The organism is uncultured Nocardioides sp. (assembly GCF_947488025.1).
Taxonomy (GTDB): Bacteria; Actinomycetota; Actinomycetes; order Propionibacteriales; family Nocardioidaceae; genus Nocardioides.
In genome coordinates, this window is sequence record NZ_CANKYS010000010.1 from 54810 (window position 1) to 110655 (window position 55846).

The window sequence follows — 55846 nt, forward strand, 5'->3', positions numbered from 1 at the left end:
TCCGGCAGCTCGATGGTCGTCTTCATACGGGTCACCTTACCAGTCGACCCGTACACCCATATCGGGCTCAGCGCAGGCCGAGCAGCTCCCGGCACTGCGCGGGCTTCATCGGCTCCCGCTGCGCGATCCGGCCCAGCTCGACGGCGCGCTCGACGAGCTGGGCGTTGGACTCGACGGGTACGCCGCGGCTGATGGTGAGCACGTCCTCCATCCCGACGCGCAGGTGTCCGCCCATCGACAGCGAGGCCATCGCGACCGAGAGCGTCGAGCGGCCGATGCCGGTGGCCGACCACGAGGTGACCTCCGCCGGGAGCGCGGCGACGCCGGCGACGAGCGCGGGGGCGGTGCCGGGCATGCCGCCGGGGACGCCCATCACGAAGTCGACGTGCACCTTGCCGCCGGCCGGGACGCCGTACTGCCGGATGAGCCGGCCGAGCGCGTGCACCTGGCCGAGGTCGAAGAGCTCGAACTCCGGGGCGACCCCGCGCTCGAGGGCGAGCTGGTAGAGGTCCTTGACGAAGGGCCACGGGTTGAGGAAGACGTCGTCGCCGAAGTTCGTGGTGCCCATGGTGAGCGAGCACGAGTCGGGCTCGGCGTCCAGCACCTTCAGCCGCTCGTCGAGCGGGTCGTGCACCGAACCGCCGGTGGAGAGCTGCACGACGAGGGAGGACGACTCGCGCACCGCGGCGACCCACTCGCGCAGCAGTGACTGGTCGAGCGTGGGCTGGTGGGAGGCGTCGCGCACGTGGATGTGGATCATCGCCGCGCCCGCCGCCTCGCAGTCGGCGGCCGTGCGGGCCACCTCCTCAGGGGTGGTCGGGAGCTGCGGGCAGTCGGCCTTCGCCGTCTCGGCTCCGGTGGGTGCCACCGTTATCAGCAGATCGTCCATGCGCGCACCTTAGACTCCCGCGAGTGACCCTTTCGGCCAGCCCTCGCCACGTCGTCGCCGTCACCGCGCTCGGGACGCAGGTCCACGTCGAGGTCGCCGGTGGCCACGCCGACACCGTCGCCGCCGAGCTGCTGCGCGCGTGGTCGCGCTGCGACGCCCGCCGGGTCGACGACGCGCAGGGGCGCAGCGTGCGGGTGGTGGTCGACGACGACCCCGCCGCGATCGAGGACGCCGCCGCCCGGGGCTCGATCGCCGGCCCCAGCGCGTCGGTCGTGGGCGACCAGGTCGCCCTGGCGGTGACCCTCCAGGCGATGGAGGCCAACGAGGGCGACCTCCTCATGCTGCGCGCCGCGGCGGTGGCCGACGCGGAGACCGGGCGGTGCGTCGTGCTGGTCGGACCGGCCGGCAGCGGACGCTCGACGGCAGCACGCACGCTTGCGCGCCACTTCGGCTACGTCACCGACGACACCGTCGCCTTCACGCCCTCGCTCGACCTCCTCCCCTACCGCAAGCCGCTCGCCGTGGGCGAGGCCGCCGAGGGGCTCCGGTCCCCCGACGAGCTCGGCCTGCGCGAGGCGCCCGAGGCCCTGCGTCCGGCAGCCGTGCTGCTGCTGGAGCGCCACAGCGAGGGCTTCGTGCCGCCCGAGCTGACCGAGCTGTCCACCGCCGAGGCCGTGGCCCACCTGTCGGGCAACGCGTCCTACCTGCGCTCGCTCGACAGGCCGCTGCACCGCCTGGCCGCGCTCGTCGAGGAGGTCGGGGCCGTGCACCGGGTGGACTACCGCGAGGCCGACGACCTGGTCGCGGTCACCCAGCAGCTGCTCAACCACCCGACCCCGCGAGACACCGAGCCGGAGCCGGACGAGCCGACCCTCACCGAGCTCCTCGGGCGTGCCACCCCCGGCGACGGGCCGAGCGTGCGGCGCGCGGACTTCGTCGACCTCCACGTCAGCGACGGCGTCGGCACCGTGATGCTCGGCGAGACCGTCGTCGCGCTGTCGTTCCTCGCGACGCGCATCGTCACGCTGCTCGGCGACGGCGCGGCCACCCTCGACGACCTCGCCGAGGCGCTGCTGGTCGAGTTCGGAGAGCCGGAGTCCGGCGACGCCCGGTCGCTCGTGGAGACCAACGTCGCCGACCTCGTCGGGGTCGGCGTCCTCACCCGGGCCTGACCCGTGCGCGCCGTCATCCAGCGAGTCCTGTCCGCCGCCGTCCGGGTGGACGGCGAGGTCGTCGGCGAGCTCGACCGGCCGGGCCTCCTGGTCTACCTCGGCGTCACCCACGACGACGGCCCGACCGAGGTCGCGTGGACGGCCCGCAAGATCTGGGACCTGCGGCTGCTGCGTGAGGAGCAGAGCGCCAGCGACGTCGACGCGCCCGTGCTGGTCGTCAGCCAGTTCACGCTGTACGGCGACGCGCGCAAGGGCCGCCGGCCCACCTGGCAGGCCGCCGCACCCGGCCCGGTCAGCGAGCCGCTCTACGACGCAGTCTGCGCGGAGCTCGAGCGCCTCGGCGCCCACGTCGAGCGAGGCCGCTTCGGCGCCGACATGCGCGTCGAGTCCGTCAACGACGGCCCGATCACCCTCGTCCTCGACACTTCCTAGCTAGCCCTTCGGGCCGGTCTCCCACACCCGCGCCCAGTCGACCTCCATGGTCTCGGGCAGCTTGCCGTCGAAGCGCGGCAGCTCGTAGTCCGACGACAGCAGGCTGAGGATGAGGAACTCCGGCTTGCCCGAGCTCACGCCCTTCAGCCGCTGGGTGACCTTGTCGTCGATGCGGAAGACGTACTCCTCGGGCGTCCACTCCACGGAGAACACGTGGTACTCCTCGGCCCAGTCGTCGCCCAGCTCGTCGGCGTTCGGGAGCCAGTCGCCTACGGTCTGCTTCTTCCCCTTCTTGTCGAGGAAGTAGGTGAAGCTGGTCAGGCCGCCCTCGGGATGGTCGTCGCCGAAGTACTCGATGACGTCGATCTCGGCGCCACCCTTCTTCGGGCCGCCGGTCTGCTGGCCGCCGACGGCCTGCATCCAGAAGGCCGCGTGCTGGCCACGGGAGGCCTGCGTCCTGATGCGCGCGGCGGCGAAGCCGTAGGTGAAGGCATAGCTGCCCTCGGTGCCGACGTGGCCGTTGAGCCGGTAGGGGAACTTCTTGCGCCGCCCGGGCAGCTGGCACTCGTCGCCCTTGCGGTCGGGGTCTGCAAGGACGCTGAGCTCGAGCACGCCGTCGGTGACCTCGGCGGCGTCGGCGCTGGCCCGCGAGCAGGTGCGCACGCCGATGTAGCCCTGGTCGCGGGTCACCCACGTGGCGCCCTCCCCGTCGACGGAGTCGGGGTTGTCGAAGTCGTCGGTGAAGGTGGCTTCGGGTGCGTCGTCGGTCGAGACCTCCGCGCCGATGGCGTCGTCACCGTCCCCGACCACCACGTGCAGGTCGCCGGACTCGCGGCTGGTGAGGGAGACGTGGCCCTTGCCATCGGTCTCCTCCTCGTCGACCTCACTCCAGCCGTCGTCGCCCTTCGCGACCAGGACCACCGAGGTTCCCTCGTCGACGTCGGCGACCGTGGCGTCCACGACCCAGGCGGCGTCGTCGGCGGACTCGACGTCCTCGCCGTTGGCCGCCAACTGCGGCAGGACCTGGGCCTCGACGCTGTCGCTCTTGTCGTACGACGGCGGCGTGGCGTCGCCGCCGTCCGAGGAGCTGCAGCCAGTCACGAGCAGGGCGCCTGCGAGTGCGGCGGAGATGAGCGTGGGGGTGTTCCGCATGCGCGCCATTGTGTCGAAGGCACCGCACACCGGACCAATCGTCCGGTTCGCCTCAACAGAGCGGTGTGTCAGCCGGCGGACCGAGCAGCGCCCACGGAGACCGCAGCGTGCTCCCGCCGCGACGCGCAAAGCACACGAGCTTCGTGGGGCCAGCGCGAGGCAGCGGTGCGCCGGGACTCGATGCGTGAGAGGTACGACACGCGGCCAGCGTCAGCGGCTGCCGCTCGGCCGACGATCACCGGAGCGACATGACCCGCCGCGAACATCCGACCGACCACCAGCGCGGCGGGCACGGACAGCACGATCCACGCTGCGACGACCAGGACGACCGAGAGGACCATGACCACCTGTTACCCCCCTCACATGCGGACTAATCCTTCTGAGCGCGGAAATGTGACAGCCCTGCCACAGGAAGCTCGGAAGTTCGTCTCTGCCAGTCACCGGCAGTGCGAATCGTCCGTAGGGCGACCCGTCGCTACGATGATGGCTGCTGTCCCCGAGAGAGGCCGTCGCTAACGCCATGACCAACACCCACGTCGACTACCAGCTGAGTCAGTTGGACCAGCTCGAGGCCGAGTCGATCCACATCTTCCGTGAGGTCGCTGCGGAGTTCGAGAAGCCGGTCCTGATGTTCTCCGGTGGCAAGGACTCCATCGTCATGCTCCGCCTGGCGGAGAAGGCGTTCTTCCCGGCCAAGCTCCCCTTCCCGTTGTTGCAGGTCGACACGGGCCTGGACTTCGACGAGGTGCTGTCCACGCGCGACTCGTGGGTCGAACGCCTCGGTGCGCGGATGATCGTGGCCACCATCGACGAGGCCATCAAGGCCGGTCATGTGGTCGATGACGGCAAGACCAGCCGCAACCGCATGCAGATCGGCACCCTGCTCGGTGCCATCGAGGAGAACGGCTTCACCGCCGCCTTCGGTGGTGGCCGCCGCGACGAGGAGAAGGCCCGCGCCAAGGAGCGCGTCTACTCCCACCGCGACGACTTCGGCCAGTGGGACCCGAAGAACCAGCGTCCCGAGCTGTGGAGCCTCTACAACGGCCGCATCCACGCCGGTGAGCACATGCGGATCTTCCCCCTCTCCAACTGGACCGAGCTCGACATCTGGAGCTACATCCACCGCGAGCAGATCGAGATCCCCTCCATCTACTTCGCCCACGAGCGCGAGGTCATCGAGCGCGACGGCATGCTGCTGTCGGTCGGCCCGGAGATCCAGCCCAAGGGCGGCGAGAAGATCGAGAGGAAGTTGGTGCGCTTCCGCACCGTGGGTGACCGCACCCAGACCGGCTGCGTGGAGTCCGAGGCCTCCGACACCGCCGCAATCATCGAAGAGATCGCCGTGGCGCGAGTGACCGAGCGCGGCGCGACCCGTGGCGACGACCGGTTCTCCGAGGCTGCCATGGAAGACCGCAAGAAGGAGGGCTACTTCTGATGGCCGACGAGAAGACCACCACCGTCGGCGAGGAAGCTGCCGCCGTCACCGAGAACGCCGACCTGCTGCGCTTCGCCACCGCAGGCTCCGTGGATGACGGCAAGTCCACGCTCATCGGGCGCCTGCTGCTCGATTCCAAGTCGATCTTCGAGGACCAGCTCGAGGCGGTGGAGTCGACCAGCCAGTCCAAGGGCTACGACTACACCGACCTGGCACTGCTGACCGACGGTCTGCGCTCCGAGCGCGAGCAGGGCATCACCATCGACGTGGCCTACCGCTACTTCGCGACGCCCAACCGCAAGTTCATCATCGCCGACACCCCGGGCCACATCCAGTACACCCGCAACATGGTGACCGGCGCCTCGACCGCCGACCTGGGCCTGGTCCTCGTCGACGCCCGCCAGGGCCTCACGGAGCAGTCCCGCCGCCACGCGGTGCTGCTCTCGCTGCTGCGCGTCCCGCACCTCGTGCTGGCGATCAACAAGATGGACCTCGTCGACTGGGACGAGTCCGTCTACGAGAAGATTCACCGCGAGTTCACGACCTTTGCGACCAAGCTCAACATCCCCGACCTCGAGGTCATCCCGATCTCGGCGCTGCAGGGCGACAACGTCGTCAACCGCTCCGAGAACACCCCGTGGTACTCCGGCCCGACGCTCATGCACCACCTCGAGCACGTCCACGTCGCCTCGGACCGCGACCTCGTGGACACCCGCTTCCCGGTGCAGTTCGTCATCCGCCCCAAGTCCGACCAGTACCACGACTTCCGCGGGTACGCCGGCCAGGTGGCCGGCGGCGTGCTGAAGAAGGGCGACGAGGTCGTCGTGCTGCCCAGCGGCATGACGTCCACCATCTCGAAGGTCGAGCTCTTCGACACCGAGATCGCCGAGGCGTTCCCGCCGATGTCGGTGACGATCCACCTCGAGGACGACGTCGACGTCTCCCGCGGCGACATGATCGCCCGGCCGAAGAACGCGCCCAAGCCCAGCCAAGACATCGACGCGATGATCTGCTGGATGACCAACGAGCCCCTCAAGCCGCGGCAGAAGCTCGCCATCAAGCACACCACCCGAACCGGGCGTGCGATGGTCAAGGACATCCAGTACCGCCTCGACGTCAACTCACTGCACCGCGACCAGGAGGCCGGCGAGCTCGCGCTCAACGAGATCGGCCGCGTCCAGTTGCGCACCACCGTGCCGCTGCTCTGCGACCCGTACTCAAAGAACCGCACCACGGGCTCGTTCATCCTGATCGACGAGGCCACCGGGGTCACCGTCGGCGCGGGCATGATAAACAGCGGAGCCTGAAGGTTGAAGTCCCGCACTGCCTCGGGCGATGGGAACCTGCGCGGACTCACACGGCTGCGATTGATCGTTCTGCTGTACCCCTTGGGTGCGGCTGTCTTCAACCCTGGCACCGGACTGACATCGGGTATGTATGCCACGATCCCGATCATCGTTGTCTATGTTTTCAGGCGACTCACGTCCCCTCGCCCGGTCGCGAGTTACGAAGTCCTCCTTTTATTGTCATCGGCGATCGTACTTGCCAGCCCCTTCTGGACTGGGCACCTCGTCGCTGGCGACACATCTGCCAGCCGCGGTGCCGCGTTGAGCATCCTCTACGCAATTGCAGCTATCGAGTTCATACGCACTAGGCAGCAGTTGATCTTCACGTTGCAAACACTGGCAGCTGGCGGAACCCTTTACGCGGCGTACTTCCTCACGCGCTCAGAGGCGTACGACAATGCGACGAACCGCGCCACTGTCGAGTTCGCCAACGCGAATTACACAGGGGCCATTTTGGCCTTCACCGCCGTGTGCACCCTCCATCTGGTGCGCGATGCAGGGTGGTCGTGGCGTGTCGCCCTCGTGGCGGCGACTGCCGTGCAATCGGGGGCAATTCTCGCCACCGGATCCCGCGCCTCCATCTCCGGCGCAATTATCGGAATATTGTTTCTCCTTCGCAGCGAGCGGCCGACGCGTTTTCGCGACGCCGCAGTCTTCTTCGGAATGGCAGCATTTGGAGTCCTTCCCTTCCTTGCGAGCCTTGAATCGCGGCTACGTGAGATCGCCGTGTGGGCCGGCCAATTCGACTCGCGCGAGCGCGCTGCCTCGTCGCGCAACCTGTCGGGACGCGACGCATTGTGGGAACAATCTCTTCAACTCCTTCCGGACCAGCTTCTCACTGGATGGGGGCCGGACCGTTACAGGTTCCGTTTGCCGTCACAGGGACTTACTCACAATTGGGTTCTTGAACTGCTGCTCTCCGTTGGCGTGCTGGGCACTTTTGTCGTCGTGGCTGCTATCGTCGTCACCTACCGGGGCCCTAGCGCACGCAACGCGGCCACTCAATTCTCAGCCCTGCGGCCCGCGGTGGCCATGTCCATCATTCCATCACTGGGGCTGAGCACTCACCAGTGGACCTTGTGGGCGTGGTTTGCGCTAGCAATCTGTTTCTTGACTGGTCCCGGCTTCGACAAGCATGGTGACGCTTCGGCCGCGCCAGCAGACGAAACCGGATCCAACGTCAATCGTGCGAGTCTTGGCGGGCCGGTAGAAGCCGCGTCATGACACATATGGCGGCCGAAATCCCTTCAGAGAGTCTTTAGACCCGTTTCGACGCCCGAATCCGTTGATCCTCTCGAGCGAGCCGCCCTTTGCGAAGGCGACGTGTCTCGCTCTCAGTCACGACACGTCCGCGGCCAAGTCCTGCAGGAACCCGCGGAGCCTTTCACCTTGCGCTGCATGACCCCGGGTCGTCAGGATGAAGTCCCGCCCTCCAGCACCAATGTCGGCAAGGACGTCCGGCTGTTGGAGTGCCCTATCAATCGCGCGGGCCAGGCCCGCTGCGCCTGGCTCGGAGAACGTCACGTGCGGTTCGTAGTCGGCTGGGATCCCGGGGAGTCGCGTAGTCAGTACGGCCGTGCCGGAAGCCATGTACTCGAGGATCTTCGATGGAAATGAGTACCCAGCGATCATGGTGTTGGGCGGGCGCGGATTGACCAACAGTCTCGCCTGCTCGTACACGGACTGAAGCTGTTGGGCATCGGCCATGCCTCCGAAGTGGACGCGGGCAGATTGTCGAGCCCGCTCTCGCACTAGGTCCTCGAGAGGACCGCGGCCATAGACGGCGAGCCGCCATTGCCCAGCACTGCGAGTAACAGCCTCAAGTAGGTCGAGGACTCCATATTCCGCGTTGAGCGAACCCGCGTACACGACCTCGTGACGAGCCATCCGTGTAGTGCTTGAAGGAAACTCGAGGGGGTCTGCGGCGATTCCCTCCATTAGCAACGTCGGAAGGCCAGGCGCGAAGTCGGTCGCCAGACCGTCCGCAAGCGCAACTACACCGTCCATTCGAGCCAGAGCTGCCCCGATGAGCCGACGGTCCGCCACTTTGAGTGCCGTGGCCGCCAAGTTGTCCAAGGCCGTACGTGTGCTCGGGGGATCGGTCAGCACCGTCACCACAGGCACGCCCCTGATCTTGCCGGCATTCAACCCAGCCCACAGGAGTGGGCTGTGCACCCCATGAATCAGCACCGCATCGAACGCGGCACCACCTCGCCACTGCCTCAGCGCGCGCCGCACAGACACAAACCGGCTGAGGTGCTTGAGACCTGTCAGATTGTAGAAGGGGAGTGTCGTCCCGAGAACGCCGTCCTGTTCGTAGCGTTCTCGTCCAAACCGAATCCGCGAACAATGCGGAAAATCTGCTGCCGGTAGGAAACCGAAGGCGACGACTTCGATCCCCGCGGAGCGCAGGGACCTCGCCATGGACCATCCGAACCTGTGCGTCTGCACTGGCATCGACCGATCCACCTGCAACAGTTCAGACATCCCTGCGTCTGCAGCCAGAAAACCCAAGTAGAGGACTTTCACACCAACCTCCGCGTCTCAGCCGCTGTCGCGAGGGCCTCACGCAAACGTTCTCGAGTTGAGGCCAGGCCAAAGGTGCTGATTACAGAATCCGAGCGGGCGCCCGCCGGAAGATCCTCAGCCTGGGTAGCTGCCCCCAGTGCAGTTATCGCGCGGGGCAGCTCTTTCCCTTCGGGCGACTCGACGTGATACCCGAGACCTGCCCCTACAAGAACCTGAACGCTCGACTGATCTGCCGGCCCCAGTACCAGAACTGGTCTTGCAGCCCCCAGATACTGAGGGACTTTTGTGGAGACAGACAGTCGAGTGAACCGGGCCACCCCCGGAGCCGTTGACTCGATGAAGAGCAGAGCGTCCGCCGAAGCGAGAGCGTGCTGCACCTCGTCAGGGCGCAGAGAACCTCCGTAATGGACGTTAACGTTTTCACTACTCAGTGACTCAGCAAGCGCAGCGTCGGCGGGAGGGACGTTGAGCTCCACCATCCAGTTCTCACCGGCATTGATCTCGACGAGCCGGCGAGCCAGAGACCGGACAACTTGGTCGCGGCCGAGATGAAGTCCACCGACGTACCGCAGCGTTCTGGGGGTGGTGCCGCGATGTCCACTTTCGCGCCTCACACGGTCGAACTCGGAGAAGTCCACGCTATTGCCAACGACGACGGCCGGTCGATGGAGTCGATCCTCGAACTCTGCTCTCATCCGGTCGCCGATGGTCAGCAGGATGGGAGAGTGGCTCAGGACACGCTCGAACTCTCGCTCCACCGTCCGTCGGGCATACCCACCGAGCTGTCCCTGGTTGAAGAGGTTCTCAACCCAGTCATCCATAAAGTGAGGTACGACTGGTAAATCCAGGCGCTCGGCCATCTCGCTTGCGATCTTCATGGCTCGGACCCCGCCCAGCAGCGAGTGGATCACCTGCGGGGCGAAGTCGCGCGCCTTGTCAACTAGATCCCGCGGGAGGTGCACCGGGCCGAGGTCGTTCACGGCGGTGGCGAAAACACGTAGTTGCTGTCGCGGCGTGAGTGAGCCATCCCGCTCGACGGAGTTGTTCATCCCATCGACCGCGCCAGATGGGACCTTGCTGCGCAGCAACCAGCGGGCGAAGCCGTCCAGAGGCGCGATACTAGGCGGGGCCACTATCAAGTTGCGAGGGTGCGAAATTCCACTTGAGTCTGCTCGTAGGCATACCTGCAACAGCCGGTCCTCAGGCCAATCAGCGAACATGGACTGCAGGGTCAAGCCGGAGTTAGTTGGGGTTCCGATGGGTTCGAACCCCGTGTGTAGAACCCTGGGGTAGCTCATACCATCGCCTCTCGCAACCTTGAATTATCCGTAGCCTTGTCAATCGCTCTCAAGTACCCGACCCTGCAGGCGTAAAGGAGCACGCATGCATAGAATGTCGCCGAAACCCACGGTATCCATCGAGTTCCGTACTCTGCACTGACGTACCACTTTGCAGGCAACGCCAAGATCAGCATGCTGTAAGCAACCAGCTGGGGACCCAGAACTTCGGCGCCATTCTGGACCATGAAACCGGGTCCAGTCACCGTCTGTAGAACTACCCAGACCGCGAGGCCGCCCCACAAGACCGCGTCGAAGCCCACGTTGCCACCGAGCCACCGCTCGACCGCTGCCTCCCCGATCACCAAAACCAGAAGTGACGCCACCGTCACGGCGGCGGTACTGGCGAGAGTCATCCTCACGGTGATGCGCCGGATCCACGCAACGTCGCCGTTCGCAACGGCACGTGAATGGAGCGGCCATAAGGGAATCGCGAGCATGACGCTCAGCGAGCCTACAGTCACGAAGATGCGGTAAGGAATGACGTATTGAGGCACGGCCGCCACGCTGTCGACCTGAGCCACAATCCATGGGTCCACCGAGAGCGATAGGGTCATCAGCACGGACACAGCCAGGAAGCGACCCCCAGAACGCAGGAGAATGCTGGCCTCGGAATACCTAAGGTTGCGAAGGCGGGGCATCAACTGCCGTCCGCGACGCGTCACGCCGTAGAAGTGCAGGGAGTTAACGACCGAAACGGCAACAGGGGTCAAGGCGGCAGCCGCCACGAAGTATGTGGGCGAATCGTATGCGCCGGCCACGGCGACCATGGCGCCGAACGCAAGGATGCTCCCGAGCGTCTGCCAGAGGTTTGACACGGCCTGATGTCCCACTGCGTATTGCACGCGCACGATCAGAGAGACCGGCATCTGAATCAAGACGGCGACGAGCGTGAATACGACAATCAGCTCGATCGCTCGGGAACCCTCGACACCCAGCAGCATGCCAAGGTCCACTGCAAGCCAGAGTCCTAACACAACGGCTGTCGCAACAGCAGCTATGGATCCGACGACCGCATAGCCAGATGCCACTACCCGCTTCTCCTCGGCCGCCGTCAAAGATCCCGTAGCCAGCTTGGTCATCAGCCCGCTACCCACGCCGAGATCGGCGAAGGCAACAAGCGAAGTAAGGGCAAGCGTCGTTGCCCACGCCCCGTATCCCTCGGCTCCCAACTCCTTCAACGCGATTGGAATAACGAGAAGCGGCAGCGCGGCTGCGACGACACGATTGAGCAACGATGTCCCGAGCGCAGCGGACAGCTTGCGTCCGGGGGCAGGGTTGCTCATCGACGCTCAGCATTGGGTGCCTTGATGCCTGCCCAGTCGTGATGCCGCCCGGCCGTCGAGGCAATGAAGCGCACGACGCGATTCGAGGTGTCAATCACGTCGTAACCGTGCGGGATGGACGTAGCGATCGGGCCGTCATCCATGGCCATCCCCACTCCGCGAACGACGTCTTCCGTGTCGAGGCCGGTCATAATGATGGATCCACTGTCGAGGGCCTCAGGACGCTCGATTGAATCCCGAAGGGTCACAGCTGGGAAGCCCAGGATTGACGACTCCTCCGAGATCGTTCCAGAGTCGGAGAGCACGCATGCTGCTTCGATCTGGAGCTTGTTGTAGTCGTTGAAGCCGAAAGGCTCCATGAAGTCGATGCCGCTCAGGTCCGTTTTACTGTCGAGCGACTCGAGTCGCTTACGGGTTCGAGGGTGAGTCGACACGACGACGCGCTTTCCCCACTTCCCCCGCACGGCCGCCAGACAATCGAGCAGCTTCTGCAGGCGCTCCGGGTTGTCGACGTTTTCCTCGCGATGCGCGCTCACGAGGAAGTACTCCCCCGACGTGAGCTCGAGCCGATCGAGCGCGTCCGAGGCGTCGATCTGGTCGCGGAACTCCTCCAGCACCTCGCGCATCGGCGACCCGGTGACGAGGATCCGGCGCGGGTGCAGGCCCTCGTTGAGCAAGTTGCGGCGGGCGTGCTCAGTGTAGGCAAGGTTAAAGTCGGCGACGTGGTCGACCAGGCGTCGGTTGGTCTCCTCGGGCACGTTCTCGTCGAAGCAGCGGTTGCCCGCCTCCATGTGGTACGTCGGGATGCGCATGCGCTTGCCCATCACCGTGGCGACACACGAGTTGGTGTCACCCAGGACGAGCAGCGCGTCCGGCTTTTCCTCGAGCAGCACCTTCTCCGTACCGACGAGCACGCCACCCAGGACGTTGCCCAGGCTGGAGGTGTCGACACCCATGTAGTGGTTGGGCGCCCGTAGCCCGAGGTCGTCGAAGAACACTTGGTTGAGCGAGTAGTCGTAGTTCTGCCCTGTGTGCACGAGCACGTGCTCGATGCCCTCGGTGGCGTCCAACCGCTTGATCACGGCAGCGAGCCGGATGATCTCCGGACGGGTGCCGACGACCGTCATGACCTTCATGTGGATGCCTCCATGGCAATGGTCTCCGGGAACTGATCCGGCTTGTCCGGATCCAGTAGTTGATCAGCCCAGAACAAGGTCAGCAAGTCGGAGTCGCCCACGTTGCGGATGTTGTGGACCCACAACGTCGGCATGTCGACGAAGGTCGGTCGGTCGCCGCTCACCCGCACCGTGACCACCTCGTCGTGAAGAAGGCGTCGGAGTTCGATCTCTGCCTCGCCGCTCACGACCACGAAGCGCTCGATCTTGTGCAGGTGGTAGTGCTCACCTCGCTTCTGACCAGGCTTCGTCGTCGACGCGTACGCCATCCCGGTGCCGCCGTGGGATCGGACGACCTCAAAGAGCTCGCCCCGAGCGTCGGAATGAACGTTGGGACGAGCGCCGAGTCCATCCGTGAACGCGGCAGCGCGATAGGTGTTGAACAGATTGAGCGTCAACTGATCGGCGACGTCCGGAATCTCTCCTCGGGCGCCGTAGAGCTCGTGAAACTGCTGAAAGGTCTGCAAGACCTTGCTGATGGCTACGGATTCGCCTGGAACGACCTGGTGAACGTCGGTGCCAGCAGCACCGATGAGCGCAGCAGCTGCGTCCTGGGCGTGCAGGAGCGGGATCTCGCGGTCACCGGTGACGTTGGGCGTGCGACCGGCTACCACCTCGTGCGCGAATGTCGCAACGAAGGAGTTGTAGCCGGGGCGCCCATGCTCCCCAAAGAGATTCGGCAACAGCAGGTCGGCGAAGGAGCCGCCCACTTCGTCGATGACTGCTTGGAGGATCGCTCCGGCACGTGCCTTGCCTTGCCCGTACGGGTTGTCGAGCCCAGCCTGCACCGAATTGGCATACACCAGCTCAACCGGATTGCCGTTGGCGCGTATCGCCGCCGCCAACTCCTCGGCCAGCTCAACGTTGCCGCGCTCGACCGCGTCGTCGGACTCGGCCCGGTTGACCCCGGCGATGTGGATGACGCGATCCACCCCCGCCAGCTTCGACGCCAGCCTCTCCGCTTCCGCGAAGTCGTCGCGACCTAGACGAACCGCGTCCACCTGCTCCAGCGCACGCAGGCGACACGCGGTGTGCCAGCCGAGGAAGCCGAAGCCTCCAGTAATGGCGATGCTCACACAATTCCCTTCCAGCGTTCCATTCCCACGGGCGCCGTCCAGCGCCCGGTGAGCCACCCATGCTCTTGTTCCTGACCGAACCACAGCAACTCGATCCGTCGTGCCATGCCTGCCACCCGCGACGAACGACCACCCATCGAGAACAGCACCGCGAGAAGAGCCCGCGCCACTGGCTCCGGCACGTGAAGCGGCCTATGACTGCCCAACATCTCAAGCAGCGAGGCAGTGGTCAGGCCCTCCCCAGGATGCAACACCACAGGGGGCGGCACCTCTTCGGTGAGGGTCACGAAAGCGATCGCGTCCGCCACGTTCTCGGCCAAAACCTGCGGCGTCGGTCGCTCCCCCTGGCCCGCCACGCAGGCGAAGCGAGATGCGGCCACCCGCGCCAACTGCTGGGTGATGCGTCGGCCCGGGCCCTGCACTGAGGTCGGGCGGTACACCACCGCATCGAGACGCACCCCGCGCACTACCTGCTCACCGAGTGCCTTTGCCTCTGAGTAGTCGCTGAACGGCGCTGCGTCCTCGCTCTCGTCCAGCACAGGGCGGCGCCCCTGCACGGCCGCAGAACTGACGTGCAGCACGCGCGACTCGCCGGGCGCGGCGAGCGCGACCACACCGGGGAGCAGCGCGTCCGCGCCGTACAGAGCGTCACCACCGCCGGTGGCGTCGGCCACCCCTGCCGCGTTGACCACGGCGGCGCACCCGATCAGCTCTCCACGCATGGACTCGACGACCGTCACGACGCCGGGCGACGCCAGCTCCGCCTGCAACTCCTCCACGGACCGCGCGGCAGTCAGAAGGCGCGGCGCGCGCACAGCGACCACCTCGGCGCCGCGCGACCGTAAGGCGTCCGTCACATGCCGACCCACAAAGCCCGAGGCTCCCAGCACCGCCACACGCGCCGTCACGACACGCTCTCCACCGCTCGGGAGAGCACCTGTTCCAAGCGCTCCGCACCTGCCGCGGCGGACAGCTCCTCGACGTAGGCGCGCCGCGCGTTGGCCCCCCACCGGCCGCGGGCCTCCTCACCAGCATCGACCATCCGGACGAATGCCTCCGCCAGCGCCATGTCCGTCTCCGGCGGCACCACGACCCCGCTGTCCGTCTCCGCGACCAATCGCGCGGCGTCACCCGCCACAGCGCACACGATCGGGGACCCACACGCCATCGCGGCTTGGATCTTGCTCGGGATGGTGCCGGCGAACAGCGGCAGGTCACGCAGGGACACCAGTTGCGCGGCAGCCTCGGCCATCAATCTCGGCATCTCCTCCATCGGCCGGCTGCCCAGGAACAGCACCCGGTCGTCCACCCCAAGCCCGCAGGCCATCCGCTCAAGACCGGGCCGCGCTACTCCGTCGCCAACGATCGCCAGACCGATGTCAGGGCGGCCGCTCAACAGGTGCACCGCTCGTATCGCGTGCTGCAGGGCCTGAAGCTCGCCCACCCCGCCCGCGTACATCAGCCAGGTACGGTCAGCGGGCAAGGTCCGCTGCCACTCCCCGGCGGCCGGAACGAAGGTCTTTTCGTCCACCCAGTTGGGCACCGACACCGGCGGGGTGGTCGCGCCACGACTTGCCAGCGTCTCGGCCATCGTCGGGCTGATCGCCACCACGCCGGAGGCGTGGTGGTACAGCTTCCGCAGCGCCCGGTTGATACCGCGCTCGACCGCCGCGCTCGCCTTGTCGTTGCCGATGAACCCGCTCGCGACCACCGTCTCGGGCCACAAATCCTGCACGTAGAGCACGTAGGGGATCTTGGTCATGAGCTGCAACGCCCAAGGTGCGAGCCCGACCGTGGCCGGCGTCAAGTAGGTGAGCACCACGTCGCGGTCCCGAAGCCAACCGACCTGCGTGCACGCGGACACGGCGAAGCTGGTCAGGGTAAGCGCGCGGCGCAGGGCGCTCTGGTCGTGGCTGGGGACATCGGGCACGCGCAGCAGTTCGATCCCGTTGTGAGTCTCGCGTAGACGCAACTTCATCGAGTAGCCGGAGTGAACACGGCCCTCTGGGTAACTCGGAAACCCTGTCAGGACTCGCACGTCGTGTCCTCGATCTCGCAGCGCCTCTGCAATAGCAGTCGGGTGTGCGCCTGAGCCGCGCTCGGGCTCGTACCACTGGCTGATGATGCCGATCTTCACTGACAGCCCTCGCCGGCGGTCAGCCGCTCCACGTCGTAGTCGGTAGCGGTGTACGCGCCCGACGCCGTACGGATCACGAGTCCAGCGACGTTCTCTCCGATGTGTCCTTGCCATATTCGAAGTTTTTCAGTCGACGATGTCTTGACGAATGCCCCGGGATACGGCCGCGTCAGAGCTCGCACATGGCGATCGACCTCCGCCGCGCTCATCTGTTCGGGGCGCAACTCTCCATCGTCCGGCGTCCTGCCGGGCCACTCCGTTGCCTGCGACTCATCCTGAGCGGTCAATCGGATCGTCCCGTCGGCGACTCCCGGAAAGGTTTCTCGAATCAACGTCCGATGGGCCTCAATGACTTTGTTGTAGAGAGTTCCCGATGTCTCGTCGGCCTCGATTGGCACCTGGACTTGTCCGAGAATCGGCCCGGTGTCGACACCTTCGTCCAGCTTGAACATCGTGACACCCGTTTCCTCGAGGCCCTTGATGATGGCCCACGGAATGGATGCACGACCGCGGCCGACCGGGAGCAGCGTCGGGTGGATTCCGAGCACGCCCTTAGCTGGGGTACCCAAGATCTCGGTCTTGGCGATCTGGCTCCATCCGATGACGTAAAGCCAATCGAGTTCCGCCCCGCGCACCGCCGCCACGGCGTCGTCGTCGTTCATATTGCGAAACTTGTGCAACGGAATGGCATGCGCGCTGGCGAAGTCGTCGAGGTAGACGCGACCCGACTTGTTCGGGGCGATGTGGTCACTCAATGTGCCGAGATACACCAGGTTGGCGCCAAGGGTCGCCAGTTCCTCGAGACAGCTCTCGCCGAGACGGACGCAGGTGATGAAGCCGATACGCACAGCAGGTGTCCTCAGTAAGTGGGCGGAGGCTTGAACAGGTACCCCACGGTCGAGACGAGGATTTTGATGTCACCCCGCAGCGTGATGCGTGCGGCGTACTGGTTGTCGTAGACCGCCTTCGCAGATTCGGTCATTCCATCGTAGGCACGGACCTGTGCCAGTCCCGTGAGACCGGGGCGTGCGGCATGGGCCGGCCCTTGGGCCCGTTCGTCGATCAGGGTGGACTGCGTCGGCAAGGCCGGTCGCGGGCCAACCAACGTCATGTCGCCGCGCAGGATGTTGAAGAGCTGGGGTAGCTCATCGACATTGAGCCGCCGGATGACCGTCCCCACCTTCGTGACCGTCGCGGTGCCCATGCCGGCGGAGGGGGCCACCTTCGTCCCTGAGGGCATGCTTCGGAACTTCAACACCGTGAACACACGCCCGCCTTGACCGACTCGACTCTGGCGGTAGATGACGGGCGCTCCGTCCTCGATCCTGATCGCCGAAGCAGTGACCAGGAGCACGGGACCGAGCAGGACCGTGGCGACCCCGGACAGCAGAAGGTCGAGCACGCGCTTACCGAATCGGGCGTACATCAGCGGACCACCGAACCCAGGTCCAGGTAGGCAGTCTGAAACGCCTCGGCGTGCTCCAGCCCCGCAGCCCCGCCGCGGACTGCAGCAAGTCCAGCAAGACCCTCGGGACTGCGCGGGTGCGGATACGGCCGCATCACGTCGCGATATGCCGCCAACGCGCGTGTCTTCGCGTCGACGCCGTCGAGGCCGATCTCGAAGAAGGTGTCCGGGGCAAACACGTCGCCCCCTCGAAAGGCCCAGTCGGTCGCCGACAGGATCTCCATGTAGTGCAGACTCCTGAGCGGCGGCACGTCCGTCCCACGCTGGGCGAGCCGAGCAGCAGCTTGAGTCGCCACGGACACCTGGCGGTGGTCGTCATTGAGGTCGCCCGGATGTGAAGTGAAGATGCGCGTCGCCTGCGTCTCGACGATCGCACCCTCTACGAACTGCACGAGCTCGAGATGCGGGACCGTGTTCATCTGAATGTTTGGGAAGTCACCCAATATAGGCGTCCCAATTCCGAGGATTTCGGTTGCGCGAGCCATATCGTCCGCCAGCGCTGTGTCGGTGGGACGGTAGTTGCGGGCGCCGACCTGACCACACAAGATCGCCGCTCGCACCGCGACGCCGCGCTGCGCGAGCCGGTAGGCGGTTCCTCCGCAACCTAGGACATCGTCGTCCGGGTGCGCGACGACGATCAGCACGTTGTCGTCGGTCATGGTCTCTTTCTTGTGAGGGAGCGAAGCGGGCACATCCATCAACCGATAAGACTGCGAAATGCTGGCAGCTGCATCAGCAACTCCACCACGCCGTCGACGTTCAGCCGCTCGGTGTTGTGTGAGTGGTAGTCGTCCATGTCCGACTCCCGGCGATCACCCTCGTCGAAGTACTCGCCGTAATTCAGATCGCGGGCGTCAACCGCGACACGAAAATACTCTCCTTGGTCCTTCGAACGAGTGAGTTCCTCCCGCGTCGCGAGAGTTTCATAGACCTTTTCACCGTGGCGCGTGCCGATGACCTTGATCTCGGGTTCCACCCCCATAGCAGCACCGACCGCCTTGGCGAGATCTTCGATAGTGCTCGCCGGAGCCTTGCGAATGAAGAGGTCACCTGGCCTGGCATGACCGAAGGCATGCTCGACCAAAAGGACGGCTTCGTCCAGCGACATGAGGAAGCGGGTCATGTTCGGGTCCGTCACCGTAAGCGGATTGCCAGCACGGATCTGCTCGACGAAGAGCGGGATGACCGATCCGCGGGACATCATCACGTTGCCGTAGCGAACGGTGGACACGACGGTCTCGGCGGTCGGGTTGTTGCGGGCGAATGCCTGCGCGACCTTCTCCATCATCGCCTTGGACATGCCCATCGCATTGACCGGATAGGCGGCCTTGTCGGTGCCGAGGCAGACGACCGACCGGACCCCGTTGGCATTGCTCGCCTCGATGACGTTGCTGCTGCCGAGCACGTTGGTCTTCATGGCTTCCATGGGGAAGAACTCGCAGCTCGGCACCTGCTTGAGCGCCGCTGCGTGGAAGACGTAGTCCACGCCTCTCGTGGCGCGGTCGACGCTTTCATAGTCGCGAACGTCGCCTATGTAGAACCGTACGCGGTCGTCAGCGAGCCTGTTCCGCATGTCGTGCTGCTTCAGCTCGTCGCGGCTGAGGATGCGCACCTCGCCGACGCCCGAATCGAGAAGCCTCCGAACCATGGTGTGGCCGAATGAGCCGGTGCCGCCAGTGACAAGAACAGTGGAATGGGAATCGACAGGCGTCGACACGTGGGATTTCTCGCTTTCAGAGATGGGGGTTGTTGTGGCTGAATCAGCTGGCCCAGTGGGCGGCCGGGTCGGGCAGGTGCACCCAATCCTCGAATGCCTGGAGCATGCCCAGGTGTGTCGACTCGAGGTCGAAGGACCGGACGACGTCGGCCGCGAGCGGGCTTACCTCTGCGTGAGACACCAGCGGGTGCTTGGACCGCTCGTCACTCTCCGCGCCACCGAAGAGGTTCTCGTGCAGCTTCTCGCCTTCGCGGAGCCCGGTGTAGACGATCTCGATGTTCTTGCCGGACATGGCGATCAGCTGGCGCGCGACGTCGACGATCTTCACGGGCTCGCCCATGTCGAGGATCATCACCTCGCCGTCCTCGCCGATGGCGCCAGCCTGGATGACAAGCTGGACTGCCTCTTCGACCGTCATGAAGTAGCGCGTGACGTCGGGGTGGACCACGGTGACGGGCCCGCCGGCTGCGATCTGGGCGGTGAACGTGTGCAGCACCGAGCCACGAGAACCGAGCACGTTGCCAAAACGGACGCTGATGTACGCGCCGTCAGCCTGCTGAGCCATGGCGGCGGTCAGGCGCTCGGCGATGCGCTTGGAGTAGCCCAGGACGCTCTTGGGGTCGGCAGCCTTGTCGGTGGAGATGTTGACGAACGTCTCGACACCGAAGTCCGCGGAAGCCTGCAGCACGTTGGCCGTGCCGAGCACGTTGGTCTTCATCGCCTCGTGCGGATACTGCTCCAGCATCGGCAGGTGCTTCAGCGCCGCTGCGTGGAAGACCACCTCGGGCCTGCGCTCATCGAAGATGCGTCGCAGCGCGGCCTGGTCGCGGATGTCGTTGAGGACGACGTCGTCGCTGTCGAGCAACGCCCGGCCGTGGATGGAGAGCTGCACTGCGTGGAGGGCAGACTCGTCGCGATCGAGCATCATCAACTCAGCGGGACCGTAACGGTGCAGCTGGCGACACAGCTCCGAGCCGATCGATCCGCCCGCGCCGGTGACCAGGACCCGTTTGCCGGTGACATAGCCCGCGATGGCGGCGATGTCCGTCTCGACAGCGGCCCGCCCGAGAATGTCGCGCATGTTGACGTCCCGGACGTCCCGGACGTCCGCGTGCGCAGCGAAGGACTCCGCGAAGGGCGGCAGCACCTTGATGGCGATGCCCAGTTCGGCAGCACGGTCGACCAGCGGCTTGATGACGTCCTTGCTCGCGCTCGGGATCGCCACCACGATGCTGGTGGCGCCTGTCTCCCTGACCACACGCTCCAGATCGGCGGTGGTGCCGAGGACGGGCACCCCGAAGTGACGGCGATTGCGCATCCAGGGGTCGTCGTCGAGGTAACCGACAGGGACGAGCCCGGCCTCGGGTCGGGATCGCATGGAGTGCACGAGGCGCGCCCCGCTGGCTCCTGCCCCGATGATCACCGCGCGCTCGTCGGTGTCGCTGCTGGGCGGCACGAATCGATGGGTGCCCTGTCGCCATACAGCGCGCACGGTGAGCATGACGAACAGTCCGAGGAACGTGCCCGAGAGGGGCACGCTGCGAGCGACCCAGTGCGGATCGGACGACGCGTTGGCGACGAACACCACGAGCCCTGCCAGCGCGGTAGCTGACCCGAGCATGATGGTCTCTTCGTTGGTGGCGACGCCGACGCGACCCAGGTAGACCCGGGTGGTCAGACCGAGGATCCACTGCAAGATGATCGCCGCGAGCACTACCCCGGCCACCCCGGCCCACACCGTCGGTGCCAGATCATCGCCGTAGCGAAGCATGACGCTCGCGAAGTAGGCGACTGCCAACGCCGCGGCGTCGAAGGCCATCAACACCAGCGTGCGCCGAGTGCGCACGCTGGACTGAAGCTCGGTACGTGTCATGACTCCCCCACGAAGTACTGACGTCGAATGTTCGGGTGACTTCCCGCCCCTTTGCGAAGTGTCACACGGTCCGACTTCGTGGTGCGTGCTTCCCGACAAACTGGCGAGAGGATCGTACGTCAAACTAGGCTTGACGACGCATTCCCGTCTCGGTCTTCGGCGAATTCCACCCCCTGGGGGGTGCGAGCCCGTGACGCCCTCGTGCGAACGCGGGATCGGCCACACGTGCCACGTCTACACTCCCGACCATGCGCGGTGGCGACCAGTTGTGAGAGTGGTGCGCGCTCAGCTCCGCGATCTCTACGTCGAGGCCGACCGCTCTGTCGCGATGGTGGGCGAGAACGTGGTCGTGCTGTCCGAGGTAGCGACATCGATCCTCTCTGCCGTCCCTGCCGAGGGTAGTGCGCAGCTCGCGTACATTGTCGACTTCGTCGTGGCGGAGCATGGCGAGCCCCCACCACCAGCGAATGCGGAGTCACTGACGCGTCGCCAGGTCCTCGACCTCGTCGCTCACCGCGTCCTCGACATTGCGACTGAGGGCACCGACGCGCAACCGGGCATGGGTAATTCGCCCGAGCAGGTCCTCGCAGTCGTGCAAGACGCCCTGCGAAGAGCCCTCGCCTCACAGCACGGGTCGCCATGGACGCTTGCCCCTGGCATCAGTGAGCGGGCGTTCGCGCAAGCAGTTCAGCGACAACGGGTCACCTCACAGCTCGTCACGCGTCTTGGGGACACCTTGCCCGCAGAAGTTCGGGCTCATCACGCTGCGCTCACGACGGCCAGTGACGGGACAGCGCGCGACCTCCACCAAGTGCTCGAGCTCTTCACCGCCGCGGGGGTTCGTGTATTGGTCTTCAAAGGTATGGCCCTCGCTGCTCAGGCGTGGGGCGACGAGACCGCCCGCGGCTTCGGCGACCTCGATCTCCTCGTATCACCACCTGACCTAGAGCGAGCGCACCACGTGTTGCGCGAGGCTGGGTGGCGCACGAGCAACGTCTACCCCACGCCCGGACCCTCGTGGGGGTGGAGACAGTTCTGTCGCAGCGAGTGCGAGATGACCTTCCAGCGTGGGCGCACTGATATCGATCTGCACTGGCATGCCCTTCCAGCTCGAGGAGCATTCCCAGAGTTCGAGGAGTTGTGGGCACGCCGGGAGAACGTCAACATCAGAGGACGGCGCGTGCCGACTTTCGGATTCTTCGACGCCCTTGCTCACTCAGCTAGCCACAGCGCCAAAGATCACTGGCGCTGGTTGCGAGGCATCGCGGACGTTCACAGGTTGATGTCGGACCCCCGGACATGGGCCGCGGCGGATCGGCCGTTGCGCGGTGACCAGCTGCTCACACTCGGGGTCGCTGCGCAGCTTCTTGGGATCCCTGACGGCTCACCACGGGTGGTCATTGATGCCGCAAGAGCGTGTCAGAGGGTGCTTCCGCGCGTCCAGATAGTCCAACTCATGCCCGAGCGAAGCTCTGCCCAGGACTGGGTCCCCGGACGGGGGACGCTCGAGACAATGACGCCCCTGTGGCATGCGCGAGTGCGGCCACAGGAGTTCGTTCGCCGGCTCTCGAGCAGCGCGATGCCACCCTGGGCTCTCGCCGAGGAGACATCAGTCCACGCCTACACGGCCGCCCCGCGGGTTCTCCTACTCCGCGCGTCGGAGGTCGGACGCCGGATCCGGCAACGAGGCTTGCGCCTTCTCTGACCTCTTCCAGGTCCTCAGCGACCGGTTGCCATCCGCGGCACATCTTTTTGCCAGAATTCAACAACTCTTCCGTACTACCAGCCACAATGTCCGAATGGATGCTCGCCAGGCTGAACTTCTCGCTCAGGCCGACCAGTACGAGCTGGGCCGCCGACTGCGCTCGATCCGCGTCGCTCGTGGATTGACGCAGGGCGATGTGGTGGGCGACGCCATTTCGGTCGCCTACCTGTCGCGCCTCGAGACCGGCGCGCGCCGCCCCACCGTGAAGGTCCTCAGCGCGCTTGCAGCCCGGCTCGACGTGTCCATCGACTCCCTGCTCGAGAGCGAACGCGGCCCAGATCCGGACGAGCTTCGCCTCGCCCTCGACTACGCCGAGCTCGCCCTGGAGTCGGGTGAGCCCACCGAAGCAGCGCAGCACATCGACACCGTTCTCAGCCGCCTCGACGAGCCGGCCGGGCCCGGCATCGAGGAACGAGCTCGACTCCTGCACGCCCGTTCGCTCGAGGCGAGCGGTCGCGAGGACGATGCGGTCATCGAGCTCGAGGGCCTGCTCGAGCGCGACTCGCTGAGCGGACTCAGCCGCATCAAGGCCGGCATCGCCCTGAGCCGAATCCACCGCGAGACCGGCGACCTGGGGCGCGCCATCACGTCTGGCGAGGAGGTCCTGTCGCAGCTGAGGCTCGCCGGCCTTGAGGCCAGCGACGAGGCCGTTCAGTTGTCGGTCACGGTGGCAGCCGCCTACTTCGAACGAGGCGACACCGCCCACGCGGTACGTCTGTGTACGAAGGCCATCTCGCAGGCAGAGACCCTCGACTCGCCGCGCGCCCGCGCGTCGGCGTACTGGAACGCCAGCGTCATGCAGGCCAACCGCGGTGATATCGCAGCAGCGGTGCCCCTTGCCGAGCGGGCGTTGTCGTTGCTCGGCGAAGGACAGGACGCGCGCAACCTGGCGCGGCTGCGCACCGAGGTCGGCCGCCTCCAGCTCGAGCTCGACCCGCCCGCCGTCGACGAGGCTCGGGAGAACCTGACCCGGGCGGTCTCCGAGATGGAGTGGAGCAGCGCCTCCCCGACCGATCGCGCCTGGACCCTCCTGGGCTTGGCGAGGGCGGCGTTCCTGTCGGGCGAGCTCGAGCAGGCGCGCGACCTGATCGGTGAGGTGGAGACCACGTCGAGGGGCCATGCCCCGCTCGCCGAAGCAGAAGCGCTGACCCTGGCGGGCCGCACCTGCGCGGAGGAGGGCCGGATGGCCGAGGCTGCCGACTTCTACCAGCAGGCGGTGCTGCGCCTGTCGGCCATCGGCGCCGACAAGGCCGCAGCCCAGCTGTGGTTCGACCTGGCCAGCCTGCTCGAGAGCGTCGACCTGTCCGAGGCCGCCCGCGACGCCTATCGTCGCGCAGCGGCCTCGACAGGTCTGCGCACTCGTACGGCGGTCGTGTCCCCGGTCAACGCGTGAGCTGACGCGCGGTCTCGGGCCGCGCGTGCGGGTCGACGACCTGGATGGGTGGCTCGACGCTCAGCAGCACCACACGTTGCGCATCTGGACGTCCTCGCGCGGCGCCGCGACGGCGGGAGCAGAGGCCGTGCCGGCGATGCTGACGAGGGCTGCGGCGGCGACGACGATGCGAGCGATGTTCTTCATGGGGTGACTCCTCGGGTGGGGTGTGGGCTGACCGAGCGTGGCAGCAAACCGCCCGCTCGCGGCGATTGTGTCAAAAATGCTGCGGAGCCGCGCTGGGTCTGGCAAACTCAGTCAAGACAGATTGGCAAACGCCCCCGCCGAGATGTCCGCTCGCGAAGTGCCCCCACATCCGAGCCGAAAGATGCGCTTCACCCCACGAAGCGCCCGGAGCCCCCCGCACCCCACGCGGGGGGCCCATTCATGTGAAGCCCGGTTTCCACTGATCGACCCACCTACTGTTGTGGTCATGTCCCCCGCAGTGGAGCCGACGGACCTCAGCGTCGTTGCACACGTCTCGGCCTTCGGCGTCGTCGTGCCCATCCGGGCGTCCGGGGAGCTGAGCGGGCCGGTGCTCGCAGCCTGGCGCGACGCGCTGACGGACGCCGACCCGACCGCTGCAGCTGTCGAAGCAGGCGGACCCGACGCCGAGACCGCGCTGCACCACCTCTCACCGGCCGTGACGACGCGAGCGATCGACGCACGGGCCGGAGACCTGGTCATGCTGCACGCCGCTGCCCTCGCCGACCCGTCCACCGGCCGCACCGCGGTGATGGTCGCTGCGTCGGGCACCGGGAAGACGACGGCTTCCGTCACCTTGGGCAAGACCTTCGCGTACCTCACCGACGAGACCGCAGCCATCACGCCGGACGGCATCGTGCTGCCCTACCGAAAGCCGCTGTCGATCATCGATGGAGGCCACTTGAAGAAGCAGGTCGCGCCGTCGGAACTCGGCCTGCTCGGGCTCGACCGTGAGTGCCGGCTGGCAGCGCTGGTCGTGATCGACCGCGACCCGGGGCACGACGGGGAACCACTCGTGGAGATGCTCGAGACCGTCGATGCCATCGCGGCGATCGCACCCCAGTCGTCCTACCTGCCCAGCATGGACAAGCCACTTCACCGGCTGGCAGAGCTGATCCACCTCGTCGGCGGGGCACGGCGCGTGACGTACGCCGAGTCGGCTGACCTGGCGCCGGTGCTCAGCGAGCTGCTGGCCGCCGCCGCGTGACGATCGACGCCGCAGCAGGCGCCGCCGGGTCCACTCAGGCGGGCTTCCAGGTGCCGGTCTTCTCGCCGAGCATGACGGAGCCGTAGAAGAACCGGACGGTCATCGAACCCCCCGAGTTGTTCGCACCCTTGAAGTTCGGCGTGAAGGTCAGCACGTCGTTGGGCTCGAGAGGGTCTTGGACACCCTCGTACGTGGCAGCGAAGTTCCTGCCGGACCCGCTCGTCGTCCAGACTCCGCCGGCGCTCGACACGGTGAACTCGACGTTCGTCGGCGAGTTCTCGCTGAGGATGATCTCGATGTTGAGATCAGCGAGGTCACCGGTGCCCGTGTTGGCGAAACGCAGGTCCTGCCACTTGACGTGCTTCACGCTGTTGCTGTCCCGGTCGTTGTACTTCACCGGCGTCTCGTTGTTGATGGCCGTGGTCAGCGCCCCGGTGAACGTCAGAGGCGCCGTGCCGCCCGACGCTGCGGCGATGTTCGGCGTCGCGACGACGACGGTGACCGCCGATGCGGACCACGCTGCCCCACGCAGCGCGGTCCGACGGCTGATGCCCGAAGACGGGCGTGACTGACTGGTGAGCTGATCGCTCATTCTGGTGCCCCCACCTGAAGTTGTGAGTGGTCGCCCCCGACCACTGCCGGTCAGCATCTGCCGTCCGGGTGATCGGAACGCTATACATCGAAACCGCCGACCCCGCCGCGTTTTACTGGAAAGAGGGTTTGGTCGCTGAAAGTTGTACTTCTCCACGGGCACCCTCAATCGCGGGACGCCCCTCGCGCGGGGACCTACGATTCTGGAGACGTCCCGGCTATCGGAGGGGGAGCCGTGGAGCTCGCTGACTACCTGCGCATCCTGCGCAACCACTGGATCGCCGTGACGGCGTTCGTCCTGGTGGCGGCGCTCGCCGCCTTCGGGTGGAGCAGCCTCCAGCCCAAGGTCTACGCCGCCAGCTCGTCGGGCTTCGTGACCTCCGGCGGCGGCGGCGACCCCGGCCTCGACAGCCTCAACGACTCGCTGTCCAAGTCGCGCGCGGCGTCGTACGTCGTGCTGGCGAAGGACCGCGAGACCGCGTCGCTCGTCATCGACGACCTCGGCCTCGACACCTCCCCCGAGGGCCTCGTCGGCAGCATCGACGCCGCCCAGACGCCCGACACCGTCATCATCTCGATCACCGCCCGCGCCGGCACGCCCGAGGAGGCGCAGCAGCTCGCCGACGCCTGGGTGGGCGCGCTCGCCGAGCGGGTCAAGGACATCGAGGCCGGCAAGTCCAGCGGCAGCCAGGGCCAGGGCATGCGCATCGAGGTCTCCGAGTCCGCCCAGCTCCCGACGAGCCCGGTCTCCCCGCAGGTCGAGCGCAACGTGCTCCTCGGTGCCGTGCTCGGCGCCCTCCTCGGCCTCGGCTACGCCGTCGTCCGCTCGCTGCTCGACCGCCGCATCCGCTCCAGCGAGGACGTCGAGCGCGACACCGGCGTGCCCGTCGTGGGCTCGGTCCCCGACGTCGGCAAGGCACCCGGCATCTTCGTCGGTACGTCGACCGGCACCGCCGCGCTCGCGGCCGAGGGCGTACGCCGCCTGCGCACCAACCTCTCCTACATGGACGTCGACAACCCGCCCCGCGCGATCGTCGTCACCAGCCCCAAGCAGGGCGACGGCAAGTCGACCGTCGCGGCCAACCTGGCCGCCGCCATCGCCGGCTCCGGTCAGGTCGTGACCCTCGTCGACGCCGACCTGCGCCGGCCCACCGTCGCGGCCACCGCCGGGGTCGACGACACCGTCGGCCTCACCGACGTGCTGACCGGCCGCCTCGAGCTGGCCGACGCCCTCCAGTCGCACCCGACCATCGAGGGCCTCCAGGTGCTCACCTCCGGCTCGCGCCCGCCCAACCCCAGCGAGATCCTCGGCTCGCAGGCCATGCGCGGCGTCATCGCCGACCTCACGGCCAAGGGCATCGTCATCATCGACGCTCCCCCGCTGCTCCCGGTGACCGACGCTGCTGTCGTCGCCCACGCGGCCGACGGCGCCTTCGTGGTGGTCTCGGCCGGTCGCACGCTCGACACCGAGCTCGACAACGCCCTGGGCCACCTGCGCACCGTCAACGCCCGCCCGCTCGGCATCATCCTCAACCGGGTGTCGAAGCGCACCGTGGGCGCCGGCAACTACGGCCACTACGGCTACGGCACCGACGACTACGTCGAGAGCAGCAGCAGCCGCCACAAGCCCAAGGGCTGACGCAGCCCGGGCGAAGGTCTGGTCCAGCGGACCAGACCGGTCGCGGGTCGGATCAAGGTTTCCCGCACGTTCCCAACAGCCCGGCTGCAACGCCCGGAAGTCGACCTACGCTCGCCGAACCGGCCCGTGGGGGTGCCGGCTTTCGCCGATGTGGGGGTACACCGTGTCCGATCCGACACGCACGGGATCGACCGTGCTCAGCAGACGGGCCGCCGTCCGGGGAGCCGTCTGGGCCCTGCCCGCGGTCACCGTCGCGACCGCCGCACCGGCCTTCGCCAACACCTCGGGGCGGCCCGTGATCACGGATCTCGTCGCCTCCTACGTGCCGGGCCAGCCGGAAGAGCTCACCGTGTCGGCGACCGTCACCGGCTTCGACGCGAGCTATCAGCTGGCGCTCACCATCCCCGCCGGGCTCTTCGAGAGCGTCGGCTCGGCGACGGCCTCCGGGCCGACCAGCACGGGCCTGGACACCAGCCACACCGTGCTCTTCACCGGCACCACGTCCGACTTCCGGGCGAAGCTCATCCTCGGGTCGCAGACCGAGCTGCCGTGGCGAGGATTCCACGGTGCGGCCTTCACCCTCAGCGCGATCGCCCTGTCGGGCGCCCAGCAGTCCGACCCGACGCCGGCGGCCGTTCCGCCCTGCGACATGCCCACCGCTCCGCTCAGCACCGAGGCGACCGCGGCCGCCACCCTCGGGCGCCTCTCCGCCTACGGCATCGCTGCCGACTACGGATACCCCGGGGTGATCGGGAGGATCGTCCTCGTCATCTCGGTCCCCAAGGTCGCCGGCGCAACCAAGCCCGAGACCGCGGGCATCCACAGCGCATGGACGCGCACCGACGTCGTCGAGGGGTCGGACAGGTGGCTCTACCGCTTCACGACGACGCAGTCGCACCACACCTCCAGGACCGGTCCGCAGGCCGGCAACTCCGACCGCGGTCCCGCCCCCGATGTCTCCGGCGGAGGTCACTACGAGTTCTGGGCCGACATGCAGGGCATGCCGCCCTCGCTGGTCAACAGCGACGCGGTGTTCAACTTCTCCGTCGAGGGCGACGCTGATGCGCGGTTCTGGCGGCTGGGGACCATCATGGCCTGAGGGGCACGGCTCAGCGGGGCAGCAGCACGCAGACGCTGGTGCCCTCGCCCAGGGTGCTCTCGAGCGACACCACCCCGCCGTGGGCCTCGACGATGCTGCGCACGATCGTGAGGCCGAGACCGGTGCCGGACACCTGGCGGCGACGGGCATTCTCCCCGCGGTAGAACCGGTCGAACACCTGCTCCACCTCGCTCGCGTCGATGCCGGTGCCCTCATCGGTGACCGTCAGCACGACGTGCTCCGCACGCACGGCCAGGTCGACCGTGACGACGCAGCCCTCGTGGCTGTAGGCGATCGCGTTGCACAGCAGGTTGTCGAAGACCTGGCGCAGGCGCATCCCGTCGGCGACGGCCGGCAATGCGTCGGGCACGCTGGCCGAGATCCGCACCCCCCGGCTGTCGGCGTCGAGGGACGCCGCGTCGACCGCCTCGCACAGCAGCACGGCCAGGTCGACGCGGTAGGGGTCGACCAGCGGCGAGCCCGCCGAGACCCGCGTGGTGAAAAGCAGGTCGGCGACCAGGTGCGAGAGCCGGAGCATGTTGCGCCGGGCCGCGGTCACCTGCTGGTGGCCCTCGGGCGTGACGTCGGTCGACTCGTCGAGCAGCTCGAGGTAGGCCAGCGCCGCCGTGAGCGGCGTACGGAGCTCGTGCGAGATCGTCGAGACGAACTCGTCCTTCACGCCCATCGCACGCACCAGGTCGGTGACGTCGTGGTAGGCCAGCACCGCGCCCGTCAGCTCACCCGACCGGTCGAGCAGCCGGCGCGCGGAGACCGAGAGCGCCCGGCGCGAGTGGGGGTCCTCCCCCACCCACAGGCGTACGTCGTCGAACTCCTCGCCGCGCGTGGCCCGCACCGACGGCATGTCGGCGCGGGCCAGCAGCTGCTGGTCGGCGTCGTAGGCGAACCCGGCCTGTCCCGCGCGGCCGTGGTGGCCGTGGGGGAAGGCGAGGTCGAGGAACTCGCGGTGCCGGCCGTTCGTGGCGACGTAGCGGCCCTGGGCGTCGATCTGCAGCAGCCCGACGGCGACGCCCTCGAAGACCGCCTGGGCCGTACGACGATCCGCATCCGCCGCGGCCTCCGCGGCGTCGAGCCGGTCGACGAACGCCTGGCGCTCGCTGAGGTCGACGATCTGGGAGATGAAGTGGATCGGGGTGCCCATCGGGTCGCGCAGCAGCGCGACGGACAGGTCGCCGACCAGGATGCCGCCGTCGGCGCGGAGGTAGCGCTTGGTGATCCGGTAGGAGCTGATCTCCCCGGCAAGCGTCTGCGCGAACAGGCGCAGGTCGGTGTCGAGGTCGTCGGGGTGGGTGATGTCCTGGAAGGACAACGTGGCGAGCACGTCGGCGTCGTGGCCGAGCATGTCGCACAGCGCGACGTTGGCCGTCACGAAGCCGCCCGACGGGGACACGATGGCCATCCCGACCGGCGAGTGCTCCATCGTCAGGCGCCAGAGCTCGTCGGTCTCGAGTGCGGGCGCGGGCGCCATCTCAGCGACCATCACCCACCTGCTCTCTCCACGACACAGCCCGGAACGCGGCGCACAGCCCGAAGCGCCACGGTAGGTCGCGCGCGGCCCCGCCGCCGGAGGTGTGGCGGAACAGTGGCGAAAATGAGAGGAACGCCCCGCACTGAGCGTGCGGGACGTCCCTCCTGTGGTCTGGACCAGCCGAGGCCGAAAGGAGTGTCAGGCGCTGACGAGCACCTGCACCTCGGCGACCGAACCGGTCGCGGCGACGACGCGGGTGTCGACCGGCTGCGCCTTCGGCGCGAGCGTCCGCAGGGTCCACTCGCCGTCGCCGGCGAAGAAGCGGAAGTGTCCCGTCGCGGACGTCGGCACCTCCGCGGTGAACTCGCCGCTGCGGTCGAGCAGCCGGACGTACGCGTTGGCGACGGGCTCGTCACCGCTGCGCAGCACCTGGCCCTGGATCACCGCCTCCTTGGCGACGTTGACGCCGTCGAGCGACAGCCCGCCCTCGGTCGCGCCGCACATCAGGCACGCACCTTGTCGGCCGAGCCCGGCTCGTCGCCGAGGGCGACCGGGACGCCGACCAGCGAGCCGTACTCGGTCCACGAGCCGTCGTAGTTCTTGACGTTCTTGCGGCCGAGGAGCTCGGTCAGCACGAACCACGTCAGCGACGAGCGCTCACCGATGCGGCACAGGGCGATGGTGTCCTTGTCGGTGTCGAAGCCGACCTCGTCGTAGAGCTTGGTCAGCTCCTCGTCGGACTTGAAGGTGCCGTCGTCGTTGGCGTTCTTGCTCCACGGCACGTTGACCGAGGTCGGGATGTGGCCGGCGCGCTGGGCCTGCTCCTGAGGGAGGTGGGCCGGGGCGAGCAGCCGGCCGGCGTACTCGTCGGGGCTGCGCACGTCGACGAGGTTCTGCGTGCCGATCGCGGCGACGACCTCGTCGCGGAAGGCGCGGATCGAGGAGTCCTGCTCCTGCGCGGTGTACGACGTCGCGGCGCGGGTGGGGAGCTCGTCGGTCAGCTCGCGGGAGTCGAGCTCCCACTTCTTGCGGCCGCCGTCGAGCAGCTTGACGTCGGAGTGGCCGTAGAGCTTGAAGTACCAGTAGGCGTAGGCGGCGAACCAGTTGTTGTTGCCGCCGTAGAGCACGACGGTGTCGTCGTTGGACACCCCGCGCTCGGACAGCAGCGCCTCGAACTGCTCCTTGTCGACGAAGTCGCGGCGGACCTGGTCCTGGAGGTCGGTGGTCCAGTCGAGCTTGATGGCTCCCCGGATGTGGCCCTTGTCGTAGGCGGTCGTGTCCTCGTCGACCTCGATGAGGACGACGCCGTCGGTGTCGAGGTTGTCCTCGACCCACTGGGCGGTGACGAGCGAGTTCTCGCGGCTCATGGTTGGTGTACTCCTTGTTTCGGTCAGACGGTGGCGATGAAGCGGCGGACGAGCAGGTAGACCTCGCATCCCAGGCAGAAGGCGAAGACGGCGTTGAGCAGGGCGGCGACGAGCGCGAACCCGACGGCCACCTGGGCGACGACAGTGGCGCCGGCCGCAAAGGCGACCAGCCCGACGAGCGCGAAGGCGAGGCCGACGCCCTGGGCGAAGCGCGGCGGCTCGGGGGCCTCCCACTCGGTGGGCGGCGCCAGGCGGGGGCGTACCAGCGTGCGGAACAGCCAGGCGTGCGGCGTGGCCTGCACCCCGCGCACCGCACCCACGGCGAACAGCACCGCCTGCACGGCGAGCAGCGCGGCGGCGTACGGGGTCGGGAGCAGCAGGACGGCCACCAGGACGACGGCGGTCAGGGCGGCGGCGAGCTGCGGGCCGCGGGGGTCGATCGCGCCGGCGGGGCGGCGGTCCGAGTCGGGGGTGACGCGGGGCGTGGCGGTGGTGGTCATGTCTCTCCTGAGGTCGGTCGGCACGGCGGGGCCGGGCGCGCCGGAACGACCCGGCGCACGGGTCCCACCGACCGAGCGAGGTCCGGCAACGACGAGCCGGACGGGAGGGCTCAGGTGAGCGGCGGGACCGCTACGACATTCGACACAGCGCCGAGCGCACGCGGCAGTGGTCCACTGCGCGGCGCTTGGTGAGCATGGTCGAGGACATGACGACGACCCTAGGCGCTGGCACCGCTGCCACCTTGCCCCGTCTCACCATGTGACCCACCCATCCACATCCTGAGATCAGACGCGCGCGAGTGCGGTCAGGACCTGGTCGCGGGTCGGCGCCCCGGTCGCCCGGGTGACCTCGGCGCCGGACGCGTCGAGCACGATCGTCGTGGGCGTGCGGAGGATCCCGAGGGTGCGGGTGGCCTCGAGGTGGTGCTCGGCGTCGATCTCGACGTGGGCGACGCCGTCGACCAGCCCGGTCACCTCGCCCAGCACCCGCCGGGTGGCGCGGCACGGCGCGCAGAACGCGCTGGAGAACTGCAGCAGCGTCGCCCGCTCCCCCAGCTCCTCGCCCACCGCGGCGACCAGGTCGGCGCCGGGGGGTCTCGTGACGGGCGCCGGGGCGCCCTCCTCGACCAGCGGGTCGGCGGGACGGCGTACGACGTGGGTGCCGCGGAAGCGGCCGTCGGTCGCGGCGCGCCAGAGCCCGAAGGCCAGCGCCACCACGGCAGCAGCGACGACGATCCAGGCTCCGGTGCTCACACCCGCCCAACGACGACGTACGCCCGATTTGTTCCGGCACCCAGGAGAGACCGAGCGAGGCCCCGGGACGGATCCCGGGGCCTCGCGTGGTGGAGCTGTGGTGCAGGTGGTTCAGAGGGTCAACGCTTGATCTTGACCTTCTTCATGATGTCGCCGGAGCCGACCTTGCCCTTGCCCTTCACCGTGAAGACGAGCTTGTGCTTGCCCTTGGACAGCGCCTTCTTGAAGCGGACGACGCCCTTGCCCTTCTTGATCTTGGCCTTGCCGAGCTTCTTGAGCTTGTCGTCGCCGTTCTTCTTGACGCCGACCTTCTCGAAGACGATGACCGTGGCCTTGACCTTCTTGGCCTTGAGGGGCTTGACCTTCAGCGTGATCGCGGCCGACTTCTTGGAGACGTTGGCCTTGACCTTCGGCTTGTAGCCGACCTTGTAGGTCGACTTGGTGACCGCCTGGCCCTGCGTGAAGCCGATGTCGTTGGTGACGCGGCCGGTGATCTTGTCGCCGAGGTGCTTCTTGGTGAGCTTGAGCGACGGGCCGGTGGCGATGACGGTGCCCTTGACGAGCCACTCGTAGGTGAACTCGTTGTCGGCCATCTGGGTCCACACGCCCTTGTCGAGGCGGATGGTCTTCTTGACCCACGCGTCGCCCTTGACGGTCGGCCGCTCGACGGCCTTGACGCCCGCGGCGAGCGCGGCGGAGATGCCGGTGACGACCTGGCCGGGCTTGACCGTGACGGTCTTGGCCTCGCCGGCGACGGCGTCGTCCCACCACTCGGAGACGTGGCGCTCTCCACCGAACTGGACGGTGTAGTCACCGGCCCACAGGTTGCGGGTCTCGTAGGAGCCGTTGGCCTGGAACTCGGCGTAGGCGCCGGCAGCGGTGTCGTCGGCATCCCTGAACGCGACCATCGGGTTCTCCGGGACGCCACCGGCCTCGCTGGTGAGGGTGCCGGCCACGCCACCGGCGACCGGCTGGACGAAGTCGATGACCTGCGGAGCAGCCGAGACAGCGGCGGCGGTCTCGTAGCCCAGCTTCTGACCGGTCCAGATGGTGCGACGGGCGAAGTCGCCGTCCTCACGGGCGGGCTCGCCGACGACCTCGATCTTGAACTCGGTCTCGCCGCCGATGCGGTCGAGCGTGGTGAAGGCGTAGCCACCCGAGCGGTTGGAGACCGTCGTGGCGACGACCTCGCGGTCGAGCGGGTTGGCCGGGGTGTTGTAGGCACGGACCACGTAGCCCACGCCGACGCCGCCGACCTGATCGCGGACGGTGCCGCTGAGGTCGACGCCCGTCGGGGCGGGCTTCGTCTTCGGCGTGAGGGCGGCGTTGATGCCGGTCACGGCCTGGCCGGGAGCGACGTTGACGACGGCCGGCGCGGACGCGGGGCTGCCGAACTCGTTGACGGCGACGTTGTCGTAGTACTCGCCGAGGTACTCGTCGATCGGGTCGAAGAACTCCAGCTCGTGGGGACCGGTGGTCGCACCCTCGATGGTGTAGTCGCCGTTGACGTTGGTGTAGTCGCAGTTGCGGTCGGAGCAGACCTGGACCCGGTTGAGGCCGGCACCAGCGTCGCTGGTCACGCGACCGGAGATCGAACCACCCGGAGCCAGGGTGACGAACCCGACGTTGGAGCCGGGCGCGACCGCGTCGGCGGAGGCGAGGTCGGCCTTGTCATTGTAGTACTCCATGGCCAGGGACTTCTCGGTCACCGGGTCGTAGCCGTAGAACTGCAGCTTGACCGCCTCGGGGGCACCGATCGTGAACGTCCCGGACGCGTCGGTGCTGTGGGAGCCGAGCATCGCGTTGTCATCGGCGGCGTAGGCATAGACGGTCGCGTTGCGCACCGCGCGGCCGTCGGTCGTGGCGACCCTGCCGGTCACGGTGGGGACGGGGTCGATCGTCCAGGCAGGAAGGTTCTGGGCAGCGCCCGCGACGGTGATGAAGTCGGCGGTCGCCAGGCTGTCCTTGTCGCGGTAGTACTCGCCGCGGACCTGGGAGTAGTCGAAGTCCGGGTCGAACTCCAGCTTGTAGAGGCCGTCCGCGAGGTTGAGGTCGAAGGCGCCCGACTCCGTGTACACGCTCGGCTGGAAGTCGTACTCGAATTCCTCGACCGTGCCGTCGCCGTCCTCGTCGGAGAACTTGTAGACCGAGATGCGACCGTCGACGTAGTTGCCGGCGGCATCGATGGTGCTGCCGCTGATCGTGACCGCGGCGTGGGCCGGCGCTGCCAGCCCGATCGTGAGGCCGGCGAACGCCGTCGCGGCGGCGGTTCCACCTGCAACGAGGCGCGCGAAGGCTCCCCCGTGAGTGCTCTTCATCTAGTTGTCCCCCTTGGACTCGCGTCGGCGCGCTCGCGCCCGACACCCAGGCCATCCCCCGTAGGAGGCCCGTCGAAACGCAGTTCTACCGCATAACCGCGTCGGTGCGCTCAACCTCCGGCAAATGGGGGCAGCAGCTCGACGACCTCACCGGCTCGTACGACGACCTGGGCGGGGTCCTGCGAACCGACCGGCCGGTCGCCGAGGAGCACCGAGCAGACGCCGACCGTGCGGGCCATCTGGTCCCCGGGGTGGAGCTCCAGCACACGGGCGACGACGTCGGCCAGGGTCAGCTCGCCCGTCGTCGCATCCGCCTCGATGACGTCCTCGGCGGTCCCGGCCGCCGCCCGGGCGCCCGCCCAGTAGCGCACGGTGATCGCTGTCTCACGACTCCGTTCGGGGTCCGACGCGTGGCTCATGCGGGATATCCTTCCTCATCCCCGGCTGACCCGCCGGCCGATCCCCGCCCACGAGGAGGGCCCCGCGATGAGCGCACTGCTGCTGCTCACGGGCGCGCTGCAGCCCTCCGCCGAGGTGCTCCCCGGGCTCGCCCTGCTGGCCCACTCGGTGAAGATCGTCCCGGCCCAGGGCAGCGCGCTGCTCGACGCGCCCGAGTCCGACCTCGTCCTCGTCGACGGCCGCCAGGACCTCGCGGCGGCCCGCGACCTCTGCCGGCTGATCCGCACCACCGGAACCGACGCCCCGGTCCTGCTCATCGTCACCGAGGGCGGCCTCGCCGTCGTCGCCCACGACTGGGGCATGGACGACGTCGTCCTCCACACCTGCGGCCCCGCCGAGCTCGACGCCCGCATCCGCCTCGCGATCGGCCGTGCGAGCGCCGCCGCCCCCGACGACCCGACCGCCCACGTGATCCACCGCGGCGAGGTCGTCGTCGACGACGCCACCTACACCGCCCGCATCGGCGGGCGCCCGCTCGACCTCACCTACAAGGAGTTCGAGCTCCTGAAGTACCTCGCCCAGCACCCCGGCCGGGTCTTCAGTCGCGAGCAGCTGCTCCAGGAGGTCTGGGGCTACGACTACTTCGGCGGTACCCGCACCGTCGACGTCCACGTACGCCGCCTCCGCGCCAAGCTCGGCACCGAGCACGAGCACCACATCGGCACCGTCCGCAACGTCGGCTACCGCTTCGTCGTGCCCACGCGCGACTCCGCCGCCGAGACCTCCGCCCCCGCCCCCTCGCGGTCGTCCTCGTCCTGACCGCCGCTCCTCCCCGCGCCGCCCCTCCCCCGCCCTGCCCTGCCCCCCGCCCCGGGAGATATCTAGGGACGATTTCGTAGGCCGCCGAGCCGGTCCACACCCATTTCGTCCCTAGATATCGAGCCGTCACCGGCGCCGCTAGGGTCGTCGGCATGCAGGCAACCGTGGAGCAGATCGCCGCCGAGGCCGCGGCCGCGGACGGCGCCGACCCGCTCGACGAGGCGGCCCGCATCGCGCTCGCCGACGGCACGGCGTCCGTCATTGTCGAGGACGGCGCCTTCGCGCTCCTCCACGACGGCGACCTGTCGCTCGTCGTACGCCCGGCGGCCCGCGGTCGCGGCCTCGGGTCCGCGCTGCTCACGCGCGCCGAGTCGTCGTACGGCACCGGGCTGACGGCGTGGTCGCACGGCAACCACCCGGCCGCGGCGCGCCTCGCCGCGACCCACGGGTGGGACCGGGTGCGCGACCTGTGGGTGATGCGCCGGCCGACCTCGCTGCCCCTGCCCGCGCTCGAGGTGCCGGCGGGTACGACGGTCCGGTCCTACCGCGACTCCGACGCCGCCGACGTGGTCGCGGTCAACGCGGCCGCCTTCGCCGACCACCCCGAGCAGGGCGCGATGGACCTCGACAACCTCGCCCGCCGGATGGCCGAGCCGTGGTTCGACCCGGCCGGGCTGCTGGTCGCGGAGGATGGGTCCGGGATGCTCGGCTTCCACTGGACCAAGCAGCACGACGCGCGCCTCGGGGAGGTGTACGTCGTCGGCATCGCGCCGTCCGCCCAGGGCCGCGGGCTCGGCAAGCTGCTCACCCTCGCCGGGCTCCACCACCTCGCGGGCCTCGGTGTCGACGAGGTGCTGCTCTACGTCGAGTCCGACAACGCCCCCGCGGTCGCGGTCTACTCACGCCTCGGCTTCGGGCACGCCGACGCCGACACCCACGTGCAGTACCGCCGCCCCTGACCCGGCACCGGCCGCCGATATCTGAGGACGTCGCGAACGGGGAAACCCCGATTTCGCCTCCGTAGCGTCCTCAGATATCGCCGGTGGGACCGGGACCCCGACCCCGACCGCAAGCGGCGTCAGCGGAGGGGGCGGACGTGCAGCCCCACCTCGGGGTCGACGACGACCTCCTGGGCGGCGGGCATCTCGTCGACCGAGAGGGTCGCGTCGACGGGGACGTTGCGCTTGACCAGCGCGAGGGCGATCGGGCCGAGCTCGTGGTGGCGGGCGCTCGAGCCGACGAACCCGACGTCGCGACCGTCGTACGACACCGGGGACCCGGCGGGCGGCAGCCGGTTCTCCGACCCGTCGAGGTGCAGCAGCACCAGGCGGCGGGGCGGCCGGCCGAGCGTGTGCACGCGGGCGACGGTCTCCTGGCCGCGGTAGCAGCCCTTGTCGAGGTGGACGGCGGCGCCGATCCAGCCGACCTCGTTGGGGATCGTGCGGTGGTCGGTGTCGATGCCGAGCCGCGGCTCGCCCCGCTCGATGCGCAGCGCCTCGAAGGCCCAGAGCCCGCAGGCCGGCCCGGCGGCGTCGGCGTACGCCTCCAGCTTGTCGCGCGGCACCAGGTCGTAGCGGCCGGGCTGTCGCGACGGGTCGTCGCCCGGGCGCCACATCACGGCGACGTCGTCGACGAGCGCGATCTCGACGCGGGTCATGAACTTCATCCGCTCGAGCCACTCGACCAGCGCCGCGCCGGCGCCGGGCTCGGTGTGGGCGGTGAACGCCTCGCCGTCGTCGACGCCGGCGAAGGCGTGCTCGACGTGGCCCTGCGGGCTCAGCACCAGCGCCTGGGTCCAGGTGCCGGGGGCGAGGCCGTCGAAGTACTGCGTGGTCAGGTTGTGCAGCCACGACAACCGCTCGGGACCGGAGATGCGTACGACGTCGCGGTGCGAGAGGTCGACGAACCCGTCACCGCCCGCCAGGCTGCGCTGCTCGGTGTTGAAGGAGCCGTAGTGGGCGGCCACCGGGGCGTCGATGCCGTCGCCGGAGACGGCCCCGGGCAGGGCGAGGAGGGGGCTGGCCATGCCCCGAGTCTAGGTCGGCTCGGGTGAGCCGGCCGCGGCCGAGCAGTCCGCGCAGGTGCCGAAGATCGCGAGGTGGCCCACGTCGACGGAGAACCCGTCCTCCCCCAGCGCCGCGACGAGCGAGCGCACGAGGTCGGGGTCGTAGGAGCGTACGGAGTGGCAGCCGCGGCACACGACGTGCACGTGCTCGTGCTCGCGGGTGGAGTGGTAGGTCGGGGCGCGGTCGCTGAGGTGCGTGTGGCGCACCAGCCCGAGCTCCTCGAGCACCTCGAGCGTGCGGTAGACGGTGGAGGCGTTGACCGAGCTCGCCTGGCCGCGCACGTGCGCGAGCACCTCGTCGGGGGTGGCGTGGCGCAGCTCCTCGACGGCGCGCAGGATCAGCTCGCGCTGCGGGGTGAGCCGCAGCCCCTGCTCCCGCAGCCGCGCCGCCAGGTCGTCGCTCATGACGAGCTCAGGCCCGCTTGAGGCGCGCCCAGAGGTGCGGCTGGAGCTCCTGGCCGACGGCCTTCATGTCGTAGGCGTAGAGCAGGTCGCCGTCGACGTTGCCGTAGATCCGGGAGCCGCCGGTGACCTCCTTGGCGGTCTCGGTGAAGGAGACGCCGGCGGTGTGCATCTCGAGCTTGCCGCCGTCGGCCGCGCCGTACCAGACCTCGGAGAAGCCGATGTTGTGGGCGAGGAGGAGCTCGACCTTGCCGGGCTCGGGGCAGCGCAGGAAGCCGGACTCCATCGCGGCGTCACGGACGAACTCGCCCTGCTCGTCGACGATCCACGCGCGCGCCATGTAGTGGAAGAACGGGCGACCGTCGTGGGTGAAGATCAGCTCCTGGCCGAACTGGAACGACTCGATCGTGGGGTAGGCGCCGTGGCCGTTGCCGCGCCACGTGCCGAGCAGCCACGCGACGGGGCCGCAGTTGGGGTGCAGGTTGTCCGGCAGCTCGAAAGGCATGGGCGCCACTCTAATGTGGGGCCATGGCTCGCTCACTGGTCGTCAAGGTCACCTGCGGCGCCGACGACGCCGAGCGCCTCAACCAGGGCTTCACCGTCGCCGCCGCCGCGGCCGCTGCGGGCGCCGACGTCTCCCTGTGGCTGACCGGCGACGCGGCCTGGTTCGGTACGCCGGGACGCGCGGAGGAGTTCGAGCTCGAGCTCGCCACCCCGCTCGACCAGCTGATGGCCGCGGTCCTCACCAGCGGCACGATCACCGTCTGCTCGCAGTGCGCCGCGCGTCGCGGCATCGTCGCCGGCGACCTCCGCGAGGGCGTCACCATCGCCGGCGCGGCCGTGTTCGCCGAGCAGGTCCTCGGCGAGGGCGTCCAAGCACTGGTCTACTGACGCGAGCGTCACTCCGCGTTCACCAACCGGTGCCACACTGGGAGGCATGTCCGACCCGGCCACCCTCACCAGCGCTGTCAGCCCGTCGGTGGAGGAGGGGCCGGTCGCAGACCCGCTCGGTCACCCCACCGACACCTTCGACGTCGAGCCGCCCTACCTGCCCGACGCCGAGGCCATCGCGGGCGTGGAGAAGTTCGACGACCGCTTCATCGACCGCGAGATCTCCTGGATCCGCTTCAACCAGCGGGTCCTCGAGCTGGCCGAGGACCCCGACCTGCCGCTGCTCGAGCGCCTGCGGTTCCTCGCGATCTTCGCCAGCAACCTCGACGAGTTCTTCATGGTCCGCGTCGCCGGCCTCAAGCGGCGCATCGCCGCCGGGGTCGCCGTACGGGCCGCCAGCGGCATGATGCCGCGCGAGCAGCTCGAGAAGCTCTGGGTCGAGAGCCGCGGGCTGATGGAGCGCCACGCCCGCGCGCTCGTCGACCTCCTGCCCGAGCTGGGCGGGCACGGCATCGAGATCCTCCGGTGGTCCGAGCTCGACCGCGAGGAGCAGAAGGTCTGCAAGAAGCTCTTCAAGGACCGGATCTTCCCCGTCCTCACCCCCCTCGCCGTCGACCCCGCCCACCCCTTCCCCTACATCTCCGGGCTGTCGCTCAACCTCGCGGTCGTCGTACGCCACCCGACGACGGGCACCGAGCACTTCGCGCGGGTGAAGGTGCCGCCGACGTTCGGGCGCTTCGTCGGGGTCGGCAACCAACGCTTCGTGCCGATCGAGGACGTCATCGGCGAGCACCTGAAGAAGCTGTTCCCCGGCATGGACGTGGTGGCGTCGCACACCTTCCGGGTGACCCGCAACGAGGACCTCGAGGTCGAGGAGGACGACGCGGAGAACCTCCTCAAGGCGCTCGAGAAGGAGCTGCAGCGGCGCCGCTTCGGCCCGCCTGTGCGCCTCGAGGTCGAGGAGTCGATGGACCCCAAGGTGCTCGAGCTGCTCGTCTCCGAGCTCGGCGTGGGACGCGACGAGGTCGTCTCCCTCCCCGGCCCCCTCGACCTGACCGGACTCCACTCGATCGCCGACCTGCCGCGCGACGACCTCAAGTACGCCGCCTTCCTGCCCTCGACGCACCCCAGCCTGGCGGAGGTCGAGTCGGCCTCGCCGGTCGACGTGTTCGACTCGGTGTCGCGCCACGACGTGCTGCTGCACCACCCCTACGACTCCTTCGCCACGTCCGTGCAGCGCTTCCTCGAGCAGGCCGCGGCCGACCCGCACGTGCTCGCGATCAAGCAGACGCTCTACCGCACCTCCGGCGACAGCCCGATCATCGAGGCGCTCATCGACGCCGCCGAGGCCGGCAAGCAGGTGCTGGTGATCGTGGAGATCAAGGCGCGCTTCGACGAGCAGAACAACATCCGCTGGGCCCGCAAGCTCGAGCAGGCCGGCTGCCACGTCGTCTACGGCCTGGTCGGGCTCAAGACCCACTGCAAGCTGTCGATGGTGGTGCGCGACGAGCCCGAGGGCATCCGGCGCTACGTCCACCTCGGCACCGGCAACTACAACCCCAAGACCGCCCGCGTCTACGAGGACCTCGGGCTGCTGACGGCCAACCCGGAGATCGGCGAGGACGTCGCGCTCCTGTTCAACAACCTCTCCGGGATCAGCCGCAACCGCACCTACGACCACCTCCTCGTCGCGCCCCACAGCGTGCGCGACGGCCTGGTCGCCCACATCCACCAGGAGATCGCCCACCACCAGGCCGGCCGGCCTGCGGGGATCCGGATCAAGGCGAACTCGGTGGTCGACGAGGCGGTGATCGACGCGCTCTACCTCGCCTCGCAGGAGGGCGTGCGCGTCGAGCTGCTCGTCCGCGGGATCTGCGCCATGCGACCCGGCGTACCCGGCCTGTCCGAGACCGTGCGCGTGCGGTCTATCCTGGGCCGCTTCCTCGAGCACAGCCGGATCTTCTGGTTCGACAACGGCGGCGAGCCCGCGGCGTGGATCGGCTCGGCCGACATGATGCACCGCAACCTCGACCGCCGCGTGGAGGTGCTCGTACGCCTGCGCGACCCGCACGTCGTGCAGGAGATCGAGGCCCTGCTGGACCTCGCGTTCGACCCCGGGACGACGGCGTGGGAGCTCTGCTCCGACGGCGAGTGGCAGCTGGAGCGCGGTGAGCGCCACCTGCAGGACGAGCTGATCATGCGCCAACGCGTACGACGTCGCTGACCGCAGACTGACCGCCGACCGCCCGCGTGAGCGCCGCGTCACACAGGCGTTCGAACGGGGCCCCGAGGTTGCGTCGATGGGCCGATCAGGCCCTAGCATGAACCACGGTTCATCCGCCCCCCGTTCGGAGTTCACCGTGCGTTTGAAGTTCCGCCCCGTCGACAGCTCGTTCTACGACCTCTTCAGCGAGGCTGCCAACCACCTCGTGGTCGGCTCACAGCTCCTCAGCGAGATGCTGTCGTCCGGCAACTCGAAGGCAGAGATCGCCCAGCGCATGCGCGAGGCCGAGCACGCCGCCGACGAGACCACCCACTCGATCATCCGGCGGGTGAACAGCACGTTCGTCACGCCGTTCGACCGCGAGGACATCTACTCCCTCGCCTCGGCGCTCGACGACGTCATGGACATGATGGACGAGGCCGTCGACCTGGTCCTCCTCTACGAGGTCACCTCGCTGCCGCCGGAGACCACCCAGCAGGTCGAGGTGCTGCAGCGCTGCGCCGAGCTCACCGCCGCCGCGATGCCGAAGCTCGAGTCCATGGGCTCGCTCGACGAGTACTGGATCGAGATCAACCGGCTCGAGAACACCGGCGACAAGTCCTACCGGCGGATCCTGGCCAACCTGTTCAGCGGTGACTTCAAGGCCCTCGAGGTGATGAAGCTCAAGGACATCGTGGAGTCCCTCGAGGGGGCGATCGACGCCTTCGAGAAGGTCGCCAACATCGTGGAGCAGATCGCGGTCAAGGAGTCCTGACCCCGATGCACGCCACCTCCACCACTTCGTCCTCGCGCGCCCGGAGCACCGCCTGATGGAGATCGGGATCATCATCGCGGTCGTCGTCGTCGCCCTCGTCTTCGACTACACCAACGGCTTCCACGACGCCGCCAACGCGATCGCGACGTCCGTCTCGACGGGCGCCCTCAAGCCGCGCGTGGCCCTGGCCATGGCGGCGGTCATGAACTTCGTCGGCGCGTTCCTGGGCCAGAAGGTCGCCCAGACCGTGTCAGAGGTCATCGATCCGGGCACCGGCAGCCACGGGCTGGTGATCGTGATGTGCGGCTTGCTCGGCGCGATCACCTGGAACATGATCACCTGGTACTACGGCCTGCCGTCGTCCTCCTCCCACGCCCTCATCGGCGGCCTCGTCGGCGCCGCGGTCGCGGCCGGCGCGACCGCCAACTGGCTGGTGGTTCTGGAGAAGGTCGTCATCCCGATGTTCCTCTCCCCCCTCGTCGCCTTCAGCCTCGGCTTCGCGCTGATGATCGGCATCATGTGGGCCTTCCGTCGCGCCAACCCGGGTCGCGCCAACCGCGGCTTCAAGCTCGCCCAGACCGTCTCCGCCGCCGCCATGGCGCTCGGCCACGGCCTCCAGGACGCCCAGAAGACGATGGGCGTCATCTTCCTGGCGCTGCTCACCGGCGGGTACGTCGCCGCTGACGACCCCCTGCCGCTCTGGGTGATCATCGCCGCGGCGACCGCCATCTCCCTCGGCACCTGGTCCGGCGGCTGGCGCATCATGCGCACCCTGGGCCGCCGCATCATCCACCTCGACCCGGCCCGCGGGTTCGCCGCCGAGTCCGTCGCGGCGTCGGTGCTCTACTCGACGGCGTACGTCTTCGAGGCGCCGATCTCGACCACCCACACCATCACCTCCGCGGTCATGGGCGTCGGCGCCACCAAGCGCCTCTCCGCCGTCCGCTGGGGCGTGGCCAAGTCGATCCTCACCGCCTGGGTGCTGACCTTCCCGGCCGCCGCCTCCGTCGCCGCGATCTGCTACTGGATCGCGCGCATCTTCCTCCCCTGACCGGCGCTTCCCCCTCCCCCTCCCCGGCCCCGCTCGCCCCGCCCCTCATTCGGGTATCTAGGGACGATCTGGGTGGCCGTAACCGGGGATTTCCTACCAAGACGTCCCTAGATACCCCGGTGGCACGAGGCGCCCGCCCCCCTCACGCGGCTTTCCGGTAGCGCAGCAGGCGCATCCGGTCGTACGACGACAGTGCGCGGCGCTGCTCCACTGTTGACGTCGGCACCCACCACACGGGTGGCTCCGGCAGCCACAGGCGCATGTCCGACGGGCGTCGCTCCGCCCGGGCGTACGCCTCTCGCAGCCGCCCGACGAAGGCCCCGCGGTCGCGCACGTCGCCGGCCATCATGGTCGCTCCCTCGAGTCCCAGGCGACGGTAGGCAGCCTCCTTCTCGACATCGGCGTGCCTCACCTCGCCGGCCAGGTGGAGTCCACCGTCGTACATCCCGTAGACACCGGCGACCGGGTCGAGAAGGTCGGGCGTTCCGACGAACCGTCCCGACAGGTCGAACACGGGACAGTTGGCCAGTGGTCGCGGCGCTCCTGCTTCGAGCTGCCAGGCGAGTCGCATGACCGGCTCCATCGGCGACCACGAGTTCTCGTCGAGGAGAGGAAGCACGTCCCGGACGCGCTGGACGCCCTGTCGTATCCACAACGCCGACTCGGTGAAGGCCGTCAGCTCGGCCACCGACACCAGGTCGTCGTAGGCGGCCATCTCGAAGGCGACGACGGCAGCCTCGTCCGAGGACGCCTTTCGCATCTCGAACGCAACGCTCCAGCACGGGCTGGTGACACGCAGGCCACGCACCCGTCCCATCTCGGACGGTGGAACGTGCTCCTGGCTCACCACGATCCGCCCGTCCGGGCGGAGGGTGTGGCGCGTGCCGACAGCAAGCGTGGCGGGGCGAAGGGAGCTGTCGGGTCCGAGTCCGGAGAACCAGCGTCCACCGCACCAGCGGAGGGCTGCCCAGCCCGTGACACCGCCGTGGGCGGGCAGGCGTGCGGCGGCCTCGACGATGCGCTGGTCGACCGAGACCTGCACGTCCGACGGCACCCAGTTGCCACCGCCCGTGCTGCGGAAGGCACCCGACCGCGTCTGCCAGTCCGTGGGTCCGCCCGGCTCGCCACGGCGGCTCGGCCACACGAGGCCGGGCGGCAGACCCTCGCGGGGACCGATCCCGTGACGGGGGCGAGCACCTGGAGTCCAGTCGTCGAGATCCACGAGCCGAAGATGCCGCCCCGCCGATCGGGCGCGCGGCCGTCATCCACAGACAGCCACGACGACGGTCCGGGGACGGGACTGTGGACAACTGGCGGCCAGGCATCCGGCGACTTGGTGACCCCGGCGGCTGGGTATCTAGGGACGATCTGGTGGGTCGAACCCCCGATCGACCTACCAGATCATCCCTAGATACCCAGTTGGGAGGGCGGACACCCACCCCGACCCGCGGCCGGGGAACGACCGCGGCTCAGCCGAAGCGGCCGGAGATGTAGTCCTCGGTGCGCTTGTCGTTGGGGTTGGAGAAGATCGTGGAGGTGAGGTCGTACTCCACGAGCAGGCCCGTGCGGTTGCCGGTGGTCTCGTCGGGGCGGGCGGTGAAGAACGCCGTCCGGTCGGAGACGCGGGCCGCCTGCTGCATGTTGTGGGTGACCACGATGATCGTGTACTCGTTGCGCAGCTCGAGCATCAGGTCCTCGACACGAGCGGTCGCGATCGGGTCGAGCGCCGAGCACGGCTCGTCCATCAGGATGACGTCGGGCCTGGTCGCGATCGTCCGGGCGATGCAGAGGCGCTGCTGCTGACCACCGGAGAGGCCGTACGCCGACTGCTTGAGCTTGTCCTTGACCTCGTCCCACAGTGCCGCGCCGCGCAGGGCCTCCTCCACCAGGTCGTCCATGTTGTCGACCTTCATGCCGGTGACCCGCGGGCCGTAGGCGATGTTGTCGTAGATCGACTTGGGGAACGGGTTGGGCTTCTGGAACACCATGCCGATGTGCGTGCGTACGGCGATGGGGTCGACGCTCTTCTCGTAGACGTCCTGGCCGTGGTAGAGCACCTCGCCCTCGACGCGCGCGCTGGCCACGAGGTCGTTCATCCGGTTGAGGCACCGCAGCACGGTGGACTTGCCGCAGCCCGAGGGCCCGATCATGGCCGTGATCTCGTGCCGGCCGTAGGACAGGTTGACGTCGTGGACGGCGTGGAAGTCGCCGTAGAACACATTGAGGTCGCGAGTCTCCATCACCGGGTTCACCGGTGACGCCGGCAGGCGCCGCTCGCCGCTCATGTGGACGTCACCGAGCGAACCCATCTGGGGGAACGTGTCGGCGGAGGTGGCTGAAGCCATGTCGTCAGTCTCTTTCACCAGGATCGCTGGAACTTGTTGCGGATGAAGATGGCCACCCCGTTCAGCAGGAGGATCATCACGAGCAGGACGATGATCCCGGCTGATGCGGCCTCTTGGAACGCCACCTGCGACTGGGTGCTCAGGCGGTAGATCTGGATGGGAAGGGCCGTCACGCGGCTCAGGACTCCCTCGGGGTCGAAGCGCACGGCGCCGAGCCCCAGGAGCAGCAGAGGGGCGGCCTCACCGATGGCCCGTGAGAGCCCCAGGATGGTGCCGGTCGCGATGCCCGGGATGGCGGACGGAAGCGTCTGGCGCCAGGTCGTCTGCCACTGCGTCGCACCCAGCGCCAGCGAGCCGTCGCGGATCTCCCGCGGGACCGCACGCAGGGCTTCGCGGGACGTGATGATGACGACCGGGAGGATGAGCAGCGCCAGCGCGATCGCACCACCGAGGACGATGTTCTTCTGCTGGAAGCCGAACAGGGCCATGACCGCCACGGCCAGCAGCCCGTAGACGATGGAGGGCACAGCCGCGAGGTTCTGCAGGTTGACCTCGATGATCCGGTTGTACCAGCGCCTCGAGTTGCTGAACTCCTCGAGGTAGACGGCTGCTGCGATGCCCAGCGGGACCGCCATCACCGCCGTCGTGACCATCAACCACAACGATCCCAGGATGCCGGCGCGGAACCCCGTGCTCTCCGGGTTGAGGCTCGACTCGTAGGAGAAGAGCAGGTCCGAGTCGAACCGGACCGACCCCTTCAGCATCGTGTCGATGATCAGCACCACCAGGACCATCACACCGAAGAACAGGGAGAACCACAGAAGGCCGAGGAAGACCAGGGAGCCGACGTTGCGCTCCCTGCTCCTGCCCGCGGTGAGCCGGACGGTCTGGGCGGCAGCCGTTGCCGCTGTGCTCATCAGTACTCCTGCCGATAGCGACGGACCAGCGTGATGCTGATCAGGTTGATGACCAAGGTGATCACGAAGAGGAGGAGGCCGACGGCGAAGAGCATGTTGTACTCCACGGAGCCCACCGGGTTCTCGCCGCCCGCGGTCTGGGCGATGAAGCCGGTCATGGTCTGGGCGCCCTCCCGGATGTCGAGCGTCATGTTCTTCTGGGCGCCCGCGGCGAGGGCGACGATCATGGTCTCGCCGATCGCCCGGGACATGCCCAGGACGATGGCCGCGGCAACGCCCGAGATCGCCGCGGGAAGCACGACCCTCAGCGTGGTCTGCATCCGGTTCGCCCCCATGGCGTAGGAACCCTGGCGCAGCGCCTGTGGTACGGCGGTGAGCGCGTCCTCGGCGAGCGACGCGATCGTCGGGATGATCATCACCCCCAGGATGAGCCCCGCCGACAGCAGGTTGGTGAAGTTGACCTGCATGTTGAGCAGGTCCTGCAGCAACCGCGGAGTGACGAAGAACAGCGCGAAGAACCCGTAGACGACCGACGGGATGCCGGCGAGCAGCTCGACGGTGGGCTTGAGGACCTTCCGGGTTCGCTTGCTGGCGTACTCAGACAGGTACATGGCGGCGCCGAGCCCGATGGGCACGGCGACCAGCAGCGCGATCAGCGTGACCGTGAGCGTGCCCGTCACCAGCGGAATGACTGCGAAGCGACCCTCGGTGGCGAAGAACTCGGACACCGAGACCTGCCGGAAGAACTCGATCACCGGCTCCACGAGCGCCACCAGGATGGCGATCGTGATGACCACCGACAGCCCGGCCGACGCGATCAGGCCCGCGACGATGACTCGCTCGGCCGGCCGGGACCGGCCCTTCAGGTTGGGCACGCCCCGCGGGCCCGTCCCAGAGGACGGGCCCGCGGTGGTGCCATCAATGGTGCTCATGCGGAGAAGTCTCGACCCTTCAGCCTTCGAGCTCGGCCAGGGCCGACTTGGTCTCCTCGTACGATGCGTCGTCGAGGGCGATGAACTGCGCGCCCTCGGCGATGGTCGCGAGGTTCTCGATGTAGAAGTCGACGTAGGCCTTCACGGCCTCGTTGTCGGCCAGGCTCGCGTTGTTGACGTAGATGAAGAGCGGACGGGCAAGAGGCGTGTACTCGCCGGCGCGGGCGGTGTCGGCCGACGGCTCGACGCAGCCGTTGCCGTCGTCGATCGCGAGCGCCTTGAGGCTGTCCTGGTTCTCCTCGTAGTAGGAGAAGCCGAAGTAGCCGGTCGCACCCTCGGTGCCGGCGACACCCTGCACGAGGACGTTGTCGTTCTCGGAGGCCTCGTAGTCGTCACGCGTCGCCTCGGACTCGTCGCCGATCACGTCGTTGGCCATGTAGTCGTAGGTGCCGGAGTCCGTGCCAGGACCGAACAGCGCGATCTCCTGGTCAGGGAAGGACGGGTCGAGGTCCTGCCAGTTGGTGACCTCGGAACCGGGGCCCCACAGCTCGACGACCTGCTCGGTGGTCAGGCAGTCCACCGCAAGGTCGGGGTGCACCACGAGGGTGAGCGCGTCGGTCGCCACCTGCAGCTCGGTGTACTCGACACCGTTCTCCTCGCAGATCGCGACCTCGTCCTCCTCGATCGGTCGCGACGCGTTGGAGATGTCGGTCTCGCCGGCGCAGAACTTCTCGAAGCCGCCGCCCGTGCCGGACTCACCGACACTGACCTGGACGTCGGGGTTCTCCTCGCTGAGCAGCTCTGCAGCCGCGTTGCTCATGGGAAAGACAGTGGACGAGCCGTCGACCGCGACCGAGCCGCTGGCGCTCGAGGACTCGCCGCCCTCCGACGAGGTGCTACCGGCGTCCGCGCCGCCACAGGCAGCAAGGGTGAGGGCCAGGACGGCCGCACCGGACCCGATGGCCCAGCGGTGAGAAGTGCGCTTCACTTCGTTACTCCTGATGGATTTCGTGTGTGCTGACGATGAGGAACGTAGGCACCTCAGGAGAACGACCACGTCGCCGTCGGTGAACGGGCGGTGAACTCGGCCGGACCGGTTGGCATCACCCGTTCGGGCGTATGACGACGATCACATGAACTCCGCCGGGCGGTCTTGACGGGCGGTGGCGGGGAGGAATACAAGCCTCAGGGCGCGAGGAGCTCCGTCGCCACGACCTTGCCCTTGCGGTGGTGCACCACCAGCATCGCCCCGGGCTCGAGCGCGACGTCCGGCACCTGCAGGGCGTCGAGCACGGTCGGCAGCACGGGCCGGTGGGTGCACAGGACGGCGCCACCGCTGTCGAGGTCGCCGACGAGGAGGTCGTCGACGAGGTCCACGACGCCCTCCAGCGTGGCGCCCTCCTCGCTCAGCTCGTCGTGGAGCTCCAGCGGCCAGCCGGTCACGTCGGCGTACGGCGCCACCGTCTGCACGCAGCGGGCGCTGGAGGAGGTGTGGACGGCCATCACGTCGAAGGCCGCCAGGAGCGGCACCAGCCGCTGCGACTGCGTCTCGCCGAGCCGGATGAGGGGCCGCAGCCGGTCGTCCTTGCGCCACGCACTCCGGGAGCGCGCCTTCGCGTGGCGGAGCACCACGAGCGTGCGGGTACGACGTCGCAGCGGGCGCGCCTCGGCCAGGGTGTCGCGGTCGTAGGGGTAGGTCAGGCGCTGCTCCGCGTCCTGCCACGGCACCCACTCGACGGCGTCGATCTCGGCGTTGGGGCGGTAGCCGGAGACGTCGTCGCTGCCCACGACCCGGGCGGTCCAGTAGTCGACGGACTTCCAGCGGCCGTTGGACATCCGGTAGCGCTGCTGCGCCAGGGCCGGCCCGAGGCGTACGTCGAGCCCGGTCTCCTCGGCCACCTCGCGCACCGCCGCGGTCACGACGTGCTCCCCCGGGTCGAGCTTGCCCTTGGGGAAGGACCAGTCGTCGTACTTGGGGCGGTGCACCAGGAGCACCTCGCCGCCCTTGCGGGTCACCACGGCACCGGCAGCGCGCACGTCGCGGGGCTCCATGGAAGTAGTCTCACACCCACCCGACCCCGCGAGGAGCCCTGTGCCACATCGTGTCGTGCCGCGCGCGGCGCTGGCCGTCGTGGTGGCCCTCGCGCTGGCGGCCGCCGGGTTCGTCGCCTGGCGCGCGCTGGCGCCCGCGACCCCCCTGGCGCGGGCGATGGAGCTGGCTCCCGACGACGCGACGCGCTTCTCGTGGACGGACTGGGAGGGCGTACGCCGTGAGCTGGGCGCCGACGTCGACGCCGGCTCCTCGGCCGGGCAGGTCGACGCCTTCCTGTCCGACGCCTTCGCCGCCGACCTTTCCTCGATGTCGGCGCTCGGCACGTCGGCCGGGGTGATGCAGGACCAGCTGGGCTTCTCCCCCGCCACCGTCTCGTGGGAGCTGTTCGCCCAGTCCGGCTCGGGCGCGGTCGAGGTGCTGGGTGTCGACGGCGTGGACCTGGACGCGGTGGCCGACCGCCTGGCCGACCTGGGCTGGGCCGAGCCCGAGGAGGCCGACGGCGTGTGGGTCGGCGGCCCCGACGTGCTGGCCGGGACGGGCGCGATGCTGACCCCGGAGCTGCAGCACGTCGCGCTGCTCGCCGACGAGGGCCTCGTGCTGACCTCCGACCAGGCGCCCTACCTCGAGGCGGTGCTGGAGGGCGACGACGGGCCGGAGGACCTGGCCGAGCTGGCCGGGTCGCTGGACGAGCCCCTGACCGCGGCGGTGTACGACGGCGCGTACGCCTGTGAGCACCTCGCGATGTCGCAGGCCGACGACGACGCGCAGGCCGAGGCCGACCAGCTCGTGGAGGCGGCGGGCGACGTCCATCCGCTGACCGGCTTCGCGATGGGCGTGCTGCCGGGAGGCGCCGTACGCGCCGTGATGCAGGTCGAGGACGCCGACGACGCGCCCGGCGACGCGGAGGCCCGCGCCCGGCTCGCGGCGGGACCCGCGCCCGGGCAGGGCGGGGAGTTCGCCGACCGGTTCTCGGTCGAGCGGGCCGGCTCGGAGGGCCGGGAGGTGGTGCTGGACCTGCGTCCGAGCCCGGGCACGTACGTGCTGTCGGACCTCACGAGCGGCCCGGTGCTGTTCGCCACCTGCTGAGCGGCGGCCGTCAGTCCTGCGGCTTGCGGGGCGTGACTCCGAGGATGCGGTCGATCTCCTCCTGGGAGAGGTGCTCCTCGGACTCGCTCGCAGCGATGATCAGCGTGGTGGTCAGCTCGACCTCGCCGAGGAGGTCGCCGTCCTCGAGGGTCACGTCGAACTGGTCGTGCATCGTCACCCTCCTGACGTCTGTGGTGGTCGTGCGGGCCATTCGACCCTAGGTCTTCGCTCCAAGTCTGACGGATGCGTGTGCGCCGCGACATGACCCGAACGTGTCAAGTGTGCCCCGAAATCGAGTCTGGCCCCACCCCACTGAGGGGGAGGAGCCAGACTCTTGATCAGATCTGGAACAGATCCGGCGTCAGCCGATCAGACCGGACGGACGTTCTCCGCCTGCGGGCCCTTGGGGCCCTGCGTGACGTCGAACTCGACCTTCTGGTTCTCGTCCAGCGACTTGTAGCCGTTGGTCTGGATGGCCGAGTAGTGCACGAAGACGTCGTCGCCGCCGTCCTCCTGCGCAATGAAGCCGAAACCCTTCTCGGCGTTGAACCACTTAACGGTGCCCTGAGCCATGATGCTCGTTACTCCTCTGTAGGGGCGGGAGTCGCCACTTCGACGACCCGCACCAGATGCGGTGACACGCCGCTTGAGACTCACGAGCTGGCAGGGCCCGAAGAACAAACGCCGTTGGATCACAAACTCCGCGGGCGTCTACCTGCTGGAACTTGCACCTGTTGCATGACAAACACTACCAACAAATCGCGCCGCGTCACTGGTCGTGCACCACGTGCTGGTGAACAACCGTCGAACGCGGCTGAGCTGATGTCAGCTCACATCGACCACAGCCTCGCCGCCAGCATGCTCGCGGCGGACGCCGACGCTGCTGCGGCTGCCGGCTGACGGGTCTGGAATGATCGCCGGAGCCGCGGCCAGTCCCGCGCGGGCCTCTAGCTCAATTGGTAGAGCAGCGGACTTTTAATCCGTTGGTTCAGGGTTCGAGCCCCTGGAGGCCTACCAGTCGTCCGAGATCACAGCAGCGCGAGCTGGGCAGGTTTGCCCGGTCCGGGGAGAATGATCGCTCACGCCCGCCCCAGCACGACCGGAGTCACATGTCCGCGCCCTCTGCCGCCGTCCTCGACGCACCGTCCCGGAGCGAGCACCTGCAGCGGCGCCCCTACACGTTCCTGGTGGCCAACGCCGCCCTCATCGGCGCGGTCACGTTCGTCGCCAGCTGGATGCTCGACCGGCCGGTCGCCGACCCCGAGGGCAGCTTCCTCGGCCCGTCGTGGGTGCGCCTCCCGGTGCTGTGCGCGACGGCGATCGTCCTGGACCTGGTCCCGCGCGCCCTGTGGCAGGGACGGTTCGACCCGGGCCGCACCGTCGCCGCGGCGCGGCACCGGCTGCGTACGCACTGGACGCGCGCTCGCCTGCAGCTCGTGGTCATCGGCATCTCCGGCTTCTACGTCGTCTACGTCGCCTACCGCAACCTGAAGTCGCTGCTGCCGCTGGTGCGCGAGGTGAAGTACGACAGCGAGCTGCGGGTGCTGGACCGCCTCCTGCTGCTCGGCCGCGATCCCGCGACCCTGACGCAGGACATCTTCGGCACCGGCCTGTCGGCGCACGTGCTCTCCGCTGTCTACCTCGCCTACATCCCGCTCGTCGCGATCCTCGTCACCGTCTGGCTGGTGTGGTCGCGCAACATCGGCCACGGCTGGTGGTTCGTCACCGCGCAGGGGATCGCGTGGACGCTCGGCACCGTGTCCTACTACCTGCTGCCGACGCTCGGCCCCGGGATCATGTACCCCTGGCTGGCCAGCGACCTGACGCCCAACGGCACGTCCGACCTGATGGACTCCCTGGTCTACTCCCGCCACGGGTTCCTGTGGGGCGAGGGCGACTACCAGGGCGTCGCCGGGTTCGCGAGCCTGCACACCGCCATCGCCCTGCTGTGGGCGCTGATGGCCCAGGCCACCGTGCGCAGCCGGGCGATCCGCACCGTCTTCTGGGTCAACTTCGCCCTGACGGTCGTGGCGACCCTCTACTTCGGGTGGCACTACCTCGCCGACGACCTCGCCGGGGCCGCCATTGCGATCATCGCCTTCCGCGTCGCGGGGCGCGTGACGGGGCACGACCTCCGTCGCAGGGCGCCAGACCAGCCGGTCCCGAGCTGACCCGGACGTTGCACCCGGACGGCGTACGCCGCTGGGCTCAGGCGCCGCCGACCCGGTCGGCGGGCACGCCGCGCACGCCGGAGTCGGTGAGCTCGGCCTCGTGGGCCGCGGCCGCCTCGAGCTCCTGGCGCCGGGTCTCCTCCATCATCGCGCGGGTGGCGTCGTAGATCCCCGGGTCGGAGACCAGGTCGGCCGCGCCGCGGCGCAGCCGGGCGAGCGCCGCACGGGCGAAGATCTGCTGCTCGGTGGTGGTGCGCTCCGAGCGGTTGTTGCTGATGAAGGTGATCGCCCAGCGCATCAGCGCGGAGACCTGGTTCTTGAAGCCGGTGAGGTAGACGAGGTGGACGCCCAGCCACATCAGCCACGCCACGATGCCGGTCAGCCGGAGCTTGCCGACCATCGCGACCGCGCGGAAGCGGCTGATGATCGCCATCGAGCCCTTGTCGAAGTACTTGAACGGCGGCTGCGGCGCCTTGCCCTCGAGCCGGTTGTCGATCTCCTTGGCGGCGTACTTCGCGCCCTGGATCGCGACCTGCGCGACGCCGGGGAGGTTGTCGAGGGCGATCATGTCGCCGACGACGAACACCTCGGGGTGCCCGGGGAGGGTGAGGTCGGGGTTGACCGCGATGCGGCCGGCGCGGTCGAGCGGGGCGCCCGTCTGCTCCGACAGCGTCTTGCCGAGCGGGTTGGCCTGCACGCCGGCGGCCCAGATCTTGGCGACGGAGTTGATCCGCTCGGTGTGGCCGTCCTTGAACTTCACGTCGAGGCCGCGCTCGTCGACGTCGGTGACCATCGCGCCGAGCATGACCTCGACGCCGAGCTTCTCCAGCTCGCCCTTGGCCTTCTCGCCGAGCTTGCTGCCGAAGGGCGGCAGCACCTGGCCGGCGGCGTCGATGAGCACGATGCGGGCGGTGCGGGTGTTGATCGCGCGGAAGTCCTTGCGGAGCGTGCGGTGCGCGAGCTCGGCGATCTGGCCGGCCATCTCCACGCCGGTCGGGCCGGCGCCGACGACGACGAAGGTGAGGAGGTGGTCGACGTCGTCGCCGCGGGTGGCACCGAGCTCGGCCATCTCGAAGGCGCCGAAGATGCGGCCGCGCAGCTCGAGGGCGTCGTCGATGCTCTTCATGCCGGGGGCGAACTCGGCGAAGTGGTCGTTGCCGAAGTAGGACTGGCCGGCGCCCGCGGCGACCAGCAGGGAGTCGTACGACGTCACGGTGTCACGGCCCAGCACCTGCGAGGTGACCGTCTTGGCGGTGAGGTCGATGCCGGTGACCTCGCCGAGGATGACCGTCGCGTTGTCCTGGCTGCTCAGCACCTCGCGGGTGGGCGGGGCGATCTCGCCCTCGGACAGGATGCCGGTCGCCACCTGGTAGAGCAGCGGCTGGAAGAGGTGGTGGGTGGTCTTGGCGATGACGGTGACGTCGACGTCGGACCTCCGCAGTGCCTTCGTGCCGAAGAGGCCGCCGAAGCCGGAACCGATCACCACGACCTTGTGACGGGATGACTGCGTCGTGGTCGAGGTCATGGATGCTCCTGGGGTCGAAGGTGCGTCGTGCCGTCCACTGGGAGCTCCATTCTCCTCCTGGGGCGTGCACCGGGCGAAACGCCGGGCGCGTCTGCTTGCTCACACCACTACCCCGACGGATAAGAAACTATGGTGGCCGTCGAGGTTTGAACCACCCGCTGGTGGGCAATGATCGCTCCACTGGACTGCCTGCCCCCCTCGCACACCCCTTGAAAAGAGTCCCAGTGCCGCTGAGCTCCGAGTTGACGCTGGCGTCCTCGCCGCGCGCTGCGGCCGACGCGCGTCGCTGGGTGGGTGAGGTGTGCCAGCGCCTGGAGCGGCCCGACCTCGTCGAGTGCGCCGAGCTCGGGGTGTCGGAGCTGGTGGCCAACGCGATCCTGCACGCCGCCGCCCCCTACAAGGTCCGTGTGCGCGGCACCGCGTCCCACCCGCGCATCGAGGTGGTGGACGGCTCGCCCCGCCCCCCGGTGCCGCCCGCTCCGGTCGAGGGCGACGACCTCGACCTGCTGCTCACCTTCGGCCGCGGTCTGGCGATGGTCGCCCAGTGCGCGGTCGCCTGGGGCGCGACGATCGAGTCCGACGGCAAGATCGTCTGGTTCGAGCCCGCGCCCGAGATGACCGACTCCGGGTCCGCGGAGTGGGTCATCGACCACCACGACCGCTCGCGGCCCGAGCCCACCAGCGACGGCGCGGTCGACGTACGCCTCCTGCGCATCGACGTCCCGCTCTACACCTCGCTCAAGCAGCAGTACCACGAGCTGCGGCGCGAGCTGCGCCTGCTGTCGCTCTCGCACCAGTCCGACTACCCCCTCGCCGGCGACCTGACGTCGATGTTCGCGAACTTCGAGCGACAGTTCCCCGAGACCTTCCGCGAGCAGATCCAGCAGGCGGAGACGCGCGGGCTGCCCAAGGTCGACGTCGCGTTCCCGATGGTCCGCGAGGCCGGCCCCATCTTCGTGACGATGACCGAGATGTTCGACGTCGCCGACGCGTTCTGCCGGGCCGAGCGGCTGCTCTCGATGGCCCGCACCCCACGCCAGCGCGCCCTG

General features: G+C 68.5%; 55 protein-coding genes and 1 tRNA gene (2 of these 56 only partly in view). 20 read left to right on the forward strand and 36 right to left on the reverse strand.

Annotated features, from left to right (window positions below):
- Both Q1B24_RS16160 and Q1B24_RS16165 read right to left on the reverse strand, forming a co-directional pair.
- Positions 1-26 carry the start of a hypothetical protein gene (locus tag Q1B24_RS16160; RefSeq protein WP_299930968.1) on the reverse strand. Its footprint begins 211 nt before the window's first position, so the window shows 26 of its 237 coding nt (coding positions 1-26); it begins with the start codon at positions 24-26; its stop codon lies off the left edge, out of view.
- 41 nt (positions 27-67) lie between these two features.
- Positions 68-889 (reverse strand): 3-keto-5-aminohexanoate cleavage protein, encoded by an 822-nt coding sequence (locus Q1B24_RS16165; RefSeq protein ID WP_299930970.1) that lies wholly within the window; start codon positions 887-889, stop codon positions 68-70.
- A 23-nt stretch (positions 890-912) separates the two neighbouring features.
- Between Q1B24_RS16165 and Q1B24_RS16170 the strand changes: the two genes are divergently transcribed.
- Together Q1B24_RS16170 and dtd are read left to right on the forward strand one after the other, a co-directional pair.
- The gene (locus tag Q1B24_RS16170) at positions 913-2061 is read left to right on the forward strand and encodes a hypothetical protein (RefSeq protein WP_299930972.1); all 1149 of its coding nucleotides are present in this window, start codon (positions 913-915) and stop codon (positions 2059-2061) included.
- 3 nt (positions 2062-2064) lie between these two features.
- A complete protein-coding gene (gene dtd, locus Q1B24_RS16175) occupies positions 2065-2493 on the forward strand; it encodes a D-aminoacyl-tRNA deacylase (RefSeq protein WP_299930974.1) in 429 nt (142 codons plus the stop codon).
- On the opposite strand, the gene Q1B24_RS16180 is transcribed toward dtd, so the two are convergent.
- Complete coding sequence (locus Q1B24_RS16180; protein ID WP_299930976.1) at positions 2494-3645, reverse strand: glycoside hydrolase family 16 protein; 1152 nt, start codon at positions 3643-3645, stop codon at positions 2494-2496. It abuts the gene before it with no gap.
- A gap of 520 nt (positions 3646-4165) precedes the next feature.
- On the opposite strand from Q1B24_RS16180, the gene cysD reads away from it, so the two are divergent.
- The 3 genes from cysD to Q1B24_RS16195 are packed head-to-tail and all read left to right on the forward strand — an operon-like array spanning position 4166 to position 7650.
- Positions 4166-5080 carry a sulfate adenylyltransferase subunit CysD gene (gene cysD, locus Q1B24_RS16185; RefSeq protein ID WP_299930978.1) on the forward strand — a complete coding sequence of 305 codons (915 nt, stop codon included), beginning with the start codon at positions 4166-4168 and terminating at the stop codon, positions 5078-5080.
- The gene (gene cysN, locus Q1B24_RS16190) at positions 5080-6387 is read left to right on the forward strand and encodes a sulfate adenylyltransferase subunit CysN (protein ID WP_299930980.1); all 1308 of its coding nucleotides are present in this window, start codon (positions 5080-5082) and stop codon (positions 6385-6387) included. The genes cysD and cysN overlap by 1 nt, the downstream gene beginning before the upstream one ends.
- 3 nt (positions 6388-6390) lie before the next feature.
- Entirely contained in the window at positions 6391-7650 is a 1260-nt protein-coding gene (locus Q1B24_RS16195; RefSeq protein WP_299930982.1) for an O-antigen ligase family protein, read from the forward strand.
- A gap of 114 nt (positions 7651-7764) precedes the next feature.
- On the opposite strand, the gene Q1B24_RS16200 is transcribed toward Q1B24_RS16195, so the two are convergent.
- From Q1B24_RS16200 to Q1B24_RS16255, 12 genes are all read right to left on the reverse strand, one after another.
- Positions 7765-8955: a glycosyltransferase gene (locus tag Q1B24_RS16200; protein WP_299930984.1), complete on the reverse strand. Its 1191-nt coding sequence runs from the start codon at positions 8953-8955 to the stop codon at positions 7765-7767.
- A complete protein-coding gene (locus Q1B24_RS16205) occupies positions 8952-10004 on the reverse strand; it encodes a hypothetical protein (RefSeq protein ID WP_299930986.1) in 1053 nt (350 codons plus the stop codon). The genes Q1B24_RS16200 and Q1B24_RS16205 overlap by 4 nt, the downstream gene beginning before the upstream one ends.
- Positions 10005-10249: 245 nt before the next feature.
- Positions 10250-11578 (reverse strand): hypothetical protein, encoded by a 1329-nt coding sequence (locus Q1B24_RS16210; RefSeq protein WP_299930988.1) that lies wholly within the window; start codon positions 11576-11578, stop codon positions 10250-10252.
- A complete protein-coding gene (gene wecB / locus Q1B24_RS16215) occupies positions 11575-12714 on the reverse strand; it encodes a non-hydrolyzing UDP-N-acetylglucosamine 2-epimerase (RefSeq protein WP_299930990.1) in 1140 nt (379 codons plus the stop codon). The genes Q1B24_RS16210 and wecB overlap by 4 nt, the downstream gene beginning before the upstream one ends.
- Positions 12711-13829 (reverse strand): NAD-dependent epimerase/dehydratase family protein, encoded by a 1119-nt coding sequence (locus tag Q1B24_RS16220; protein ID WP_299930992.1) that lies wholly within the window; start codon positions 13827-13829, stop codon positions 12711-12713. The genes wecB and Q1B24_RS16220 overlap by 4 nt, the downstream gene beginning before the upstream one ends.
- Positions 13826-14737: an NAD(P)-dependent oxidoreductase gene (locus Q1B24_RS16225; protein ID WP_299930994.1), complete on the reverse strand. Its 912-nt coding sequence runs from the start codon at positions 14735-14737 to the stop codon at positions 13826-13828. The genes Q1B24_RS16220 and Q1B24_RS16225 overlap by 4 nt, the downstream gene beginning before the upstream one ends.
- A complete protein-coding gene (locus Q1B24_RS16230) occupies positions 14734-15966 on the reverse strand; it encodes a glycosyltransferase family 4 protein (protein ID WP_299930996.1) in 1233 nt (410 codons plus the stop codon). The genes Q1B24_RS16225 and Q1B24_RS16230 overlap by 4 nt, the downstream gene beginning before the upstream one ends.
- On the reverse strand, positions 15963-16814 hold the full coding sequence (locus Q1B24_RS16235; RefSeq protein ID WP_299930998.1) for a formyltransferase family protein: 852 nt from the start codon (positions 16812-16814) through the stop codon (positions 15963-15965). The genes Q1B24_RS16230 and Q1B24_RS16235 overlap by 4 nt, the downstream gene beginning before the upstream one ends.
- Positions 16815-16825: 11 nt before the next feature.
- Entirely contained in the window at positions 16826-17368 is a 543-nt protein-coding gene (locus tag Q1B24_RS16240) for a sugar transferase (RefSeq protein ID WP_299931000.1), read from the reverse strand.
- Between the two features lie 23 nt (positions 17369-17391).
- Positions 17392-18090: a PIG-L deacetylase family protein gene (locus tag Q1B24_RS16245; RefSeq protein ID WP_299931002.1), complete on the reverse strand. Its 699-nt coding sequence runs from the start codon at positions 18088-18090 to the stop codon at positions 17392-17394.
- Between the two features lie 38 nt (positions 18091-18128).
- Entirely contained in the window at positions 18129-19148 is a 1020-nt protein-coding gene (locus Q1B24_RS16250) for a polysaccharide biosynthesis protein (protein WP_299931004.1), read from the reverse strand.
- A 43-nt stretch (positions 19149-19191) separates the two neighbouring features.
- Positions 19192-20967 (reverse strand): nucleoside-diphosphate sugar epimerase/dehydratase, encoded by a 1776-nt coding sequence (locus Q1B24_RS16255; RefSeq protein WP_299931006.1) that lies wholly within the window; start codon positions 20965-20967, stop codon positions 19192-19194.
- 613 nt (positions 20968-21580) lie between these two features.
- Between Q1B24_RS16255 and Q1B24_RS21875 the strand changes: the two genes are divergently transcribed.
- Positions 21581-22726: a nucleotidyltransferase family protein gene (locus Q1B24_RS21875; RefSeq protein ID WP_366916520.1), complete on the forward strand. Its 1146-nt coding sequence runs from the start codon at positions 21581-21583 to the stop codon at positions 22724-22726.
- A 25-nt stretch (positions 22727-22751) separates the two neighbouring features.
- Complete coding sequence (locus Q1B24_RS16260; RefSeq protein ID WP_299931008.1) at positions 22752-24179, forward strand: helix-turn-helix domain-containing protein; 1428 nt, start codon at positions 22752-22754, stop codon at positions 24177-24179.
- Positions 24180-24239: 60 nt separating this feature from the next.
- On the opposite strand, the gene Q1B24_RS16265 is transcribed toward Q1B24_RS16260, so the two are convergent.
- A complete protein-coding gene (locus Q1B24_RS16265) occupies positions 24240-24365 on the reverse strand; it encodes a hypothetical protein (protein ID WP_299931011.1) in 126 nt (41 codons plus the stop codon).
- 286 nt (positions 24366-24651) lie between these two features.
- Here Q1B24_RS16265 and Q1B24_RS16270 point away from each other — a divergent pair, with 286 nt between their 5' ends.
- On the forward strand, positions 24652-25410 hold the full coding sequence (locus Q1B24_RS16270) for a hypothetical protein (RefSeq protein WP_299931014.1): 759 nt from the start codon (positions 24652-24654) through the stop codon (positions 25408-25410).
- Positions 25411-25444: 34 nt separating this feature from the next.
- Here Q1B24_RS16270 and Q1B24_RS16275 read toward each other — a convergent pair whose 3' ends face one another.
- Positions 25445-26002 carry a hypothetical protein gene (locus Q1B24_RS16275; protein WP_299931016.1) on the reverse strand — a complete coding sequence of 186 codons (558 nt, stop codon included), beginning with the start codon at positions 26000-26002 and terminating at the stop codon, positions 25445-25447.
- Positions 26003-26236: 234 nt separating this feature from the next.
- Between Q1B24_RS16275 and Q1B24_RS16280 the strand changes: the two genes are divergently transcribed.
- Both Q1B24_RS16280 and Q1B24_RS16285 read left to right on the forward strand, forming a co-directional pair.
- On the forward strand, positions 26237-27640 hold the full coding sequence (locus tag Q1B24_RS16280) for a polysaccharide biosynthesis tyrosine autokinase (protein ID WP_299931018.1): 1404 nt from the start codon (positions 26237-26239) through the stop codon (positions 27638-27640).
- A 163-nt stretch (positions 27641-27803) separates the two neighbouring features.
- Entirely contained in the window at positions 27804-28739 is a 936-nt protein-coding gene (locus Q1B24_RS16285; RefSeq protein ID WP_299931019.1) for a hypothetical protein, read from the forward strand.
- A gap of 10 nt (positions 28740-28749) precedes the next feature.
- On the opposite strand, the gene Q1B24_RS16290 is transcribed toward Q1B24_RS16285, so the two are convergent.
- The 7 genes from Q1B24_RS16290 to Q1B24_RS16320 form a co-directional block, all read right to left on the reverse strand.
- A complete protein-coding gene (locus tag Q1B24_RS16290; RefSeq protein ID WP_299931021.1) occupies positions 28750-30237 on the reverse strand; it encodes a cell wall metabolism sensor histidine kinase WalK in 1488 nt (495 codons plus the stop codon).
- Between the two features lie 186 nt (positions 30238-30423).
- Positions 30424-30729 (reverse strand): DUF1416 domain-containing protein, encoded by a 306-nt coding sequence (locus Q1B24_RS16295; protein ID WP_299931023.1) that lies wholly within the window; start codon positions 30727-30729, stop codon positions 30424-30426.
- Positions 30729-31592 carry a sulfurtransferase gene (locus tag Q1B24_RS16300; RefSeq protein WP_299931025.1) on the reverse strand — a complete coding sequence of 288 codons (864 nt, stop codon included), beginning with the start codon at positions 31590-31592 and terminating at the stop codon, positions 30729-30731. Before Q1B24_RS16300 ends, Q1B24_RS16295 begins: the two co-directional genes overlap by 1 nt.
- Positions 31593-31615: 23 nt before the next feature.
- Positions 31616-32092 carry a DUF4395 domain-containing protein gene (locus Q1B24_RS16305; RefSeq protein WP_299931027.1) on the reverse strand — a complete coding sequence of 159 codons (477 nt, stop codon included), beginning with the start codon at positions 32090-32092 and terminating at the stop codon, positions 31616-31618.
- A gap of 285 nt (positions 32093-32377) precedes the next feature.
- Positions 32378-32845 carry a thioredoxin family protein gene (locus Q1B24_RS16310; protein WP_299931029.1) on the reverse strand — a complete coding sequence of 156 codons (468 nt, stop codon included), beginning with the start codon at positions 32843-32845 and terminating at the stop codon, positions 32378-32380.
- Positions 32846-32964: 119 nt separating this feature from the next.
- Complete coding sequence (locus Q1B24_RS16315) at positions 32965-35163, reverse strand: hypothetical protein (protein ID WP_299931031.1); 2199 nt, start codon at positions 35161-35163, stop codon at positions 32965-32967.
- 110 nt (positions 35164-35273) lie between these two features.
- The gene (locus Q1B24_RS16320) at positions 35274-35582 is read right to left on the reverse strand and encodes a MoaD/ThiS family protein (RefSeq protein ID WP_299931033.1); all 309 of its coding nucleotides are present in this window, start codon (positions 35580-35582) and stop codon (positions 35274-35276) included.
- 67 nt (positions 35583-35649) lie between these two features.
- Between Q1B24_RS16320 and Q1B24_RS16325 the strand changes: the two genes are divergently transcribed.
- Both Q1B24_RS16325 and mshD read left to right on the forward strand, forming a co-directional pair.
- Positions 35650-36381 (forward strand): response regulator transcription factor, encoded by a 732-nt coding sequence (locus Q1B24_RS16325; RefSeq protein WP_299931035.1) that lies wholly within the window; start codon positions 35650-35652, stop codon positions 36379-36381.
- Between the two features lie 152 nt (positions 36382-36533).
- A complete protein-coding gene (gene mshD, locus Q1B24_RS16330) occupies positions 36534-37340 on the forward strand; it encodes a mycothiol synthase (RefSeq protein WP_299931037.1) in 807 nt (268 codons plus the stop codon).
- A 119-nt stretch (positions 37341-37459) separates the two neighbouring features.
- Here mshD and Q1B24_RS16335 read toward each other — a convergent pair whose 3' ends face one another.
- The 3 genes from Q1B24_RS16335 to Q1B24_RS16345 are packed head-to-tail and all read right to left on the reverse strand — an operon-like array spanning position 37460 to position 39353.
- Complete coding sequence (locus tag Q1B24_RS16335) at positions 37460-38407, reverse strand: glycine cleavage T C-terminal barrel domain-containing protein (RefSeq protein WP_299931042.1); 948 nt, start codon at positions 38405-38407, stop codon at positions 37460-37462.
- Positions 38408-38416: 9 nt separating this feature from the next.
- Positions 38417-38851 carry a Fur family transcriptional regulator gene (locus Q1B24_RS16340; RefSeq protein WP_299931044.1) on the reverse strand — a complete coding sequence of 145 codons (435 nt, stop codon included), beginning with the start codon at positions 38849-38851 and terminating at the stop codon, positions 38417-38419.
- Between the two features lie 7 nt (positions 38852-38858).
- Positions 38859-39353, reverse strand: a complete 495-nt coding sequence (locus Q1B24_RS16345) for an FABP family protein (protein ID WP_299931046.1) — start codon at positions 39351-39353, stop codon at positions 38859-38861.
- Between the two features lie 23 nt (positions 39354-39376).
- On the opposite strand from Q1B24_RS16345, the gene Q1B24_RS16350 reads away from it, so the two are divergent.
- The 4 genes from Q1B24_RS16350 (at position 39377) to Q1B24_RS16365 (ending at position 43768) form a co-directional block, all read left to right on the forward strand.
- Entirely contained in the window at positions 39377-39739 is a 363-nt protein-coding gene (locus Q1B24_RS16350; RefSeq protein ID WP_299931048.1) for a DsrE family protein, read from the forward strand.
- Between the two features lie 46 nt (positions 39740-39785).
- On the forward strand, positions 39786-41963 hold the full coding sequence (locus tag Q1B24_RS16355; RefSeq protein WP_299931050.1) for an RNA degradosome polyphosphate kinase: 2178 nt from the start codon (positions 39786-39788) through the stop codon (positions 41961-41963).
- Positions 41964-42099: 136 nt separating this feature from the next.
- Entirely contained in the window at positions 42100-42717 is a 618-nt protein-coding gene (locus Q1B24_RS16360; protein WP_299931051.1) for a DUF47 family protein, read from the forward strand.
- A 55-nt stretch (positions 42718-42772) separates the two neighbouring features.
- A complete protein-coding gene (locus tag Q1B24_RS16365; RefSeq protein WP_299931053.1) occupies positions 42773-43768 on the forward strand; it encodes an inorganic phosphate transporter in 996 nt (331 codons plus the stop codon).
- Positions 43769-43910: 142 nt separating this feature from the next.
- Here Q1B24_RS16365 and Q1B24_RS16370 read toward each other — a convergent pair whose 3' ends face one another.
- The 6 genes from Q1B24_RS16370 to Q1B24_RS16395 all read right to left on the reverse strand — a co-directional run bounded on the left by Q1B24_RS16370 (position 43911) and on the right by Q1B24_RS16395 (position 50014).
- The gene (locus Q1B24_RS16370) at positions 43911-44990 is read right to left on the reverse strand and encodes a hypothetical protein (RefSeq protein ID WP_299931054.1); all 1080 of its coding nucleotides are present in this window, start codon (positions 44988-44990) and stop codon (positions 43911-43913) included.
- A 247-nt stretch (positions 44991-45237) separates the two neighbouring features.
- Positions 45238-46008, reverse strand: coding sequence for a phosphate ABC transporter ATP-binding protein PstB (gene pstB, locus Q1B24_RS16375; protein WP_366916521.1), 771 nt, complete (start codon positions 46006-46008; stop codon positions 45238-45240).
- 119 nt (positions 46009-46127) lie between these two features.
- Positions 46128-47030 (reverse strand): phosphate ABC transporter permease PstA, encoded by a 903-nt coding sequence (pstA, locus tag Q1B24_RS16380; protein ID WP_299931055.1) that lies wholly within the window; start codon positions 47028-47030, stop codon positions 46128-46130.
- Positions 47030-47962 carry a phosphate ABC transporter permease subunit PstC gene (gene pstC / locus Q1B24_RS16385; protein ID WP_299931057.1) on the reverse strand — a complete coding sequence of 311 codons (933 nt, stop codon included), beginning with the start codon at positions 47960-47962 and terminating at the stop codon, positions 47030-47032. Before pstC ends, pstA begins: the two co-directional genes overlap by 1 nt.
- A gap of 19 nt (positions 47963-47981) precedes the next feature.
- The gene (locus Q1B24_RS16390; protein ID WP_299931059.1) at positions 47982-48950 is read right to left on the reverse strand and encodes a PstS family phosphate ABC transporter substrate-binding protein; all 969 of its coding nucleotides are present in this window, start codon (positions 48948-48950) and stop codon (positions 47982-47984) included.
- A gap of 197 nt (positions 48951-49147) precedes the next feature.
- Positions 49148-50014 carry an NUDIX hydrolase gene (locus Q1B24_RS16395; RefSeq protein WP_299931061.1) on the reverse strand — a complete coding sequence of 289 codons (867 nt, stop codon included), beginning with the start codon at positions 50012-50014 and terminating at the stop codon, positions 49148-49150.
- A gap of 40 nt (positions 50015-50054) precedes the next feature.
- On the opposite strand from Q1B24_RS16395, the gene Q1B24_RS16400 reads away from it, so the two are divergent.
- Entirely contained in the window at positions 50055-51101 is a 1047-nt protein-coding gene (locus Q1B24_RS16400) for a hypothetical protein (protein ID WP_299931063.1), read from the forward strand.
- A 10-nt stretch (positions 51102-51111) separates the two neighbouring features.
- On the opposite strand, the gene Q1B24_RS16405 is transcribed toward Q1B24_RS16400, so the two are convergent.
- Positions 51112-51273, reverse strand: coding sequence for a hypothetical protein (locus tag Q1B24_RS16405; RefSeq protein WP_299931065.1), 162 nt, complete (start codon positions 51271-51273; stop codon positions 51112-51114).
- Between the two features lie 197 nt (positions 51274-51470).
- Positions 51471-51674, reverse strand: coding sequence for a cold-shock protein (locus tag Q1B24_RS16410; protein WP_107698594.1), 204 nt, complete (start codon positions 51672-51674; stop codon positions 51471-51473).
- Between the two features lie 368 nt (positions 51675-52042).
- Here Q1B24_RS16410 and Q1B24_RS16415 point away from each other — a divergent pair.
- Positions 52043-52118: transfer RNA gene (locus Q1B24_RS16415), tRNA-Lys, on the forward strand.
- Between the two features lie 92 nt (positions 52119-52210).
- Positions 52211-53272 (forward strand): phosphatase PAP2 family protein, encoded by a 1062-nt coding sequence (locus Q1B24_RS16420; RefSeq protein ID WP_299931072.1) that lies wholly within the window; start codon positions 52211-52213, stop codon positions 53270-53272.
- Positions 53273-53309: 37 nt separating this feature from the next.
- On the opposite strand, the gene Q1B24_RS16425 is transcribed toward Q1B24_RS16420, so the two are convergent.
- Positions 53310-54797 carry an NAD(P)/FAD-dependent oxidoreductase gene (locus Q1B24_RS16425; RefSeq protein ID WP_299931074.1) on the reverse strand — a complete coding sequence of 496 codons (1488 nt, stop codon included), beginning with the start codon at positions 54795-54797 and terminating at the stop codon, positions 53310-53312.
- A gap of 224 nt (positions 54798-55021) precedes the next feature.
- On the opposite strand from Q1B24_RS16425, the gene Q1B24_RS16430 reads away from it, so the two are divergent.
- Positions 55022-55846 carry the 5' portion of an ATP-binding protein gene (locus Q1B24_RS16430; RefSeq protein WP_299931076.1) on the forward strand. 108 nt of this gene lie beyond the right edge of the window, so the window shows 825 of its 933 coding nt (coding positions 1-825); it begins with the start codon at positions 55022-55024; its stop codon lies off the right edge, out of view.

What these genes read in the sequence shown, in the direction of transcription:
- Q1B24_RS16165 (WP_299930970.1), bottom strand. Translation starts at nt 889, where the DNA reads ATGGACGATCTGCTGATAACGGTGGCACCCACCGGAGCCGAGACGGCG.
- Q1B24_RS16180 (WP_299930976.1), bottom strand. Translation starts at nt 3,645, where the DNA reads ATGCGGAACACCCCCACGCTCATCTCCGCCGCACTCGCAGGCGCCCTG.
- cysD (WP_299930978.1), top strand. Translation starts at nt 4,166, where the DNA reads ATGACCAACACCCACGTCGACTACCAGCTGAGTCAGTTGGACCAGCTC.
- cysN (WP_299930980.1), top strand. Translation starts at nt 5,080, where the DNA reads ATGGCCGACGAGAAGACCACCACCGTCGGCGAGGAAGCTGCCGCCGTC.
- Q1B24_RS16205 (WP_299930986.1), bottom strand. Translation starts at nt 10,004, where the DNA reads ATGAACAACTCCGTCGAGCGGGATGGCTCACTCACGCCGCGACAGCAA.
- Q1B24_RS16210 (WP_299930988.1), bottom strand. Translation starts at nt 11,578, where the DNA reads ATGAGCAACCCTGCCCCCGGACGCAAGCTGTCCGCTGCGCTCGGGACA.
- wecB (WP_299930990.1), bottom strand. Translation starts at nt 12,714, where the DNA reads ATGAAGGTCATGACGGTCGTCGGCACCCGTCCGGAGATCATCCGGCTC.
- Q1B24_RS16245 (WP_299931002.1), bottom strand. Translation starts at nt 18,090, where the DNA reads ATGACCGACGACAACGTGCTGATCGTCGTCGCGCACCCGGACGACGAT.
- Q1B24_RS16255 (WP_299931006.1), bottom strand. Translation starts at nt 20,967, where the DNA reads ATGGCCTTCGACGCCGCGGCGTTGGCAGTCGCCTACTTCGCGAGCGTC.
- Q1B24_RS21875 (WP_366916520.1), top strand. Translation starts at nt 21,581, where the DNA reads ATGGGTAATTCGCCCGAGCAGGTCCTCGCAGTCGTGCAAGACGCCCTG.
- Q1B24_RS16265 (WP_299931011.1), bottom strand. Translation starts at nt 24,365, where the DNA reads ATGAAGAACATCGCTCGCATCGTCGTCGCCGCCGCAGCCCTCGTCAGC.
- Q1B24_RS16270 (WP_299931014.1), top strand. Translation starts at nt 24,652, where the DNA reads ATGTCCCCCGCAGTGGAGCCGACGGACCTCAGCGTCGTTGCACACGTC.
- Q1B24_RS16275 (WP_299931016.1), bottom strand. Translation starts at nt 26,002, where the DNA reads ATGAGCGATCAGCTCACCAGTCAGTCACGCCCGTCTTCGGGCATCAGC.
- Q1B24_RS16290 (WP_299931021.1), bottom strand. Translation starts at nt 30,237, where the DNA reads ATGGTCGCTGAGATGGCGCCCGCGCCCGCACTCGAGACCGACGAGCTC.
- Q1B24_RS16295 (WP_299931023.1), bottom strand. Translation starts at nt 30,729, where the DNA reads ATGTGCGGCGCGACCGAGGGCGGGCTGTCGCTCGACGGCGTCAACGTC.
- Q1B24_RS16300 (WP_299931025.1), bottom strand. Translation starts at nt 31,592, where the DNA reads ATGAGCCGCGAGAACTCGCTCGTCACCGCCCAGTGGGTCGAGGACAAC.
- Q1B24_RS16305 (WP_299931027.1), bottom strand. Translation starts at nt 32,092, where the DNA reads ATGACCACCACCGCCACGCCCCGCGTCACCCCCGACTCGGACCGCCGC.
- Q1B24_RS16315 (WP_299931031.1), bottom strand. Translation starts at nt 35,163, where the DNA reads ATGAAGAGCACTCACGGGGGAGCCTTCGCGCGCCTCGTTGCAGGTGGA.
- Q1B24_RS16320 (WP_299931033.1), bottom strand. Translation starts at nt 35,582, where the DNA reads ATGAGCCACGCGTCGGACCCCGAACGGAGTCGTGAGACAGCGATCACC.
- Q1B24_RS16325 (WP_299931035.1), top strand. Translation starts at nt 35,650, where the DNA reads ATGAGCGCACTGCTGCTGCTCACGGGCGCGCTGCAGCCCTCCGCCGAG.
- mshD (WP_299931037.1), top strand. Translation starts at nt 36,534, where the DNA reads ATGCAGGCAACCGTGGAGCAGATCGCCGCCGAGGCCGCGGCCGCGGAC.
- Q1B24_RS16335 (WP_299931042.1), bottom strand. Translation starts at nt 38,407, where the DNA reads ATGGCCAGCCCCCTCCTCGCCCTGCCCGGGGCCGTCTCCGGCGACGGC.
- Q1B24_RS16340 (WP_299931044.1), bottom strand. Translation starts at nt 38,851, where the DNA reads ATGAGCGACGACCTGGCGGCGCGGCTGCGGGAGCAGGGGCTGCGGCTC.
- Q1B24_RS16345 (WP_299931046.1), bottom strand. Translation starts at nt 39,353, where the DNA reads ATGCCTTTCGAGCTGCCGGACAACCTGCACCCCAACTGCGGCCCCGTC.
- Q1B24_RS16350 (WP_299931048.1), top strand. Translation starts at nt 39,377, where the DNA reads ATGGCTCGCTCACTGGTCGTCAAGGTCACCTGCGGCGCCGACGACGCC.
- Q1B24_RS16355 (WP_299931050.1), top strand. Translation starts at nt 39,786, where the DNA reads ATGTCCGACCCGGCCACCCTCACCAGCGCTGTCAGCCCGTCGGTGGAG.
- Q1B24_RS16365 (WP_299931053.1), top strand. Translation starts at nt 42,773, where the DNA reads ATGGAGATCGGGATCATCATCGCGGTCGTCGTCGTCGCCCTCGTCTTC.
- pstB (WP_366916521.1), bottom strand. Translation starts at nt 46,008, where the DNA reads ATGGAGACTCGCGACCTCAATGTGTTCTACGGCGACTTCCACGCCGTC.
- pstA (WP_299931055.1), bottom strand. Translation starts at nt 47,030, where the DNA reads ATGAGCACAGCGGCAACGGCTGCCGCCCAGACCGTCCGGCTCACCGCG.
- pstC (WP_299931057.1), bottom strand. Translation starts at nt 47,962, where the DNA reads ATGAGCACCATTGATGGCACCACCGCGGGCCCGTCCTCTGGGACGGGC.
- Q1B24_RS16395 (WP_299931061.1), bottom strand. Translation starts at nt 50,014, where the DNA reads ATGGAGCCCCGCGACGTGCGCGCTGCCGGTGCCGTGGTGACCCGCAAG.
- Q1B24_RS16405 (WP_299931065.1), bottom strand. Translation starts at nt 51,273, where the DNA reads ATGCACGACCAGTTCGACGTGACCCTCGAGGACGGCGACCTCCTCGGC.
- Q1B24_RS16410 (WP_107698594.1), bottom strand. Translation starts at nt 51,674, where the DNA reads ATGGCTCAGGGCACCGTTAAGTGGTTCAACGCCGAGAAGGGTTTCGGC.
- Q1B24_RS16420 (WP_299931072.1), top strand. Translation starts at nt 52,211, where the DNA reads ATGTCCGCGCCCTCTGCCGCCGTCCTCGACGCACCGTCCCGGAGCGAG.
- Q1B24_RS16425 (WP_299931074.1), bottom strand. Translation starts at nt 54,797, where the DNA reads ATGACCTCGACCACGACGCAGTCATCCCGTCACAAGGTCGTGGTGATC.